This is a genomic window from Nocardia sp. NPDC004278, assembly GCF_053602975.1.
Genome location: NZ_JBSGEQ010000006.1, coordinates 97955 through 155625 on the forward strand (window position 1 = coordinate 97955; position 57671 = coordinate 155625).

At 64.4% G+C, this 57671-nt stretch carries 47 protein-coding genes, 1 tRNA gene, 1 other RNA gene and 2 pseudogenes (1 of these 51 cut by a window edge); 22 read left to right on the forward strand and 29 right to left on the reverse strand.

The annotated features are described in order from the left end of the window. Window positions 1-1460, reverse strand: a 1460-nt coding sequence (locus tag ACWEO2_RS11460; protein ID WP_452405213.1) for a DNA polymerase III subunit gamma and tau, incomplete at its 3' end; no start/stop codon positions are given. Between the two features lie 468 nt (window positions 1461-1928). Here ACWEO2_RS11460 and ACWEO2_RS11465 point away from each other — a divergent pair. Beyond that, on the forward strand, window positions 1929-2753 hold the full coding sequence (locus ACWEO2_RS11465) for a hypothetical protein (protein WP_452405214.1): 825 nt from the start codon (window positions 1929-1931) through the stop codon (window positions 2751-2753). Window positions 2754-2847: 94 nt separating this feature from the next. Next, window positions 2848-4143, forward strand: a complete 1296-nt coding sequence (locus ACWEO2_RS11470; protein ID WP_452405215.1) for an ammonium transporter — start codon at window positions 2848-2850, stop codon at window positions 4141-4143. 128 nt (window positions 4144-4271) lie between these two features. On the opposite strand, the gene ACWEO2_RS11475 is transcribed toward ACWEO2_RS11470, so the two are convergent. Together ACWEO2_RS11475 and ACWEO2_RS11480 are read right to left on the reverse strand one after the other, a co-directional pair. Further along, window positions 4272-5546: a neutral zinc metallopeptidase gene (locus tag ACWEO2_RS11475; protein ID WP_452405216.1), complete on the reverse strand. Its 1275-nt coding sequence runs from the start codon at window positions 5544-5546 to the stop codon at window positions 4272-4274. Window positions 5547-5550: 4 nt separating this feature from the next. Beyond that, window positions 5551-6750: a neutral zinc metallopeptidase gene (locus tag ACWEO2_RS11480; RefSeq protein ID WP_452405217.1), complete on the reverse strand. Its 1200-nt coding sequence runs from the start codon at window positions 6748-6750 to the stop codon at window positions 5551-5553. Window positions 6751-6930: 180 nt separating this feature from the next. On the opposite strand from ACWEO2_RS11480, the gene ACWEO2_RS11485 reads away from it, so the two are divergent. Further along, complete coding sequence (locus ACWEO2_RS11485; RefSeq protein ID WP_452405218.1) at window positions 6931-8550, forward strand: DUF2207 family protein; 1620 nt, start codon at window positions 6931-6933, stop codon at window positions 8548-8550. A 379-nt stretch (window positions 8551-8929) separates the two neighbouring features. Here ACWEO2_RS11485 and ACWEO2_RS11490 read toward each other — a convergent pair whose 3' ends face one another. The 3 genes from ACWEO2_RS11490 to ACWEO2_RS11500 all read right to left on the reverse strand — a co-directional run bounded on the left by ACWEO2_RS11490 (window position 8930) and on the right by ACWEO2_RS11500 (window position 12063). Then, a complete protein-coding gene (locus ACWEO2_RS11490) occupies window positions 8930-10219 on the reverse strand; it encodes an ROK family protein (protein WP_452405219.1) in 1290 nt (429 codons plus the stop codon). Window positions 10220-10303: 84 nt separating this feature from the next. Continuing rightward, on the reverse strand, window positions 10304-10510 hold the full coding sequence (locus tag ACWEO2_RS11495) for a hypothetical protein (protein WP_452405220.1): 207 nt from the start codon (window positions 10508-10510) through the stop codon (window positions 10304-10306). 119 nt (window positions 10511-10629) lie between these two features. Continuing rightward, a complete protein-coding gene (locus ACWEO2_RS11500) occupies window positions 10630-12063 on the reverse strand; it encodes an MFS transporter (protein WP_452405426.1) in 1434 nt (477 codons plus the stop codon). Window positions 12064-12558: 495 nt separating this feature from the next. On the opposite strand from ACWEO2_RS11500, the gene ACWEO2_RS11505 reads away from it, so the two are divergent. Both ACWEO2_RS11505 and ACWEO2_RS11510 read left to right on the forward strand, forming a co-directional pair. Then, window positions 12559-14262 (forward strand): alpha-keto acid decarboxylase family protein, encoded by a 1704-nt coding sequence (locus ACWEO2_RS11505; RefSeq protein ID WP_452405221.1) that lies wholly within the window; start codon window positions 12559-12561, stop codon window positions 14260-14262. Window positions 14263-14502: 240 nt separating this feature from the next. Continuing rightward, the gene (locus ACWEO2_RS11510; RefSeq protein ID WP_452405222.1) at window positions 14503-16062 is read left to right on the forward strand and encodes a recombinase family protein; all 1560 of its coding nucleotides are present in this window, start codon (window positions 14503-14505) and stop codon (window positions 16060-16062) included. Between the two features lie 158 nt (window positions 16063-16220). Here the strand turns inward: ACWEO2_RS11510 and ACWEO2_RS11515 are convergent, their stop codons facing one another. The 5 genes from ACWEO2_RS11515 to ACWEO2_RS11535 all read right to left on the reverse strand — a co-directional run bounded on the left by ACWEO2_RS11515 (window position 16221) and on the right by ACWEO2_RS11535 (window position 23724). Then, on the reverse strand, window positions 16221-17966 hold the full coding sequence (locus tag ACWEO2_RS11515) for a replication initiator (RefSeq protein ID WP_452405223.1): 1746 nt from the start codon (window positions 17964-17966) through the stop codon (window positions 16221-16223). A gap of 368 nt (window positions 17967-18334) precedes the next feature. Beyond that, on the reverse strand, window positions 18335-19723 hold the full coding sequence (locus ACWEO2_RS11520; RefSeq protein WP_452405224.1) for an FtsK/SpoIIIE domain-containing protein: 1389 nt from the start codon (window positions 19721-19723) through the stop codon (window positions 18335-18337). A 192-nt stretch (window positions 19724-19915) separates the two neighbouring features. After that, a complete protein-coding gene (locus ACWEO2_RS11525; protein ID WP_452405225.1) occupies window positions 19916-20413 on the reverse strand; it encodes a hypothetical protein in 498 nt (165 codons plus the stop codon). A gap of 952 nt (window positions 20414-21365) precedes the next feature. After that, window positions 21366-22280 carry a phosphotransferase family protein gene (locus tag ACWEO2_RS11530; protein ID WP_452405226.1) on the reverse strand — a complete coding sequence of 305 codons (915 nt, stop codon included), beginning with the start codon at window positions 22278-22280 and terminating at the stop codon, window positions 21366-21368. 7 nt (window positions 22281-22287) lie between these two features. Further along, window positions 22288-23724 (reverse strand): helix-turn-helix domain-containing protein, encoded by a 1437-nt coding sequence (locus tag ACWEO2_RS11535; protein ID WP_452405227.1) that lies wholly within the window; start codon window positions 23722-23724, stop codon window positions 22288-22290. 238 nt (window positions 23725-23962) lie between these two features. Here ACWEO2_RS11535 and ACWEO2_RS11540 point away from each other — a divergent pair, with 238 nt between their 5' ends. The 5 genes from ACWEO2_RS11540 to cyaB all read left to right on the forward strand — a co-directional run bounded on the left by ACWEO2_RS11540 (window position 23963) and on the right by cyaB (window position 27273). Continuing rightward, window positions 23963-24448 (forward strand): DNA-directed RNA polymerase subunit beta, encoded by a 486-nt coding sequence (locus ACWEO2_RS11540; RefSeq protein WP_452405228.1) that lies wholly within the window; start codon window positions 23963-23965, stop codon window positions 24446-24448. Between the two features lie 270 nt (window positions 24449-24718). Continuing rightward, window positions 24719-25051 carry a hypothetical protein gene (locus ACWEO2_RS11545; protein ID WP_452405229.1) on the forward strand — a complete coding sequence of 111 codons (333 nt, stop codon included), beginning with the start codon at window positions 24719-24721 and terminating at the stop codon, window positions 25049-25051. Further along, complete coding sequence (locus ACWEO2_RS11550) at window positions 25048-25266, forward strand: hypothetical protein (protein WP_452405230.1); 219 nt, start codon at window positions 25048-25050, stop codon at window positions 25264-25266. Before ACWEO2_RS11545 ends, ACWEO2_RS11550 begins: the two co-directional genes overlap by 4 nt. A gap of 52 nt (window positions 25267-25318) precedes the next feature. Next, a complete protein-coding gene (locus ACWEO2_RS11555) occupies window positions 25319-26698 on the forward strand; it encodes a hypothetical protein (protein ID WP_452405231.1) in 1380 nt (459 codons plus the stop codon). An 8-nt stretch (window positions 26699-26706) separates the two neighbouring features. Beyond that, window positions 26707-27273 carry a class IV adenylate cyclase gene (gene cyaB / locus ACWEO2_RS11560; RefSeq protein WP_452405232.1) on the forward strand — a complete coding sequence of 189 codons (567 nt, stop codon included), beginning with the start codon at window positions 26707-26709 and terminating at the stop codon, window positions 27271-27273. A gap of 974 nt (window positions 27274-28247) precedes the next feature. Here the strand turns inward: cyaB and ACWEO2_RS11565 are convergent. Next, a complete protein-coding gene (locus tag ACWEO2_RS11565; RefSeq protein WP_452405233.1) occupies window positions 28248-28958 on the reverse strand; it encodes a hypothetical protein in 711 nt (236 codons plus the stop codon). 114 nt (window positions 28959-29072) lie between these two features. After that, entirely contained in the window at window positions 29073-29666 is a 594-nt protein-coding gene (locus ACWEO2_RS11570) for an HhH-GPD-type base excision DNA repair protein (protein WP_452405234.1), read from the reverse strand. 222 nt (window positions 29667-29888) lie between these two features. On the opposite strand from ACWEO2_RS11570, the gene ACWEO2_RS11575 reads away from it, so the two are divergent. Then, a complete protein-coding gene (locus tag ACWEO2_RS11575) occupies window positions 29889-30737 on the forward strand; it encodes a methyltransferase domain-containing protein (RefSeq protein ID WP_452405235.1) in 849 nt (282 codons plus the stop codon). A 97-nt stretch (window positions 30738-30834) separates the two neighbouring features. On the opposite strand, the gene ACWEO2_RS11580 is transcribed toward ACWEO2_RS11575, so the two are convergent. Together ACWEO2_RS11580 and ffs are read right to left on the reverse strand one after the other, a co-directional pair. Further along, complete coding sequence (locus ACWEO2_RS11580) at window positions 30835-32124, reverse strand: aminotransferase class I/II-fold pyridoxal phosphate-dependent enzyme (RefSeq protein ID WP_452405236.1); 1290 nt, start codon at window positions 32122-32124, stop codon at window positions 30835-30837. A 143-nt stretch (window positions 32125-32267) separates the two neighbouring features. Further along, window positions 32268-32362, reverse strand: an RNA gene (gene ffs / locus ACWEO2_RS11585) — signal recognition particle sRNA small type. Between the two features lie 140 nt (window positions 32363-32502). On the opposite strand from ffs, the gene ACWEO2_RS11590 reads away from it, so the two are divergent. Further along, window positions 32503-32590 (forward strand) — tRNA-Ser (locus ACWEO2_RS11590). Between the two features lie 427 nt (window positions 32591-33017). Continuing rightward, on the forward strand, window positions 33018-33851 hold the full coding sequence (locus ACWEO2_RS11595) for a hypothetical protein (protein ID WP_452405237.1): 834 nt from the start codon (window positions 33018-33020) through the stop codon (window positions 33849-33851). Between the two features lie 144 nt (window positions 33852-33995). Here ACWEO2_RS11595 and ACWEO2_RS11600 read toward each other — a convergent pair whose 3' ends face one another. Then, window positions 33996-34688: a response regulator gene (locus ACWEO2_RS11600; RefSeq protein ID WP_452405238.1), complete on the reverse strand. Its 693-nt coding sequence runs from the start codon at window positions 34686-34688 to the stop codon at window positions 33996-33998. Then, on the reverse strand, window positions 34685-35833 hold the full coding sequence (locus tag ACWEO2_RS11605) for a sensor histidine kinase (RefSeq protein WP_452405239.1): 1149 nt from the start codon (window positions 35831-35833) through the stop codon (window positions 34685-34687). The genes ACWEO2_RS11600 and ACWEO2_RS11605 overlap by 4 nt, the downstream gene beginning before the upstream one ends. Window positions 35834-36095: 262 nt before the next feature. On the opposite strand from ACWEO2_RS11605, the gene ACWEO2_RS11610 reads away from it, so the two are divergent. Both ACWEO2_RS11610 and ACWEO2_RS11615 read left to right on the forward strand, forming a co-directional pair. Then, the gene (locus ACWEO2_RS11610) at window positions 36096-36827 is read left to right on the forward strand and encodes a DUF998 domain-containing protein (RefSeq protein WP_452405240.1); all 732 of its coding nucleotides are present in this window, start codon (window positions 36096-36098) and stop codon (window positions 36825-36827) included. Window positions 36828-37086: 259 nt separating this feature from the next. Continuing rightward, complete coding sequence (locus tag ACWEO2_RS11615; protein WP_452405241.1) at window positions 37087-37452, forward strand: hypothetical protein; 366 nt, start codon at window positions 37087-37089, stop codon at window positions 37450-37452. A gap of 178 nt (window positions 37453-37630) precedes the next feature. Here the strand turns inward: ACWEO2_RS11615 and ACWEO2_RS11620 are convergent, their stop codons facing one another. Together ACWEO2_RS11620 and ACWEO2_RS11625 are read right to left on the reverse strand one after the other, a co-directional pair. Then, the gene (locus tag ACWEO2_RS11620) at window positions 37631-38794 is read right to left on the reverse strand and encodes an NAD(P)/FAD-dependent oxidoreductase (protein ID WP_452405242.1); all 1164 of its coding nucleotides are present in this window, start codon (window positions 38792-38794) and stop codon (window positions 37631-37633) included. 467 nt (window positions 38795-39261) lie between these two features. After that, window positions 39262-40695, reverse strand: a complete 1434-nt coding sequence (locus ACWEO2_RS11625; RefSeq protein ID WP_452405243.1) for a WS/DGAT domain-containing protein — start codon at window positions 40693-40695, stop codon at window positions 39262-39264. A 169-nt stretch (window positions 40696-40864) separates the two neighbouring features. Here ACWEO2_RS11625 and qcrB point away from each other — a divergent pair, with 169 nt between their 5' ends. Beyond that, window positions 40865-42496 carry a cytochrome bc1 complex cytochrome b subunit gene (gene qcrB / locus ACWEO2_RS11630; RefSeq protein ID WP_452405244.1) on the forward strand — a complete coding sequence of 544 codons (1632 nt, stop codon included), beginning with the start codon at window positions 40865-40867 and terminating at the stop codon, window positions 42494-42496. A 123-nt stretch (window positions 42497-42619) separates the two neighbouring features. Here qcrB and ACWEO2_RS11635 read toward each other — a convergent pair whose 3' ends face one another. Continuing rightward, a complete protein-coding gene (locus ACWEO2_RS11635) occupies window positions 42620-42898 on the reverse strand; it encodes a DUF397 domain-containing protein (RefSeq protein ID WP_452405245.1) in 279 nt (92 codons plus the stop codon). Window positions 42899-43250: 352 nt separating this feature from the next. Between ACWEO2_RS11635 and ACWEO2_RS11640 the strand changes: the two genes are divergently transcribed. Genes ACWEO2_RS11640 through ACWEO2_RS11650 form a run of 3 tightly spaced genes read left to right on the forward strand, consistent with a single transcriptional unit; the run spans window position 43251 to window position 45429 of the window. Next, on the forward strand, window positions 43251-43739 hold the full coding sequence (locus ACWEO2_RS11640; protein ID WP_452405246.1) for a DUF309 domain-containing protein: 489 nt from the start codon (window positions 43251-43253) through the stop codon (window positions 43737-43739). A 19-nt stretch (window positions 43740-43758) separates the two neighbouring features. Then, entirely contained in the window at window positions 43759-44694 is a 936-nt protein-coding gene (gene gluQRS / locus ACWEO2_RS11645; protein ID WP_452405247.1) for a tRNA glutamyl-Q(34) synthetase GluQRS, read from the forward strand. 45 nt (window positions 44695-44739) lie between these two features. Continuing rightward, window positions 44740-45429, forward strand: a complete 690-nt coding sequence (locus ACWEO2_RS11650) for an RDD family protein (RefSeq protein ID WP_452405248.1) — start codon at window positions 44740-44742, stop codon at window positions 45427-45429. Window positions 45430-45510: 81 nt separating this feature from the next. On the opposite strand, the gene ACWEO2_RS11655 is transcribed toward ACWEO2_RS11650, so the two are convergent. Continuing rightward, window positions 45511-46044 carry a DUF4190 domain-containing protein gene (locus ACWEO2_RS11655; RefSeq protein WP_452405249.1) on the reverse strand — a complete coding sequence of 178 codons (534 nt, stop codon included), beginning with the start codon at window positions 46042-46044 and terminating at the stop codon, window positions 45511-45513. 29 nt (window positions 46045-46073) lie between these two features. Here ACWEO2_RS11655 and ACWEO2_RS11660 point away from each other — a divergent pair, with 29 nt between their 5' ends. Beyond that, complete coding sequence (locus ACWEO2_RS11660) at window positions 46074-46856, forward strand: queuosine precursor transporter (RefSeq protein ID WP_452405250.1); 783 nt, start codon at window positions 46074-46076, stop codon at window positions 46854-46856. A gap of 22 nt (window positions 46857-46878) precedes the next feature. Here the strand turns inward: ACWEO2_RS11660 and tgt are convergent. The 5 genes and pseudogenes from tgt to ACWEO2_RS11685 all read right to left on the reverse strand — a co-directional run. Next, window positions 46879-48114: pseudogene (gene tgt, locus ACWEO2_RS11665) on the reverse strand (tRNA guanosine(34) transglycosylase Tgt); the annotation flags it as partial. Window positions 48115-48297: 183 nt separating this feature from the next. After that, complete coding sequence (locus ACWEO2_RS11670; protein ID WP_452405251.1) at window positions 48298-50211, reverse strand: ABC transporter ATP-binding protein; 1914 nt, start codon at window positions 50209-50211, stop codon at window positions 48298-48300. Window positions 50212-50297: 86 nt separating this feature from the next. After that, window positions 50298-52022 (reverse strand): annotated as a pseudogene (locus tag ACWEO2_RS11675) (ABC transporter ATP-binding protein); the annotation flags it as partial. A 143-nt stretch (window positions 52023-52165) separates the two neighbouring features. Beyond that, on the reverse strand, window positions 52166-52663 hold the full coding sequence (locus ACWEO2_RS11680) for an RrF2 family transcriptional regulator (RefSeq protein ID WP_452405252.1): 498 nt from the start codon (window positions 52661-52663) through the stop codon (window positions 52166-52168). 38 nt (window positions 52664-52701) lie between these two features. Further along, entirely contained in the window at window positions 52702-53295 is a 594-nt protein-coding gene (locus ACWEO2_RS11685) for a TetR/AcrR family transcriptional regulator (protein ID WP_354955345.1), read from the reverse strand. Window positions 53296-53500: 205 nt separating this feature from the next. Between ACWEO2_RS11685 and ACWEO2_RS11690 the strand changes: the two genes are divergently transcribed. Both ACWEO2_RS11690 and ACWEO2_RS11695 read left to right on the forward strand, forming a co-directional pair. Further along, a complete protein-coding gene (locus ACWEO2_RS11690; RefSeq protein ID WP_452405253.1) occupies window positions 53501-55798 on the forward strand; it encodes an MMPL family transporter in 2298 nt (765 codons plus the stop codon). A gap of 306 nt (window positions 55799-56104) precedes the next feature. Further along, window positions 56105-56371 carry a hypothetical protein gene (locus tag ACWEO2_RS11695; protein ID WP_452405254.1) on the forward strand — a complete coding sequence of 89 codons (267 nt, stop codon included), beginning with the start codon at window positions 56105-56107 and terminating at the stop codon, window positions 56369-56371. Between the two features lie 290 nt (window positions 56372-56661). Here ACWEO2_RS11695 and ACWEO2_RS11700 read toward each other — a convergent pair whose 3' ends face one another. The 3 genes from ACWEO2_RS11700 to ACWEO2_RS11710 all read right to left on the reverse strand — a co-directional run. Beyond that, window positions 56662-56877 carry a hypothetical protein gene (locus ACWEO2_RS11700; protein WP_452405255.1) on the reverse strand — a complete coding sequence of 72 codons (216 nt, stop codon included), beginning with the start codon at window positions 56875-56877 and terminating at the stop codon, window positions 56662-56664. Window positions 56878-57071: 194 nt separating this feature from the next. Continuing rightward, window positions 57072-57287, reverse strand: coding sequence for a hypothetical protein (locus ACWEO2_RS11705; protein ID WP_354955351.1), 216 nt, complete (start codon window positions 57285-57287; stop codon window positions 57072-57074). Window positions 57288-57541: 254 nt separating this feature from the next. After that, on the reverse strand, window positions 57542-57671 hold the end of the coding sequence (locus tag ACWEO2_RS11710; RefSeq protein ID WP_452405256.1) for a helix-turn-helix domain-containing protein. Its footprint extends 440 nt past the window's final position; the window shows 130 of its 570 coding nt (coding positions 441-570); its start codon lies off the right edge, out of view — the gene reads right to left on this strand; its stop codon occupies window positions 57542-57544.

Genomic DNA, 57671 nt, shown 5'->3' on the forward strand with positions numbered 1-57671 from the left:
GCCTGCGTCGGAGCAGCAGCCTGCGTCGGAGCAGCAGCCTGCGTCGGAGCAGCAGCCTGCGTCGGAGCAGCAGCCTGCGTCGGAGCAGCAGCCTGCGTCGGAGCAGCAGCCTGCGGGGCGCTCGCTGGGCTCGCGCCCGCGCGGGTCGCATCCTTTTCGCGGCGTGCGGCGGCGAGGAGTTCCGCGCCGCGGCGGCGTGGGGGCTCGTTGGCCGCGCGCGGCGGTGCCGACTGAGGCGCGGTCTGGGGCGAGGCAGACGATGTGTCGGCGGCTGGGGCGGGGACGGCGCTGGGCGCGATCGCGCCGGTCGCAATGCCGCGCTCGAGGCGCTCCAGGCGTTGCAAGGTGGCCGATTCGGCGTCGGAGACCGAAGGCAGGAGCATGCGGGCGCAGACGATTTCGAGCAGCAGCCGCGGGGCGGTGGCTCCACGCATTTCGCCGAGGCCCTCGTGCAGGAGTTCGGCGTGCCTGGCCAACGTGGCCGGACCGGTGCGTTCGGCCTGTTCGCGCATGCGGTCCAGGACATCGCCGGGACCGGAGACCAGGCCGCGGTCGGCGGCGTCGGGGACGGCCTGCAGCAGGATGAGGTCGCGCAGGCGCTCCAGCAGGTCGACGGCGAAGCGGCGTGGGTCGTGGCCCGCCTCCATGACGCGATCGATGGTGCCGAAGAGCGCGGCACCATCGCTGGCGGCGAGCGCGTCGATCGCATCGTCGATCAGCGCGATATCGGTGACACCGAGCAGTGAGACGGCCCGCGCATAGGTGACACCCTCGGGGCCCGCGCCCGCGAGCAACTGGTCGAGCACGCTCAAGCTATCGCGCGGCGACCCGCCACCTGCGCGAATCACCAGCGGATACACCGCTTCTTCGACCGACACATGCTCCTGCTCGCAGATCTTCCCCAGGAGTCCCCGCATGGTCGCGGGCGGCAGCAGCCGGAACGGATAGTGGTGCGTGCGCGAGCGGATGGTCGGCAGCACCTTGTCCGGCTCGGTGGTGGCGAAGATGAAGATCAGGTGGGCCGGCGGCTCCTCGACGATCTTGAGCAACGCGTTGAAGCCCGCGGTGGTGACCATATGCGCCTCATCGACGATGAACACCCGATAGCGCGACTCCGCGGGCGCGTAGAAGGCCCGATCACGCAGTTCGCGGGTGTCGTCGACACCGCCGTGACTGGCGGCGTCCAGCTCGATCACATCGAGATTGCCCGGACCACCCGGACCGAGGGCCACACACGACGGGCAGACGCCGCACGGTGTCGAGGTCGGACCCTGCACACAGTTCAACGAGCGCGCGAGGATGCGCGCTGAGGAGGTCTTGCCACAGCCCCGGGGGCCGGAGAACAGATAGGCATGACTGATGCGACCGGTGTCGAGCGCGGTACTCAGCGGGTCGGTGACGTGCTCCTGACCCACCACTTCAGCGAACGTTGCCGGTCGGTACTTCCGGTACAGAGCCACGGCCAGAGGTTACCGGCGCCCACCGACAATGCCCATTCCCGCCGACCGACAGGCCGGGCGCGGCGTACTGCCGGGCGTTTCGCGCCAGATATGTGACGCAGATCACAAGATTCCCAAATCTTTGTTAGCCCCCACTGATCAGCGCCGAGGGCGGCAACGCCGGAGCTATCGAAGATCAACAACGGACGAACAGGCAATTTTGGCCCTCGCGCAGTGCCATTCGCGTCGATTATTTGAACTCACGCCCTGGTTTGCGGCCGATTTGCAGAGATAACGAATCTGTCAACCGGGATGACATCTACGCAATTGCCTGGCTACCGTGGTTAGCGGCAACTTCGGTAGCCAAACCTTCATCAGGTTGGTGGTCCCGGCCGGTCCCTCATCCCGACCGGGACACAACCTGACTTCCCACGATTCAGGGCGTTCTCCGCCGCATTCACACCGCTTCCACCGGAGGAAATTTCCACCGTGACGTCGTGTGACGACATCGCCGCCGCCTGGCTTTCGAGCACTGACTTCGCCGACGACCATGCCGCCGTCGACCTGCTCAGCCGGGCGATCAGCCCGCAGGACTTCGCGATCAAGCGCGATTCGCTGCCGGTGACCGCCGCCGCCGATCCGTCGACCGCCGCGGCCATCCTCGAGCTCTTGGAGCGCGGCCAGGTGCCGACCATGGCGGCGATCCGGACCCTCACGGCCCAAAACGAGATGCGTCGCGAGGCCGAGCGCATCGAACGCCTCGGTCGCCGGGCCCAGCGCAGCATCGACGACTTCGGCCGGGTGCTGGCCCGCCTGGCCGAGGACTATTGGCTCGCGCACGGCACCGGCCCCACCCGTCGCGACGTGCTGCAATCCGAACCGGTGATGACGCTCATCCGGGACCGGATCGGCGATATCGCACCGACCGCGGTCAAACATCTCTGGTTGGTCGAGCGGGCGCAGCGGGCCGGGTGGATCGCCTCCAATGCAAACCCCGGGTCCCTGTGCGCCGCAAGGCGCTTCTATTCCGCCAAATACGGCAACCGGGTCTCGCTGCGGCCGGTCAATACGATCGGCACGATCGTGGCGAGCTACCTCAACGACTACCTGGCCGAATACGAACGCCCGCCGCGCTGGTCCACCCTCGCGCGCGAACTGCGCGACGATCGCGGCCGCCGGCTGTTCCACGACACTGCCGACGCGCGCATCCAGCAGCGGTGGCTCACCACGGCCGAATGGGTGGCGGTGCGCGAGGACCTTCCGGTGCCCGGTCGCCGGGGCCTGCGGGCATTGGCCAAGAAGTCGCGGCGCTGAACTGTCTGGGCAGATAGCCCTAGCGGTGCTCAGGGCGGCTGTGAGCATTCGGTAATTTCTTCGCAACGCATTCACGCGTGGAAGGAGTTACCCCGTGTCCTCAACCATCGATCCCGCGGCCACCGCCTGGCTGCTCGTCAGCACGGCCATGGTGCTGCTGATGACGCCTGCTCTGGCGATTTTCTACGGCGGGATGGTGCGCTCGACCGGCGTGCTCAACATGCTGATGATGAACTTCATCGCGATTCCACTGGTGACCGTGGTCTGGTTGCTCGCCGGTTACAGCCTCGCCTTCAGCGCGGATGCGGGCGGCGGGCTTATCGGTAACCTCGACCACTTCGGTATGGCTGGCATCGACCCGAATTCCGTACACGGCACGATTCCGGAACTGCTGTTCGCCACCTTCCAGCTGACCTTTGCCATCCTGACCGCGGCGCTGGTCAGCGGCGCGATCGCGGACCGTGCGAAATTCTCCGGCTGGATGGTCTTCGTCCCGCTGTGGGCGCTGGTGGTCTACGTGCCGATCGCGCATTGGGTGTGGGGTCCGGACGGCTGGCTGGCCTCCTTCGGCGCGCTCGATTACTCGGGCGGCATGGTCGTCGAGATCGCCTCCGGCGTATCCGCGCTGGCACTTGCGCTCGTACTCGGCCCGCGCATCGGCTTCAAGACCGATGCGATGCGCCCGCACAATCTGCCGTTCGTGCTGCTCGGCGCCGGTCTGCTGTGGTTCGGCTGGTTCGGATTCAATGCCGGATCTGCGCTGAGCGCGAATGGCATTGCGGCCGCGGTATTCCTGAACACCTTGGTGGCCGGCTGTCTGGGCATGCTCGGCTGGCTCGCGGTCGAGCAGATCCGCGACGGTCGGCCGACCACCTTCGGCGCGGCCTCCGGTGTGGTGGCCGGACTGGTTGCGATTACACCGTCGTGCGGTTCGGTGAATACCCTCGGCGCACTCATCGTCGGCCTGGTGGCCGGTGTGGTGTGTTCGTTCGCGGTGGGCTGGAAGTTCAAGGCGGGCTACGACGATTCGCTCGACGTGGTCGGCGTGCACTTCGTCGGCGGCGTTGTCGGCACGCTGCTGATCGGCCTGCTGGCCAATCAGGTGATGACCGGCGGCGTCGAGGGTCTGTTCTACGGTGGCGGATTCACACAGCTCGGCAAGCAACTGGTCGGCGTGCTGGCGGTCGCGGCCTACGCGTTCACCGTTACCTTCGTACTCGGCAAGGGCATCGACCGGTTCCTCGGATTCCGAGTCAGCAAGGACGACGAGACCGCGGGCATCGACTTCGCACTGCATGCCGAGACCGCGTATGCCGAAGGCGTGCACGGACATTCGCCGCGCCGCTTCGGCGAGGGGCATTTCGGTCAGCCGCACGGCGGCGATCACTGATCGGAGCAGCAACTGCGCCAAGACGCCTGGCTGACGTCACCGCCGAATCGGTACGAACCGAACCGATTCGGTAGGGCGAGAGCCAGGCGTTTTCCTTTCGGATATCGACCTCCACTCGAAAGTGGTTGCTACGAAACCTCGTCCGCGGGAGCCTTCCAAGTGTTGCACTGGAATGTCCTGTCGTACTTGTGTCCCTGTGTGAACCAGTTGGCCTGGTTCTGCCCAGTGCCGTGATCGCGCGCGTCACCCTGCCGGTCGCCGCGCCCGACCTGGTCCTGTGTGGCGTGCGTCAACTGCGCCACCGTGAAGACGCCCTCGTACGTCGATGTGCCGACGTACATTCCGGAAAAGCAGTCCGCCTCGAGCTCCATCCGGCGCGACAACTCCAGTCCGAGCGCACTACGGGTGCCCGCGTCATTGCGCTCGGTGTTCATCCGCTGCGATATTCCGGAGAGCGCCTGCACGTGATGGCCGTATTCGTGCGCGAAAACTGCCAGGTAGATCACCACGTCGTCGCCATACTTCTCGACCTGGATCTTGTCCAAGGGCATGTAGATCGTGTGGTTCGTCGAACAATAGAACGCCGCGAAGCTGCTACTGGCCGAAGTACACGGGGACGTCGCGTCCGACGCTCGAGCGGGCACACTCAGACCCGGACTGGAGAACGGCAGATTCGCGCTCTGCAAGGCAGGTCGCCACTTTTTGTCCAGGCAGTCGGCTGCGGCCTGGAAGAACCGGGTGGCCGCGGCGGTCGTCGCGGCCCAGGCCGGGTAGTCGCAGTCGACGTTGATCAGCCCGCTGTTGTCATCACTGAACAGCGGATTCTCGCCGAGCTTGGCAACCGGTTGCGGCCCAGCGGGTTTCGTCGTGGTCGGCGCTGCCGCTCCCGTTGTGGACGGCGATGCGGTGCGCGATGTCGGGCTGGGTGATGAGGTCGTCGCCGATGTCGGCGGCGTGTAGGTGTAGCTGGGCGGCGGCGGGGTGTAGGCCGACGGACCGTGTCTCTTCTTCTCGTTATCGGCCGAAATCGCCGATGAGACGAACAGTCCGACGACCACGACGATGACGGTCAGCACACCGAGCAGTGCGCTGAGCCCCGCACCCGAACGGCGCCGCCGCGGCGGGTACGGATGCGGCGGATAGCCGGGCCGCTGATACGGCATCGGCGGACCGTACGGCGCCGCATTCGGTGCTCCATAGGCGGGCGGATAGCCCGGTGGCGGGCCATATCCCGCCTGCGGACCCGGCGGTGGCTGATACCCGGGGGCGGGTTGATATCCGGGGGCGGGTTGATATCCGGGCGGTGGCTGATAACCCAGTACGGGTTGATATCCGTGCTGCTGAGATCCGAGCGGCGGCTGAGGTCCGGGCGGCGGACCATAGCCGTAGGGCGGCTGCGTCATCTACTCACGACACCGAACCGGCCGATGCAGTGAACGTATTGCACTGTGCCGCACGGTCTTTGTCCACGCCGATCTCGAACCACGCCCCACCATTGGCCGCGGTGCCGTGATCACGCATATCGCCGCGCTGATCGCCGCGGCCGTGCGCATCGCGTCGGGAGAGGGTGATCTGCGATGTGGTCAGCGAACCGCCATTGGCCGAGGAGCCGAGATACATTCCGTCGAAGCAGTTGGCCTGCAATTCGATTCGGCGCGACAGCTCCAAACCCTTCTCACTGCGCACACCCGCGTCGACCCGATCGCTATTGGCCTTGCGCAGGATTCCGGCCATCGCCTGTACGTGATGGCCGTATTCGTGGGCGAAGACCGACAGGTAGACGATCCAGTTGTCCTTGAACAGATCGGTCTGCAACTGGCTGATCGGCATGTAGATGGTCTTGTTCGCCGGACAGTAGAACGCGGCGAAATTACTCGTCGAGCCGGTACACGGCGTGGTGATGCCATCGGTATTCGCGCTGACATTCAACGTCGGCGATTGGAACGGCAGATTCTTTTGCGCCAGTATGGGTTTCCAGGCCGACTCCAGGCAGCTCGCCGCCGTTTCGAAGAACTTGCGCGCGGTATCCACCTGCGTACCCCACGGCGCGTAGGAGCACTTCGCCGGAATCAAGGTGGTGTTCGGATCGGTCAGCAGTGGATTGGTTCCGGTCTCCGATACGCCACCGCTGGAGTCGGGGGTATAGGTCATGCTCGGGCCGGGACCCGATGCGGTATTGCTGACCTTGTCGTGCGTGATCGCAATGCGCACCAGTCCGCCCGCCACCACGAAGACGACGATCAGCAGCAGGGCCACCCAGCCGCTACCGCCCTTGCGCCGCTGCGGCGGACGTCCCGGCGGACCGTAGGGCGTCGGGGGCGGCATCGGCGCGCGCTGTCCGTATCCGGTTGCCGGATAACCGGGCTGCTGGCCATAGCCCTGCGGACCGTAGCCCGGCTGCTGGCCGTACCGGGGCGAATACCCTGGCTGCTGGCCATATCCGGGCTGCTGGCCGTAACCCGGCTGAGCGGGCGCAGGACGATAGCCCGGCTGGCCATATGGCGAACCCGGCCCTGGACGCGGCGGAACCGATTGCCCGCCAGGCGGAACCGGTCCATAACCGTACGGCGGCTGTGTCACTCCCCCGTACCCCCTCGTCTCAATCATCGCCGACAGTCTTGGCCTTGCGGCGCGCCCAGGTCCGTTCGTGGGCCCGCCCGTCACCCACCGCCACCCTCAACGGGCGGCCTGCGGCCGACTGTATTTATTTGTGCGCTGCCGCCTGCGGGCTCGTCGCTCGCGCCGGGCTGCTGACGCAGAATAGCAACTTGTCTAGAGTAGGCAGCCATGCTGACTTTTCGGGGGGGCGCCGCGAGCGCGCTACTTCTCGCCACTGCGGGAATGCTGGCGGCCGCACCGGTTGCTCACACGGAGCCCGCAACCGATGGCGTGAATATCGTCGCCGATCTGAAGCTGAGCCGGGACGGCGTGCTCGAGGTCACCGAAAAGGTGGTCGTGCCCGCAGCAGGCGAGTTCAAGATGACGCTGCCGCTGCGGCTCAAGGTCGGCCAGGACGTGGAACGCGTCTTCAAGGTCACCGATGTCGATACCAGCGGCGCGGGCACCGCGACGGTCGCGAACGATCTGTTCACCATCGATGCCAAGCCCGGCGAATCGACCTTCACCTACGCGATCCACAACACCGTCAGTGACGCGCCGGGCAGCCAGGTCTTCCGCTGGCTCGGCACGATCAATGCCGATGTCGCCTCGATCGATGCCTCGCTGATCAGCCCGAGCTACGAAATGGGCGTGGTGGACTGCAAACTCGGCCCGCCCGGCAATCTGCGGAAGTGCTCCGATCTGCAGATCGAGGCGGACGGAGTGCTCTACTGGCAGCAGAGCGACCTGCACAAGGGCGACAATATCGACCTGACCCTGCAACTACCGCCCGGCACGGTGCCCACCAATGCCGATGTCCGCGACAACAGCGAAGCGGGTGCGTTCTCCTTCACGACTCCGGTGCTGGTCGCGTTCGGGGTACTGCTGCTCGCGCTGGCCGGATTGGCAGCCTACGTGCTCAAGGCCCGGCGCGAAAACGCCGCCGCCACAGCGGGATCCGAGACGATCGACCCGCTGCTGCGCAATGGCAATCAGGTGCAGTTCACCTCTCCCGACGGCATTCTGCCCGGCGAGGCGGGCGTATTGCTCGACGAACATGTCGATCCCAGCGATATCGCGGCGACGGTGATCGACCTCGCGGTGCGCAGATACCTCTGGATCACGCCTGTCGGCGACAACGATTGGCGCATCGACCGGGTGAACGCACCCGATGATCAATTGCGCGATTACGAGAAGACGGTCTACCGAGCGCTACTGCCGGAGGGCACCAATTCGGTGACCGTCGGCGAACTGCGCGCACCCGGCCGCGTGCAGGCCCAGCCGGTGCGCGCCGCCATGCGCGCCGATGCGGTCGAGCGCGGCGCCTTCATCGATCGGGCCCACATCGGTTTGCCGGTCCTATTGGGTGGGGCACTGATCGTCGGCGGTATCGCGGCGACCATTGCCCTGGCACTCATCTCGGGCAGCGCACTGGTCGGCATTGCCATCCTGCTCGGTGGCGTCGCGACCGCACTGCTGCCGCGATTCCTACCGGTCCGCACGGCCCAGGGCCGCGAACTCGTCGGCCAGATCCGCGCACTGCAGCGCGGCCTCGATGCGACCAGCCGCGACCAGATCCCGCCCGCCGACCAGGAATTGGTCTTCTCCAGGGCACTGCCGTTCATGGTGATCGGCGGCCGCGCCGACAACTGGATCCGCGCCTTCCGCGAGCTGAACCCGGCTGCCGACTCCCAACCCGGCCTCTACTGGTTCGGCAGCTTCGAGCGCGACCGCAACCTCCAGCGCTTCGCAGGCCACTTCCCCTATTTCATCACCGCACTCGAAGGACTGTTCGCGGGCGGGCGCTGAACATCCGACGCGCCAAGCCATTTCATCGTCCGCCAGCCACAGCAAAGGCGGACGGCTCGCGCGAGTGTGATTGCATTTGCTCCCGGCGGCCCGTGTAGCGTCTGGATGGAAGAATGCGATGGACTCAGAACTGCCGACCGTCGATCTGAACAAGACATTCGCGCAACGGTTCTCGCTCTGCTCGGCATTGTGCCGGTGACGGTGACCGCCGCCGGCATCGGCTGGCGCGTCGTCGGCGCACTCGACCGCGGCCAGCATGCCCCGTTCAACACCGGACCTACATATGCCCGTTCCGAGCGGCCTTCACTACATGTCGCCATTTCTGACAGGTCTTCTCGCCTACCCCCTGAAATAGGCGAGAAGACCCGCTACAGAACTGTCAGTCGCTCAGTGCGGTACGCCGGATCGCTGAGAGCGGGTCGGCGTAGAGGACGCTGAGGGAGGTTACTACGGCCGCGAATTCCTGGACCTTGCCGCCAAATCCGCTGATGCGGATATCGGTGGGTGGGAGTTGGGACGACTGGGCAAAGGCGCGGGCCACGTGGGCGACGGCGGGTCGGTAGCCGGTGAAGGCCTGGCCGCCGAGAATAACGCGGTCCGGGTTGAGCATGTCGCGGACCATCGCGACGGTGTGTCCGAGGATGGTCGCGCGCTCGGCGAGCAGTTCCCGCGCATCCGCCGCGCCCGACTCGGCGGCGCGGTACAGGTCGGCGATGGTGCTGCCGCCGGTGCCCTTGTGCGCCGGAATGATCCCGCGCCCAACGGCTCTGGCGTGCAGCGAGCGGTCGCCGACGGTCACCTCCAAGCAGCCGCGTCGGCCGCAGGTGCATTCGACATCGGAGCCGGTCGGCAAGTGCGCGATCGAACCGGGGCCGCTACTGGGAGTGTGCACCCGGCCGTCCAAAGTCACTGCGATGCCGGCAGTTTCGCGAACGTAGAAGTACAGACTGCTACCTGGGCCACCGGTCCGCACGCCACTGCGGTCCGCGTCCTTCGGTTCGCCGGTCGGCAGCAGCAGCTCCGAGGCCGCCATGGCCTCGACGTGCGGCGCCACCGAAACCGGCAGCTCCAGCACCTCGCCGAGCACCGAACCGACCTGCGCACCCTGCCAGGCCAGTTTGGGATGGTCGACGACACCGGTCAGCGGATCGACCCGCCCACCGATCGCCACTCCGGCCCACAGCGGTTTGCGCCGATGCCAGCGCTGCAAGAACGCCTTTGCGCTGCGCGCGACGGTCATGGTCGCGAAGTCCTGACCGGTCTGCGGGGTCGCGATCGCCAGCCCGCCCAGAATGCGTCCGCGCAGGTCGGCTGCGACGATCTTGGTGACCGCGGCGCCAATATGGATGCCGAGGGTCAAATAGGCCTCGTGGTCGATTTCGAACGGAACTCGCGGACGTCCGACCGCGCCCGACGCGGTCAGGTCGGGACGCTCGCGCAACAGTCCGGCGGCCAACAGTGCCGACACCTGACGGTTGACCGTCGCGATGCTCAAACCCGTTGTGCGCGCGGCATTGTCGCGGGAAATCGGGCCGCCGGTCGCGGCGCGCAGCACGGCCGCCGCCGGATTGTCGGCGATGCGGAGTTCCGGCGCGATGACGGGACGCTGAACACGGACACGACCGGTGACGACCCTGGCGGCGGATCGGTCAAGGGTGGGGAGAGACATATGAAGGTTCCTTGCTGAAGTCCCGTACGACGGGACATGCCTACGCGTGCGGCGGCTGGGCAGCGCGCGAGCCGAAAGAATGGCTCAGCTGCAGCAGGAACAACACAGTTCGCGGGTCAACGGCAGTCGCAGACCCAGTGCGGCAGTCACATAGGTGACCCGCAATGCGGTCGGACGGCTCGAAGACATGGGATCAAAGTTAACACCGAAATCGCGGTGTACCAAGCCCTGCCAGTGGCGCGCGACCTCGCTCAATGCGTGCTTCGCATCGAAATCCTTGCCGCGCACCATGTTCCGATCATACTGTGGCCCAGCGCACGATATGCCCGAAAACGCCGAATGGGGGTCGCCATTTGGCGACCCCCATGGGGTGACTGGCTCGCCCGATTACGGGCCGCTCGCTCGCTACGTCATGCCGCTTCGGCGACCAACTGACGACGGGCCAGCAGTGCGGTGGCCGAGGCGATCAGTCCGACCAGCGCGACCGCGGTGACCAGGTACAGTCCGGGCCGGTACTGCGCGATGCTGGTGGCGGCGCCACCGCTGATCAGACCGGTGACCACGGCCAGCACGACGGCCCCACCGATCTGGCCCGAGGTCTGCACCAATCCCGACGCCAAACCCTGCTCGTGGTCGGCGATGCCCTCGGTCGCCTGCACCATCACCGAGGAGAACCCGAGTGCGAAGCCGAGGCCGAGCAGCAGGAATGCGGGCAGGTAGTCCAGGACATAGTTCGGGTCGGCGCTGCCGCCGAAGGAGATGAACCAGACGTAGCCGATCACGAACGAGGTCATCGAGGCGATGATCATCGGCGTGGTGCCGTAGCGGTCGATCAGCTTGCCGGCGACCGGCGAAAGGATCGCCACGATAATGCCCGTCGGGGCCAGGGCGAGCGCCATTTTCAACGGCTCCCATCCGAGGGTGTTCTGCAGGTACAGCGACACGATCGTCTGGAAGCTGATGTAGGAGCCGAAGATGGCCAGCGCGGCCAGGTTGGCCCGGACGATCGACTTGACCTTGAAGATGCTCAGCCGCACCAGCGGGTGGGCGACCCTGTTCTCCATCACGAAGAACGCGCTCAGCAGGGCGATGGCGATAACCGCGGTGGCGACAACGCTTGCGGTGAGGCCCTTTTCGGGTGCGGTGACGATGGTGTAGACGGCAGCCAGCATGCCACCGGTCAGCAGTGCGGCGCCCGCGAAGTCGACGCGGCCCTGCTCCCTCTCGATATTGCGCGGCACCACAAAGTAGGCGGTGAGCACGACGGCCGCGACGACCAGCACCGGGACGTAGAAGGTCAGTCGCCAGTCGATACCGGTGAGCAGACCGGAGACGATCAGACCGGAGGCGTATCCGGTGGCGCCGAAGACCGTGAAGATCGACAGCGCGCGGTTGCGATCATGGCCTTCCTTGAAGGTGGTGGTGATGATCGACAGCGCGGCCGGTGCGGTGAACGCGGCGGCGATGCCCTTGATGATGCGGCTGGCGATCAGCAGCGCACCATCATCGACCAGACCGCCCGCGAGTGAGGCGAGTCCGAAAACCACCAGGGCGGTGAGGAATACCTGCCGACGGCCGAGCAGATCGGCGGCTCGTCCACCCAGCAGCAGTAGGCCGCCGTAGCCGAGGATGTAGCCGTTGACGATCCACTGCAGGCTCTCGGTATTCAGCCCCAGTTCGGATCCGATGGAGGGGAGGGCCACACCGACCATGGAGACGTCGAGTGCGTCGAGGAACATCGCCAGTCCGGCGACGAACAGCACGGCCCACAGCTTCGGGCCCCAACGCCCGGGGGTGTGCTCGGTAGATGCGGCGGTCCGGGTCTCGGATGCGGTAGCTGTCATAGTCACGTCGAGTAATTTAGATGCATATGCATTAAATGTCAACGCAAGTAATGTGCGGGCATGAAGAACTGGTCATGATCTTGTCGGGGCGCACCGGGGAGGCCTCGGACAGCACGGAAGGCCCTCGCACAGTCGGGAGGGGGCGGTGTCGGCGGTTTCGCTGCCGGTAAACGAACGGCACTCCTATCTATCGGGCGAATGCACCAAGAGTCAGGGGCGCCGTCAGTATCCTCGGGCCAGAGCATCGAATCGACCTATCACCCACGGGAGATACGTCGTGACTACGAAGTTTGCCGGGAAGAGCACCCACGGTATCCGGCATTCGACTCCCGACCGGGTGCCTACGCCGAGCCGCACGCTCCGCCGATGGGCCGGACGTGCTGCACACAAGGCAAGCCGTGTTCCGACGCGACCGACCACGATGTTCCCGCTCGGTGGTCGGCCAGCCGGAGACCAGCGATATCAGCGTGACCCGACGATTCGGAGGAGCACACGATGTCCAGGAGCGAAACGCGACGAATGACGATCGGCGAGTTTCTGCTTCGCCGTCTGGCGGAGGCTGGGATCGGCCACCTCTTCGGCGTCCCCGGCGACTACAACCTCGAGCTGCTCCAACAGCTCGAAGACCACAGCACCATGAAATGGGTGGGCAATTGCGGCGAGTTGAACGCCTCCTATGCGGCGGACGGCTACGCGCGGCTGAACGGCATGGGCGCACTCCTCGTGACGAACGCGGTAGGCGCGATGAGTGCGATCAACGGAGTCGCCGGCTGCTACGCCGAGCACGTTCCGGTGGTCTGTATCTGCGGGTCGATTCCGCTCAGGTCCATCGATCGCGGCCTGGGGATGCACCACACGATGGCCGACGGGACCCAGGACCGATTCCTCGGCGCTTTCGCTCAGGTGACCGCCGCCCAGGCCAGGCTGACCCCACGCAACGCGGCTATCGAAATCGACCGGCTGATCCGCACCGCGTGGCGGGAGAAGCTGCCGGTCTACCTGGAGTTGCCCTCCGATATCGCCTACCTCGATATCGAGGTTCCGACCGAGCCACTGGTGCTCGCGCAACCGTCCAGCGACCCCGAACGGTTGGTGTCGTGCATCGCCGCAGTCGCGAGCCACTTGTCCGCTGCCACGTCACCGGCGATTCTGGTGGATCTGGACGCGGACCGGTTCGGTGTCGCCGCCCAGGTCATGGAACTCGCCGCGAAGATGCAACTTCCGGTCGCGGTGAGCAGCACGGCCAAGGCGGTGATCGACGAGACGTTCCCCTACTACGTCGGTGTCTACAACGGCAGGGCGAGTGCGCAGCACACACTCGACGCGATGGAGACCAGCGACTGCCTGCTCTGCATCGGCTACCGACCGATCGAAGTGACCACGGGCGACTTCACGGCCGCGCTGCCCGCCGATACGATCCACCTGCGGGGACATTCGGTCGACGTCGGCAATGACAACTACCAGGCAGTAACGCTCGAGGAAGTTCTCCGCGGCGTCATCGTTGCGGTGCCGCATGTCACCGATCGCGCCACGAGCCCCATGGAAGCCGCGCCACGCGTGCACACCGACGGCTCTGCCGAGCTGACACAGGCTGTGTACTGGCAGGCCCTCCAGGAATATATCCAGCCCGGCGACGTGCTGCTCGTCGATAACGGCACGTCATACGCCCTGTTCGGTCTGCAACTCCCGGCCGGCTGCACCTTCGTCGGATCGGTCAACTGGGGCTCGATCGGCTATTCCGTTGCTGCCCTGCTCGGCACCCTGACCGCGGCACCGGACCGGCGCCACCTGCTGTTCGTGGGCGACGGCTCGTTCCAGCTGACCGCGCAGGAGCTCTCGACCATCCTGCGACACGACCACAAGCCGGTGATCTTCCTGATCAACAACGGGGGATACACCATCGAGCGCGGCTACCTCGGCAAGACCGAGTCGTACAACGACATCGCCACGTGGGCATACGCGGATCTGCCGAAGGTGCTCCGCCCCGACACCACGGCACGGTCGTTCGTCGTGAAGACTCCAGCGGACCTGCACAACGCCCTGTCCGCACCCAATGACCAGTTGATCTTCGTCGAATCGGTCATGGATCCCTTCGATTCCCCCGCCCCGGTCACCGCCAGCAGCAACAGGGGGGCCGAACTCGACTACGGCCCTCGTGGACCCCAACACCACGCAGGCACCCAACTCCGGCCCGCCTGATCCGCACGCAGTGTGCGTACATAAAAGACCTGGTCGTGATGTTGTCGGGCATACCGACGAGGCCCCGGACAGCACAGAAGGCCCCGCCCGGTCGAGAGGTACTGGGCGGGGCCTGATTCCGTGGCGACGGTGGGAGCCACGGATGCCGTAACCGGCGGATTCGACCTACTTGGCCGGGGCGAACGGCTGGTTGATCGTGGACAAGTTCATTTAGGGGGGTTTGCGGCGTACGCTGGGGTTATGCCGTTGAACCCCAAGGATTTTCCCGATCTGGCCCCGTGGATCTATGGCCGGAACTCCCAAGACAAGAACAAGGGCCTGTCGGTGCCGCAGCAGGTGAAGTGGGGGCGCGGGGAGTGCGCCCGCTTCGACTGGGAGGACCCTCGTGTCACCACCGATACCGATATCGGCGCGACACGGCATACGGTCAAGCAGCGCCCCGGTTACAAGGACCTCGTGGCGGGTTTGGCCGAGCCCGCGCCGGAGGGTAAGCGGTGGGTGCTGGTTACCCGCTCGTCGTCGCGAGCCAATCGCCAACTGTTGGATTTCGCGTTGCTGCGCGAGATGTGCGCCAAGCTCGGTGTGTTCTGGTATTCGGGCGGTCAGCTCTATGACATGAACAATCCGCAGGACCGGCGCATTTTGGCGCAAGAAGCGGTGGACAACGAGTATCAGCCCGAACAGAATCGTTTCGATTCGATGCAGCAGCTCAAACAGAACTTTCTCGATGGCAAACCACACGGCAAGGAGGCGTTCGGGTATCGCATCGTCTATCAGCGCGGCAAGGCAGTAGCGCGGGTACCGGACGAGGCGACCGCGCCGCTGGTTCGTGAAATGGCCCGGCGTGCACTGGAATTGGAGTCCGCCGCCAGTATCGCGCGTTGGTTGACCGCGCAGGCGGTGCCGGTGCCGAGCGCGGGTATGGGGTTGCCGTGCCGGGTGTGTTCGGTGACCGAGGGCCGCAAGGTCCTCGAAGCGGTGGACCGCCGCTATTGCCCGTGTGACAAGGCGTGGATGACTCGCTGGGATCATGTCGCGGTTCGTAACGTGCTGACCTCGGCGACGATCGCGGGTTTGCGTGCCCACACCGACAAGGCGACCGGGAGGACCGAAACTGTTGCGGCGGTGTGGGAGCCGATCATCACTGCCGAAGACCATGACCGGTTGGTGGCGATCTACACCGACCCCGCCCGGTCGGCGCACAACCGGGGTAGCGCCCCGCGTTGGTTGCTGTCGGGTATCCCCCGGTGCGGCAAGTGCGACGGCGGGAAGATCCGTTCGCGTTCGGGTGGGTCGGCGGCGAAAGCGCGGGTGTATGAGTGCGAGAGGTTCTGTGTGGCCCGCAACGCGGCATTGGTTGATGACCTGGTCGAAGAAACCGTCTTGCGACGGTTGGAAGACCCGGAACTGTTGGCCGCACTCGAACGTAGCGACGAGGAAGCCGCCGCAGCAGCTGCCGAAGCGAAGAAGTTGCGCGCCGCCTATGACAAGTGGGTTGCCGAAGCGATCGAGGCCGAACTGTCCCCCGCTGAGATCAAGCAGTACAAGGACCGGAAGCTTCCGGCGATCAAGGCAGCCGAGGCCCGCGCGCAAGCGGCGATGCCGATGCCTCACGTCGTCGCTATTGCTGGCCCGGACGCGCGGGCGAAGTGGGACGACGACGAGTTGACCCCGTTGCAGGCGAAACGCGACATCATCCGGTCGTTGCTGTCGATCACGATCCATCCGGCCGGGAAGCGTCGCGGTTTCGGCGGTGCGCCGGGCGTGGAGACGATCGACATTCAGCGCCTGGTCGCCTAACCACAGGTTCGGTCGTCGCGGTGGTGGGTTCGGTGCGGTAGCCGCCGTTCCACCACCGCCGCAACACGCTCAACTGGTGTTCGGTCAACGGTCCGGCGAGGCGTTGCTGTATCCGATCCAGATAAGCCAGTTCCTCTGCCGACCATTCTCGCCGCCGTCTAGGTTGCTGCGTCATCGGATTCACCTGTTGCCGAATAGCATTCAGCCGAACCGCCGCCGGGGTCATCATCGTGACCGGGTGGATAGTGGGCGGGGAGCATGGCCCGGTCGTATTCAGCGCGCCAGGCGATACGTTGAGCGATCGCGGCCATGAGCAGATGCGCCCGCGATGGGATACGGGTTCCCGGCGCGATCTTCGACCAGGTGTAGTGGTGCGGGTCGGATGCGGGTTTGTCGATACCCACCGCCGCGAGGGTCGCGCGCACGAATTCCATGCGGTCGGCCTGGTGGTCGCCCAGGGTTTTCCCGGTCCATAGTTCCGAGGTCAGCACCCGGTTACCCGGCAGCCCGAGTGTTTCGCGTCGGTGTGCCCGTGCTTTGCAGCGCCCGGGTTGCATCTTGGACTTCGCGCCCTTGGGGACGATCCCGTACAAAAGCCACACCGCGCACCGTTCCGAACACGGTGTGCGACACAGCGCTTGGTGTAGCCGGTCGTAATGGGCGTGTTGCCGAGGAGTTTTCGCCTCCAGAACCTCACTGACCGATTTGGTGAGGTACTTGCACAAGTAGCCGATATGGCGGTTGGCTTCCTCGGTGCCGCCGAGGATGCCCTTGGAATGCACCTGCGTACCGAACCGCACCAGATGCGCGGGTTCGTCATCGTCCCAGGTGGTTTCCATCGCGGCATCCCAGCTTTGCAACGGTGCCCGCGTGTCCGGGTCGACGAACGTCTTGGCCTCCCGGTCCCACAGCGGCACCCGCGCCCCGTCGTAGAGCATCTGTTCCGGTTTCGGCCACCACACTTGGTGGTAGGTGGCTTGGGTGACTTGCCGGATGATCCGGTGCGGGATGTCACCGCGGATCGCGATATGCACATGCGGTGCGCCGCGCCTCTGTGGTTCGACGCTGGCGAAATACTGCACGTTCCAACCGACCACACGCCGCAGGTTCTGTATCCAGCGGGAGAACAACCGCGCAAACCAGATCGCGTCCCACGCCGCCCGCCCGTAGTCGTAGGTGTCGGGGTCGATCGGGGTGCCGTCATCGCGATACACATGCCCGTAGCTGTCCAGGGTCAGTGTGATCATCATCGAGGGTTTGAACTTGCCCGCGTACTCCCGCCCGAGGGTGCGGTTCTGGATCGGGTTACGCGGCAACTCCGGCACATCCGGGCGGCGACGAGTCGAGCGAGCACGCCCCGAATCACTGTCGTCTGAATCAGGGTCGGCGTCGGTGCCGTTGTCGCTGGCGTCGACCGGTTCGGGTGCTGGTGTTTTGCCTCGCATCCCCAACGCGGCCAGTTGTTTATCCGCCCACGCGATGTCCGCGAGCAGTTCCGGAATCTCGCCCAGGTGCCCGGCTTCCCCGGCGCGGACCCGTTCGCACTCGGCGATCAGATCCGCCCGGTACGCCATGAGCCCGGTCTGATCGAACGTCGGTCGCGCACGCGGGATTTCGGGCTCGTGGTCTAAATGCCAGCCTTCCCGAATTTGGGCCAGCCGCAACGCCTTCGCCTTCTTCGCGCAGGCCGGACACACCGCTTCCATCGTGTTGCCACACGGCACCGGAACATGCGAGATAGCACCGGTTATGGTGTCGGTGCGTTGCAGGACCATCGGCCGGATACACACCCCGAACCGTTTCGCGGTTTCCACCGCGACCTCATCGAACGACGAACCCCGCCGAGGTGGCGATTGCTCGTCGTCGCTCGCGTGAGGCTGGTCGTCACCGACACTGTCTGTCATCAGATCACCTGTCCCGTTCGTTGAAGACGCGGCACCAGACCCAGCACGCTGAGTGCATGACTCGGCCTGGTGCCGCGTGGAGAATCGAAAACTTCACTGCCGGAACAGATTTCAAAATTTGATGTGACATCCGCCGGTACGGCTGTCACGAGCGCCATCCGCGCTGAATATCGAGGAAAGGAGAATGCGCTACCCGCGCTGTATCGAAAGATTGAGGATGCGCTACCCGCGCTGAATGAGAATGCCGCTCGCAAAGGATGTTTCGTACTGTTGCCCGGCGCGGCTTATACCAGGCTACCTATCGTGTCGCGATGTGCTGTTTCCCCTGATCACCGGGGTGTTGATCGTCTTTGTGTGAGTTCGGGTGTTCATTGCTGTTCGGGTTCGTCGTCGAGTCGGGGTGTGCCGTCGGGGTGGCGTGGCAGGGGTGGATAGGTGCGCATGATCCACTCGATATCGTCATCGGTCACCCAATAGGCGCGAACCCTGGTGATTTCCACCGATGTTTCGTGCTCGACGTAGGCCACACCCGGAGTGGTTTCCGGTATCTCGTCACACAACGCGCCCCGATCGCGCCCGCTCGGCCCGAACAGCATGTTCGGCTGTGTCGGCTCACTCATCCGCAAACCGATCCGGTACGGGTAGAGCTGGCGCAGTTCGAGGACGTCTTTGGACGGGTCTTGCAGAGCTCCGACCATCGGCACCGCCACCGCCCGGGATTGGGTGAGCACGATGCCCATCAACCGCGTGATCTCGTCTTTGATCTTGCGGTCGCTGTAGTAGGCGGTCAGGCTCGCGGCCTCATCGATGATCACCACGACCAATGGTTCGGCCACGGTCGGGGTGATCTTGCGTTCGGCGCGAGGCATATAGAGCACACCCCGGGATTGCACCAACGCCGCCGCGTCCCGCAGCAGTTCCAGCGCCATGGGGCCGTTGTCGTAGGCGAAGCGCGCGAACCACTCCCGAGCTGCCCCGTACTCCATTCCGCCCTTCGGGTCGATGACCCACAACACGACGCGCCCGTCGCGAATGGCTGGACCCAGCGCCGCGATCAGTGACCACACCACCGAACCTTTACCCGAGCCCATCTTTCCCGCGACGAGGACTTGATTGCCCAGCAACCGCAACCGCCACGGTTCCCCGAGTTCGGTCAGCCCGATCGTCAGCGCTTCCAGATCAACGGTTTTCGGGACAATCCGAGGTAGCGGTATCGGGTCGATCAGGCGATCGGTGTGGATGACCTGAAGCCGAACGAACCCCGACTCGGCGTTACGCACCCGGACCCCAACCGCACCGAAGGCGTGGCGCAGCGCATCGGACTGCTTGGCCCACATCGCCACGGTCTGACCGCCGACCAGCTTGACCACCAGTTCATCGGCGGTGTCACCGATGGTGATTTTCACCAGGCTCGGGGTTTGGACGCCGTTGTCAAGAATCTTGGTCAGCCCGTGTATCGCGGTCAGCGTCTGCCAGCGCCGCTTGTACCGTTTCCAGGACAGATAGCGGGAGGTCATTCGCCCCCACACCCAGCGCCTCCATGAGCGCGGCCACCAGGCCCACCACCACACCCATGCAGCGACGGAGAATGCAGCCGCCCCAAGCGCGTATGGCCAGCCTTGCCACCACCACAGTGCGCCCGCACCGGCCAGTGGTAGCGAGATCATCGGGAACAGCACCGCCCACCACAGCAGGTGTGCCAACCCCAATACCGTCATTTCCAGCGTGTAGAACACCGCGTTGCCGAGATCATCCATCACTGTGGGTGTCCCGGACGGGGGTTTCTGATACTCCGCCGAACGAACCATAATCAAACCTTCTTGAAGTTTTGTGTGTGAATGTTGTTGCCCTACAGGCGATTACGGTCACGTGATCGGTAGGGTTATGTGGGGTGGGTCCGGTCACGCAGGCGGCCGGACCCACCCCTTGTTAGATGTCAGCGCCGGTGGTCAGGCGCTTTTCGGTCCGGTCCCGCCCGACCGAGGGCCGGGAGCCGGAGCGTAACCAGTCGCACGCACCGTGTAGGCGAGATACTTGTACTGGTCATTGCCAGCGACTCGAGGCTGAACGGTCAACCCGGTCAGTGCGATCGGGCGCAGCCCGGGAGCGATTTCCGGTGTCGTCGGCACCGGCTCCTCATCGGACAGCAACAGCAGGTCGAAGCTGGCCCGGTTGGCCTTCTGCTCGGACGGATCGGTCACCGCGATCTTCCAGACCTTCAACTTGGTCACCGGATCGAACTTCTGCGGCCCGGGACGATTCAGGTCGCCGGTGTACTCGGTATCAGCACGAACCGGCCCGATCTGGACCAACCCGGACTTGAACCATTCCTCATACACCTGCTCGAACCGGGCATCTTTCCTGTGGTCTTTCTGTGGCTCAGAAGCCATGACAATCAACTCCATGAAAGGGGGGCAGATTTGCCCCAATGACACGACCGCCAGCACGTCACCGGCAGTCGGGACGCGGCAGCACACGCCAACCGCGCAGAGAGGACTACTCGTATACCGCGAGCTGCGGAAACAGGCGGGCCACGACACCCGCACCGCCCCCGGCACACCGTCACCACCGGCCACGACATTCCAAACCAAATGTGACGCACGCCATATAAACCCACTCCGGGGACGTGACGAAGGGATAGTGAATGCACTACCCTGGACACAGCAGAGACCTCCGTTTCTGCAAGGAATGAAAAGTGGGGACTCCAAAGGCGAGGGGTGCAGACCCGTTTGATACCGATGGAGTTTGTTTTCGTTCACGCTGTCCCTCCGTTGCAGCGGAGGGACAGCCACGAACAGGCTCGGACCTATCCGAACGTCAACATTGCGATATCACAACTCCTTTCATCTCTCTATCCTTCATACGCCACCTATCCCCGCCGAGGAACCGATGTCCCACAGACTGTGTGCCCACAAATTTTGTGGAATCCCCGTCGTCGGCATCGCATACGACAGGGCCACACTCCAGGAAACAGGGAACGCCGAACATCAAGTACGGCAACGGAGTTCGCAGGTTGGCCGCGAACACACCGCGAGAACTCAGCGATGCGGGATGATCACTCCGCCGCCAGCCCGGACCGGGATCGCCATCTCGGCCCCCTCGACCGATCCGCACCAGCGCTGGGGATAACCACACTGTGCCAATATCCTTTCGCTAGTATCGTGGCCGGTCTGTGATTCTTCCCCTTACATCAATGATCCTGGCAAAACGACCAAGGTCAAGAAAAAACCCAAGATTTCTTGGGCATATTGCCACGAACTTTCGGCGAATCCTCGCTATGAAATCCTCACCGCAACAACTAATTTCGCTAACGGCGCGTCGGCTTGACATTCAATCCAGCGACTGACTCAAGTGCGTGAACGCGGCTGGTTTTCGGGCACCTATATAGGAAACCCAAACCTAAAGTCTGCCGGGAACGTAATGGCTCCACGACGATTGCCGGTTGCCAGCACGGATGTCATCGATTCGTTGCCGCAACCGATGGGCGTGCTCAACTGAAGTTGTCGCTCGTCGGAGTGGCCCAGTTACCTGAACAAGGTCACGCATGTCCAGCAGCACCCGGTACCCAGACCACTCCGACAAGTCGTAGCCATACTCCTTGATGAAGTTCCGAACCCAAGTCTCGTCACGTCCGTACCGCACCGCGGCATGCCATGTCGGTATCAAGTCCACTTCTCGCGGGCCGATGCTGACCCAGTCCCAATCTCCGAGGATCGGTCGAGCTGGATTAGTCCTGTTGTCCCACAGAAGATTTCCTGCCCACGCGTCACCATGAATCAGTCCGACGCCTAATGGCCAATCTAGTTCGGACAGTTCCTTACGAACCTCGTCAATTCGCCTCAGCAGCCATGCACGTTCGTCCTCGCTGATGACGCTCACGGCACTGTCCATGAGTAGCGCGCCGTGCAGCGATTCCAACGGCGTCCACTCTTGAAGTGCAATCATCGGCGTGGGCAAGTCATGCAGCGAACGCAGAAGACGGCCAAGCTCCCTCGAGGTCAGCTCCGGGGCGTCGGTCGCTTGTCGGTAGTACTGCCAGAATCCAACTGTGTATCCGTTGACCCGCAGCGGTTCGACGCCGAGGAGCGGAGCAGTCGCGCCGAATTTATGCTGTGCGGTCAACCATTCGGTCACTTCGTAGATCCGTCGCGGCCTGTCGGGGTCCGCCTCGTTGGCGCTTACTCGTCCAACGGCCCCGTGACGTGGCAGGACATAGACAGCGTTGCTCGAATGGTGGATCAGTTCCGCCGCAGTGGGATCGAGCCCGCAGACTTGGCAGGCAGCGGATAGCGCGGCGTACTCCTTCAACGACATGCCAGCCCTACCCGACTAGTGCGACTGTGGATCGAAACTCGTTTTCGACCTGCTGAACGATAGCCAGATCAGCGTACGGTGCCAGGCGACGACGAACAATGTTGATCGACTCGATACCGCGCGCGCTGGTCAGACCGCGAGCAACGCGCATCGTGTCCAGGAGCACCCGACACGCTTGCTCGACCTCCACGCTTTGGCCCGTTGTGGCCTTGTCGGATTCGGGTACGTACGACGCTGCCAGCGTCGCCGCTACCAACACTTGCCGACGCTCCATCCCTACCGAGTTCGCCAGAACCACTGGTGCGCGTTGTTGTACATCCACAGCACGTTGCCCATCGTGCGCCACATACATGAATTCCGCCGACAACTGCCGCTCAGTGAAGAACCGAATCCAATCAGGCTCGTCATCCGGACGTGCACGGTTCAACCGCCGCTCTGCTTCGAGCATCGCTTGTGCGCCAGCGGTCATGTCGCCATTCAACGCATGCGCACGCGCTAGCACTGCATTGCACCTAGCAGTACTGCTTGGTGAACCCGATTGCTCTGCCGCGCGTACCGCCGCCGTGCCGAACCACAGCGCCTCCTTCGTACGGCTCAGGTAGTGCGCCTGCATCGACATGTCTGTGAGGATATGCGCCCCCAACGCGGCATTGCCGCTTGCCTTTGCGAGCCGCAGAGCCTGCCGAAAGTACTTTTGTCCCAACCCCTGTCGAGCTGAATCAAAACACATGAAGCCGCTGAGGTCGCACAGTCGGGCCGCGACTGCGTACAGCTCGGACGCGATACGACTGTCGTAAGAGCCACGCAGCGCCGGTCCGACTACGTCATCAAGAAACCGCGCCAGAGTCGCGCGTGCGTAACCTCCGCCGAGATGGTGGTCCGCATTGGAGAACACGTCGCACATCGCCCACATGACCTCGATATCGGCGGTGCCAACACGCCGATGGTTTTCGCCTGTGGCAAAGACCGGAACGGTCTCGTCCAACCATTCGCGCACAGGATCGAACACGTCGCAGCCGACCCATGGCGCGTTGGGCTCGTCCGCTACCAACGGAATTGTTGAATCCGTTGGTAGCGCTTGGGAATTCATGTCTACCCACATGCGTTCGAGAACACCGCCGGTCTCCAGCGCTTCGTCCATTCGCTGTGCGAAATCTCGTCCCGGATGTCGTTGAGCCTTCTCTATCTTGCCGATGAGCGAACCACTGTCGTGACTGATAGCACCGAGTTGGTTCAGCGACATCTTCCGTAACAGTCGCCAGTGCCGCAGTTCCGCGCCGAAGAACTGTTGCGCCGACTCCGTAGCGGCCAGCTCGCGCGGTTGTTGGGCCATCGCTTCATCCTCTTTGACCTGGTCGTTTGGGACCGGTTTCGGTGCAGCCTCGGATGCGGACAGATTTTCTGTCCGCATCAAACATATACCGACCTCCGTGCGCCTGGTCACAGACTGAACCTGCGTCCGATGCGGGGCCGATTCCGATTCCTACCTACAACATTCGCAGCACTGAGGGGGCACGATGTTGAATCCAGATCTACCGGACCGGACACCGTTCGTTGGTCCGCCTATCCCCTGGCCGGTTGACCGCCGTGCCGATGTGATCGAGCAGTGCATCAACGCCCTACGTGAGTTGCCAACCGAACCAGTCAGCACTGAGCAATCCGATGCAGAGGTCTGAAAACTGATGGAGCACATACCATTCGGGGACACACCATTGTCCCGCTGCCACTTCTACCGGCGAGTGTGCGATCTGCCCGCGAACATTGACCCACCTCAACTCGGCCGAATCGTGATGAAGGTCGAACATGTCGGGGCATTGACCATGCCCGCACACCTCGGCCAATCGGTGAAATTCCATATGCAGCAACAGGGTTCGGACCTTGGACCGGTGTCATCTCATCCACGCCGAAACAGGTGGACGTTCCTCATCAGGCCGGACATCCCCGATGACGTGGGCCTGTTCACCGAGATGTACCGCCTCGATGTCTCGGTCGTCCGGGCTGGTGGCACCATCGCGTTGCCGTCGCCAGCCGACAAAGGCGCGCAGTTCCGGCGCTGGATCGAACCGCCCCGCTGCACATTCCGGCCCTCCGGCCTGGCGGTGGTCGACGCGATCCGGGCGAGCTCAGGCCGGTACCGGCCCGTGCGGAGGTGGGCGACTTATGTGTGAGTGTGGTTGCGCGCCGTGGATCAAGTTGTCGATGTGTGGGATCGGGAGCTTCAACGGTAAGACCGGGGAGTTGGAGTCAGTACAGTGTCCGTCCCGGTTCTGCATGACCATGGCCCCACTGGTCGACGGGAAGATCGGCGACCATTACGGCATCACGGACATGCTGTCGCCGTTGCCGTGTCCGTGGATCGGGGTTCGGGTTGTCAATGACGTTGACGACTTCATAGCCGATGACTCCACACCAGCTTCGCCGTGGCAGGAGCGGTAGCCATGAACTCAAATACTTTTGCTCCCAAGGCAATTGGCGTTCTATCGCTTGATGTCAGTGGCCCGCACCGGTTGCGGGACGAACGAGTGATCACCGAGTTGGCGCAGCGACGCGGCTACGCCCTGACTGGACTGGTCACCATCGGTGACGACACGTTCATGCCGACAGCCCTCATTGTCGGGACGGCACGCGGCAAGGGAGCAGCAGCGGTCATCGCGCCCAGCATGGCCCACTTCAACAGCCGCGTACGCGCTATCGCTCTGGCGTGCGACCTGATCACGCCAACCAAGTTCGTGGCCTGCACCAGCACCGACCGATTACGGGAGACGTCATGAGTGAACGGACTTCCCCGCTACCGGAGGATCCAGACGTTCATCTGAGCGTGTACCTGCATGGTGCACGGTTCGACTTCGCCGCCTGCCTCACCGCCGCACTCCTGTTCATTCAGGACTTCCGCGCCCACCACTACCCAGATGCGGTGCAAGTCATCCCTGGCGACACCGCTGAACTATCTAGGTTGCCCAATGAACGCCTCTATCTCAAGCCGTAGCCGTCCTCACCTCAACCGACCACACTCCCCGACCAAAGGCCAGCGGTGCGCAATGATCGGTACATCGAATTCCTTTGCCCACCAACAGAAATCCGAGGCAACCTACCTCGACGTGGCTGCCAACGACCACGGCCAGGAGAAGGGGCTACTCGTTCAACGTGCCCTTGCTCGGGTTGCCGATGCCGACCCGCACGTCGTCGAGATCGGCCCCGGTGGCGGCGCGGCCGTCACGTTCCTGGCATCCCAACTGGAGGCCGAACCCCGCAACGTTCGTCTCACCCTCATCGAGGCACCTGGCATAACGTCACACACTCTCACCCAGGCCATTGACCGTTTCAATACTGTCGGTACGTGCGCACTGGTACGTGGGTGGGCGCAAGACATCGCGGGGTTGGTCAATGAACCCGTCGATGTCATCAGCGCGTCGGCGCTGCTGCACGAGGTCTACTCCTACGGCGGTGCCTACAGCGGACTGCACACGATGATCCGGACCTTCCCGAGTGTGCTGAAACCCTACGCGTTCTTCGTCTACCGCGACGTGTACGCCGTCGACGCACCATCGCTGCACGAGCCCGCCGTCCAGTCCTACAGTGCCCCGTCATGGTTGCAGTTCCTGCGCCTGTTCTTGCCGCACTACCTCCACCACGGCACCCACCCCTACCACCATCACGACGACGAGGTCATCGTCCGCCAGAACTCCCGCATCGTCGCCGCCCCGAAACTCGACCCCCGCGTCTGCGCCGTCATCCACGCCCCGATCGGACTGTTCCGCGAGGCGCAACGCCACTACATCACCCTGCGCGACCACGTATGGCGTTCGGGAATCCTGGGATTCACGCCGATACTCGACGGACAACTCTCGGGAGACTGGATAGATTTCCGCACCGGTCACAAGCGCGTGCACTTCGCATTCACCGATAGCGCCTGGATGTCTTCCAACGACCGCGCCAACATCCGGGCGGTCAGCGAATCCTACGGCAACCATCAGGTGATCGACGGTGACATCTTCGACGCTGTTACCGATGTCGCGCTGAACCTGTTCCTCGCAGCCGTCGAACGCGGCAACAACGACTGCGGCCAGATCTGGAGTAGCTGGCTCGAGCGCGAAGGCCGAGAGACCTACGCCTACCTCACCGCCGACGAGCTACTGACGGCCTTCGCCGTCCACTCCGCCGAGACCGACACCGGCATGCCATCCGTTCTCATGCCGGTACAACCCACCGATGTCTTTGTCCGAGAACGCCACTACTACAACCGGTTCCTAGGCAAGAACCTCGCCAACCCACTCAGCGACGCCAAGCAGATGGTGTTGTTCCAGAACATCCCCGTCACCGACTCCGACGCCCTACAGCAGGCACTCGGAACCATCCGCCAACATTGCTCCAAACCCAGCCTTGCCCGCGTCCACACCGCCATCCACACGAGAGGATGATCCAACCCATGCACTTGATCGAGGTTGAGCGTAAACGCGAACTCCCCGACCCCAGCACCCTCCGCCAGCGGCTCACCGAACTCGGCTACCGCGAGGCCGGACACCTCACCGAAGTCGACACCTACTACAGCCGCCCCGATGTCGACTACATGAAAACCGTTGAGTGCCTTCGCATTCGACAGAGAGACGGCTTCGCCGAAATCACCTATAAGCCACCGTCAAACGCCTCCACCCACAGCGACGCCGACGTGATCGCCAAACGCGAAACCAACGTATCGCTCAGTAGTCCCGACCAAGCAGCAGCCGCCAACCAACTGCTCACCGCAATCGGCATGGTCGAACTCGTTCGCGTCGAGAAAGCTCGCACCATCTACGAGCACCCCGAACACGACGACATCATCGTCGCTATCGACGCCGTCACCCACGCCGGAACCTTCGTAGAAACCGAGGTCACCGCCGCAGACACCGACGCCGCAACCATCCACCTCGAAGAGATCGAAACCGAACTCGGCATAACCGATTACCTGGTCGTCGGCCTGCCCTACCGCGATCTGGTCATGGCCGCAGCCCACTGATAACAACCCGACGAGGACTTCTGTACACCCACCCTCGCCACGAACACGGCAACCGCCAAACCCCTGGTGTCAGCCCCTCAGACACCGGGGTTTCCACATGTGGCGGCCCTGCGTCATGCCGGATTCGTCTTCCCCAATCCTGGAGCCTTGCGCCGTAGGTGCCTGCCGCGGTGCGTCGCTGGATGTGCGGGGAATCCGATCAGTCCCGCGAAATCTGTTGTGCCGCAAGCTTGATAGGTTCATGTAGAAGAGTGAGAAAAATTGGGAGCCCCCGGAAGAGAAAGAAAAAGAAGAAAAGAAGCCGGAAACCCAAGTAACAGAACTTGCCGAATTTCCCTCTACAGAATCAAGAGCGGCGCGCATGCGCGCGCCGCCCGGTGCACCCGCCCTCCCGCTCCGCTCCCGGGCGGGCACCCCGGCGCAGAACCAGGATGGGGGACCGAACCACCACAACACCACCCTCACGCCGGAGTACCTCAGCGACAGTAACGGCGAACCGGCACCCAGCGATTCGACCGCTAGACCATCTACGCCTCACAGGGGGCACAGTGACACACGATCCGCTGACGATCCGGCAGCACCTCCGCACGTTACGAGGGAAGATCGCGGTCATCGTCGCGGTAGCGTTGATCGGCATCGGCCTAGCGTTGTTCGCCACTCGCAACGACGATGAACGCCACAGCGATCAACCCGTGAGACCGCTGCCTATCTCTACCTCGCTCACCCCTTCACCCGAGCACGCCCCGCCGTCGCTGCGACCATGATTGATTCGCGCTGCGGAGTCATCTCTGGTCGCCCAGTGCTGCCGCGCCCCTACGGGGCTTGCCATCGAAATCTACGTGCCCGGGACACGACGATGGCCCCGGTGCCAGCGAGATACACTCACTGACACCGAGGCCGAGGCGTGACGACTATCACACAGCTGGAATAGTCGCCGGTCAGGGCCACAAATCTACCTATTTCCCCAGGTCAGATCATTTACCCGAGAATGGGGAATTGACCGTGGTGAAGTACTGGATTGCCGCACCGATCGCGACCGGAGCCGTCACGAAGATCTGACCGGCCAGGGTGCCCAGCGCACCGACGGCAATGATGCCGCCGAGGCAGCCGATGGCGGCGGCCGGAATGAACGGACCGAACAGGCCGACGATGGTGGCCGAGGCGACCGTCGCACCGGCAATACCACCGAGCACGCAGCCGGCCGCACCGCCCGCGAGACCACCGACCAGCGTGCCGATCGTGGCGGCCGCCGAAATGGTGCTCGTCAGCCGGGTCCAGGCCGCGACCTCACGGTCGTACGGGGTCTTCCATGGCGCCTGGTCCTCGTAAGGCAGCGCCACCGGCTTGTAGACCGCGTGCTCGCGATCGATCTGCGGGGTCAAAGTCGCGGTGCGATCGGAAATCTGTGCGGCGATCGGGAATTCGAAATCTTCGATGCTGAACTTCAGCGGGGTCCCCGCTAGCACGGCGCCATCGGCCGCCTTGATTTTGAAGACACCATCCTCGACCACCAGCGAACCCGCGTCGGTCTTGATGATCGATGAATCGTTGACCGCCTCGGCAGTGAAATTGATTGCGCCATTATCGCTTTCGGACGCGTCCGGGGCGGCGCCGGAGGTACCCGCGGCCACTCCGGTCGCCACGGTCACCAGCGCCGCGACGACGGCGAGCTTCCTCATCCTCATGTACTGCATTCCCTCATCTAGGTGTTGCTATCGAGGGAAAAGCATCGGTGAGAAATCAATCGGGCACGAGGGAAAAATGCACGCAGATTCCAATAGGGCAAATCCGGAGCGACCTCAGGACTTCTTGGCGGCGGCCTTCATCTGCTTCTTGAATGCCCGCACTTCCAGCAGCGATTCGCCGTCGACGATATCGGCGGCGGAGCGACGCGAACCCTGCTCGGAGTAGGCACCTGCCGCCGCTTCCCAGCCTGTCGGCCGCATGCCGAGCTGCTTGCCGAGCAGGGCGAGGAAGATCCTGGCCTTCTGATCGCCATAGCCGGGGAGGTCCTTCAGTCGGCGCAGTACTTCTTTGCCGTCCGGATCGCCCTGCGTCCAGATCCGTTCGGTCTTGCCGTCGTAGTTCTCGACCACGTACCGAGCGAGCTCCTGGGTCCGGCGGGCCATGGACCGGCCGTAGCGGTGGATGGCGGGCGGCGTGGCGCACAGTTCCTCGAAGGCGTCGGCATCGGCGTCGGCGATCCGCTGGATATCGAAGCCGTCCATCCGGTCCGCGATTTTCTTCGGCCCGCGGAAGGCATGTTCGAGCGGGAACTGCTGATCCAGCAGCATGCCCGTCAGCAGTGCGAAGGGATCCTCGGAAAGGAGTTTGTCGGCCTCGGGTTCCTGCGCGAGGCACAGCTTGACAGTCGCGGACTTCGCTTTGGCCACGGGACTTCCTTTCGCCGGTGCAGCGCTGGCGACTGCTTGCGGGTCGCTCGAAAAGGTCGGCCTCCCGATCATCTCACTCGACGCTGCTGACGACTGCTGACAGGTCACCGGAAAAAGGTCGGTCACGTGGTCCATCCCACCCGGATGGGTGGTATGACCTAATCGTGATAGAGCTCACAGACCTACCGTGCGGGGTGCTCAGCCCCCAAGTAGGCTCTGCGCATGCCTCAGACGACGGCAATACCTAGAGACGGAATCGGGCCCATGGATATGCAGGGGTTGCGCCCGGATCGCTTCGACAGCGCGGGCCAGGATCAATTGGTGGACGTGCGCGATCTACAAGCCGCGCTGCCCGGAATTCGGCGGCTGCGCACGTGGGCACATGAAGCATTGGCGCTGCAACCCGGCGAAAGTGCGGTCGAAATCGGATCGGGCACCGGTTCGGAGGTCATGGCGTTCGCGGACGCGGTCGGCCCCACCGGCACGGCGATCGGCGTCGAACCCGATCCGCAGCTGCTCGCCTCCGCCCAACGCCGGGCCGAACAGGCCGGGTCGACGGCCAAATTCCTTTCCGGCGACGCCTACGGACTGCCGTTCGGCGCGGACACCTTCGACGCCGCACTCTGCGAGCGGGTGTTCCAGCATCTGACCGCGCCCAATCGCGCGGCCAATGAGATCGCGCGGGTGCTGAAGCCCGGTGGTCGCGTTGTGGTGATGGACAGCGACTGGGGCACCGCGATCGTGCACCCGGGCGACCGCCGGGTGGTTCGCGAGGTCATCGACACGCTGATCGACGCGACCACCAACCCGTTCTCCGGCCGCCGCCTGCCCGGACTGCTGACCAAAGCGGGCCTGGTGATCGATGAGATCGGCTCGCACGCCTTGGTACAGGATCGGACGGTCGGCACTGGCTCGCTGGTCAACCGGATCTCGGCCATGGCGGTGGCGCGCGGATCCATCACCGAGGCGCAGCGCGATCAGTTGATCGCGGATCTGGAGCGCGGTGCCGCGAGCGGTGATATCCACCTATCGGTCACCATGTTCGCCGTCCTGGCCCATAAGCCCCGCTGAATCGTGGCCGTCGAATGAGGTAGTCCGGGCGCACCTGACCGGGTTCAGAATGCGGTGGGCGCGTACCGATTCGGTACGCGCCCACCGCATTCTTCGACTAGTTTCCGAGCAGTTTCTCGGTGGCCGCCAAGAGCACACAGGTGGCCAGACCGTCCATCGCCTTCTCCAGTTCCGGCAGCTGCGGGAAGCTGGGGGCGATGCGAATGTTCTTGTCCTCCGGATCATTCCGGTATGGGAAGGCCGAACCCGCCGCGGTGAGCGCGATTCCGGCGTCCTTGGCCAGCGCGATCACCCGGGCCGCGGTGCCTTCCAGCACATCGAGGCTGATGAAGTAGCCGCCCTTCGGCTCGGTCCAGGACGCCACCTTGGACGCGCCGAGCCGGTCCTCCAGAATCTTGAGCACCAGTGCGAATTTCGGCTCCAGGATGGCGCGGTGCTTCTGCATATGCGCGCGCACGCCATCGGCGTTCTTGAAGAAACGCAGGTGGCGCAGTTGGTTGATCTTGTCCGGGCCGATGCTCTTCTTCGCAGCATGACCGAGGTACCAGTTCAGGTTCGGCGTGGACGCGCCGAGGAAACTGACGCCCGCGCCAGCGAAGGTGATCTTCGAGGTGGACGCGAAGACAATGGGCCGGTTGGGGTTTCCGGCGGCGGCCGCCATGCCCAGCACATCGAGAACCGGCGCGGCGGTATCGGTCAGCGGGTGCACCGCATAGGCGTTGTCCCAGATCAGCCGGAAGTCCGGCGCTGCGGTCGGCATCGAAACCAGTTCCCGGACAATGTCTTCGGAGAAGACGACACCGGTCGGGTTGGAGTAGTTCGGCACCGCCCACAGTCCCTTGATCTGTGGATCGTTCGCCACCAGCTGGGCAATGGCGTGCACATCCGGACCGTCGTGACGGATCGGAATCGGAATCATCTCGAAGCCGAGCGCCTCGGTAATGGCGAAGTGCCGGTCATAGCCCGGACTGGGGCACAGGAACTTCAAGGTGGGCTCGGCCACCCAGCGCCGCTCGGAATCCGGGGTGCCGTACAGCAGTGCGTAGCTGATCACATCGTGCATCAGCTCGAGGCTGGCGTTATTGCCCGCGATCAGGTTCTCGACCGGAATGCCGAGCAGCTCACCGAAGATCGCGCGCAGCTCCGGGAGACCGTGCAGTCCACCGTAGTTGCGGCAGTCGGTGCCGGTGCCGTCCTTGAAATCGCCCGCACCGGGCAGCGAGAGCAGTTCCGCGGAGAGGTCGAGTTGTTCCGGCGAAGGTTTTCCCCGGGTGAGGTCCAGCGTGAGCTTCTCGGTCTCGAGCCTCGCGTAATTCGCGGTCTGGATCTCGTGTTCGGACACGAGCTCCGGATTGCTCATCAAACCGATCTGCGTTTGCCGGGGCATCCTGGGCAGCCTTTCGAAGCAGCTAAGGGGCGATTGACGTCCGAACCGATGTGCCGCGGTCGGACGGCTGATCCGGCCGAGCGCGTTGGACGTCCGGCGGACCGTGTTCACGTTACCCGGCGGTTGCTCCGAATTGGAGTGAATATAGGGGACCCCGCGCACCCGGCAGAGCCCGTTGACCCTTACTGCCTTCCGGCCCTGGGGGAGTTCACAGGATGCGCGCCGCGCGGGATCCGTTCGCAAGTGTAGCGGGCAGATCCGACAACGATCACCACCGGGGTGGACCGTACCGCGTCGAAACGGGACCGAACTGGGACTTCTCGCCTCCACCAGCCCCAATTTGGTGACCGGCCGGGTGCACCCGGTATGCTGCTGCACGGAGGATTCGCCTAGTGGCCTATGGCGCTCGCCTGGAACGCGGGTTGGGTTAACGCCCTCAGGGGTTCAAATCCCCTATCCTCCGCCACAAACAGCAGGTCAGGGCAGTATTCACTGCCCTGACCTGCTGTTTTTGTTGACGGGCAACGTGCATCGGTCACGGCATCGTCTAGAGCCTGCAGGTCGGTAAAGCCACCGAAACCGTGCTGCCGCTCGACCAAAGACATGCGACACCCCCGGGATCCAGCGCCGACTGCTCGGCAAGTCCGACCGAGTCATGTGCCCTGTTGCGGCGCAGCTGGTTGATGGTGGGCATATTCACCCGCGATCCAGGGTGCTCGACAGCCGAAAACTCCTGGTGATGGCCCAGGTTCGAACCTGTAACGGCATGCTCGACCATCCAAGACGCCCCGTGATCCGAATGCGAATCAACAAGGTCTCTGCACTGTGAAAGGTAATAGATGGGCACAGGCAAGCACAGGAAAGTCAGTTTGCGTCAGCAGAAGGTGGGGTCGATGGTGGTGGCTGGAGCGGTTCCCGTTGTGCTCACTCTGGTGGGTAGCAGCGGTACCGCCAATGCCGAGCCCGGCCGGTACGTTCCGGTGAGCCAGACCGAGCACGGCGGCGATGTTGCCTTCGTGGCCGACGACACGGATGCCGGCGAGGGGACCCCCGCCGTGCAGGCAGAGCAGCCGAAACAGTCCCGGGACTGGCCCTCCGCCCAAGCGCCGAATGTGCGCCCGTACCGGGGAACGCGAATCCCGGACGACACGCGCAGTTCACTGCAGTGGGCGCGGCCGGTACCGAAAAGCGAGTATCTGTCGCCGGTCGAGTTCCTGCACGGTCCGGTCCCGGTCGAGCCGGTGCCGCCGATCGCGCCGCCGCCCGGCATGTTGCGTTTCGGGAACGTGCAGGTCGAGGCGCCGGATTGGCTGCCACGGGAGCCCGCCATCCAACTCAACGACGCCGCGGCGGTCACCGAGGCCGATCTCGCAACGTTCTTCGACTCGGTTGGTATGGAACGCACTCGCTCCGATCGTATTGCGAGTCAGACCGTCGGCTCCGCGGCGCTCGGTGCTGCCGCAGGCGCAACGGTGGCGAGCCCGTTCGCACTGATCGGCGCGGGTGTCGGCGGTGCACTCGGGCTGGTGATCGGCGTGCCGTTCGCACCGATCGGTCTCGCCGGGGGGCCCATCGGCGCCGCATACGGCGCGGCCATCATGGCGGCACCGCTCGCCGCCATCGGCGCGGGAATCGGCGCAGGTCTCGGCGCAATGCAGGCCCTCACCGCACCCCCACGAGCCCTCGGCCCAGCTGAGGACGCCACAGTCCAATCCGTGACCGATTGACAGACGTTCCACTTTGTCGAACAGGTCGCGATACCGCCTGAAATGGACCCGTGGCTATATCGGCTGCGGCACGCGGCCCCTTTGGCCTGTCGGTTCGTGACAAGTCAAAGGGGCCGAGGTATCGGAGATACCGATACCTCGTCACTAGTCGTCGTCTGCCCCCAAGCTCACCAGACCCGCTTCGTAGGCGAAGACGACGGCCTGGGTGCGATTGCTCGCGCCCAGCTTGGCCAGCACATTGCCCACGTGCGTTTTCACAGTCTCCAGGCTCACCTGCAGTTGTTCGGCGACTTCTGGATTGGACTGCCCCTTCGCCATGAGCCGCAGCGTCTCGGTCTCGCGGCCGGTCAGCGCGGTCGCTCTACCGGTGGCGGCATGCCGACGTACCGGCCTGCCCGCCGCCAAGCGGCGAACGGCATCCGGGAAGAGCACGGAGTCGCCCGTGGCCACCAGCCGGATGGCGTGCGCGATCTGCTGTACGGGGGCTCGCTTTCGGATAAACCCACTGGCGCCGACCCGCAGGGCGTCATAGACGTGTTCGTCGTTCTCGAAGGTGGTGATCACGATGACCTTCGGCGGGTCGGGCAGCGCGGACCGCAGCCGCCGGGTCGCCTCGATGCCGTCCACAACCGGCATCCGCACGTCCATCAGGACGACGTCGGGGCGGAGCCGCTCGACCATGGGAAGCACATCGGCGCCGTCCGCTGCCTCGCCGACGACGTCCAGGTCGGGTTTGGCCGAGAGTAACGCCCGCAGGCCGGTGCGGCTGAGCTCCTCGTCGTCCACGATGAGGACGGTGACCCGCGGGCCCGGGTCAGGGCCACCGCTCGCGTTCATGGCACCGACCGTAGCGGTATCCGTACGATCAGCCGCCAATGCGTGCCCCGCTCTCCCGCACGCCCAGCGGACACCTCGCCACGCAGCAGCCGCACCCGTTCGGCGATCCCGGTCAGCCCGTGTCCCTGCTCCCGGTCCGGGCGGAAGGGCGTGTTGGCATCGAGCGGGTTGATGAGCTCCACCTCCAGGCAGCCGTCCTGCACTGCTACCCGCAGGCTGATCTCGGTCATTTCGCTGTGCCGCAAGGCGTTGGTCAGGCCCTCCTGAATGATCCGGTAAGCCTCTCGCGACACGGTGGCCTGGACCTGGGTGAGGTCTCCCGACGTCACCACACGCAGCCCGGCGCCGGCCTGCCGGACCCGCTCCGTCAAGGGCCCGAGGTCGGCGAGCGTGTGCTGCGGCGCGGTGGGCGACCTCCCTTCCCGCAGCACGCCGAGCACATGGTCGAGATCGTCCATCGCCGCGCGGGACGTCTCCTCGATGCTGCTGAGCGCGCGTCGGGCCGCCTGCGGATCGCTGTCCATCAGTTCCCCGGCGACAGCGGCCTGGATGGTCGAGGCCGTCAAGGTGTGCCCGATCGAGTCGTGCAGCTCCTGGGCCAAACGGTTGCGCTGGGCCAGCCGATCCAACTGCTCCTCCATGGAGGCGAGCCGCTCGGCGGCCGTTATGCCGAGCAGGAATTGGGCGAGCGAGCGCATAACCAGTGCGCCGCCGACGGCGACGCAAGCCGCGACCGTCAGACATCCGGCGGATACGAGCAGCGTCCACAGGCCCTGCCACCCATTCCGCACGTCGATGGTCCATCCGAAGCTCGCCACCGGACCGCCACCACTCGACCAGACCGCGACGTACACCACGGCCGCGAACACCGACAACCAGGTCGCCACGGTCACCAGCGCACCGATCGCCATGTGTGCGGCCAGGTACGCCGATGTCCGGAGCCGATCACCCCAGGGGGACATCGGTGATTCCAGCGGGACTGACAGATCGGTACCCAGCAGCTGGTTGGCCAGTCCGACGCACCCCCGACGCACCCGCCGCGGAGCGCCCATCATCACGACTACCGCGCACAGCGCGACAGTGAATCCCACGACCCGCAGCGCCACCGGCCATTTCGGCGACGCCGCGATGACGGCCGAGACCATCGGAGGCAGGCTTACGACAGCGCCGATAGCCGCGTATAGCCAACCCCGGTACATGACTCTGCCGAAAAGCGAACGAATCACCGCACTCACCGTCCGGACCCTACCGGCGAGCCGTTCGGCACACCTCCCCCGAAAGAGCCAGCACCGACTCCCGCTACGCGGGGATTCCGATTTCCCCATTCGCAGCGATGTGCAGGGACCCTCTCAACTGCGAACGTTCACGAAAAGAAAACCGGCTCGATTCGGGGCCAGGAAGGAAATCGTGAAATCCAAACCCGCGGCTCACTCCGAAATCCGCACCTCCGTGGCAGTACGAGTCGGTGCGGTCACCTGGATCGTCGCCGCCGTGCAGTTCCTCGTCGTCCAACTGATCGTGCAATCCGGCTGGCGCACGCCGTACAGCTGGGCGGACAACAACATCAGCGATCTCGGCAACGTCTACTGCCAGATCGCGGATCCCTCTCGACCTCGATATGTGTGCTCACCGTTGCACGACGCGATGAACGCCTCTTTCGTCCTCCATGGTGTATTGCTGCTCGCCGGTACGCTGCTGACCGGTGCCTGCTGGGGCCGCGGCCGGATATCGGTGGGTGCTCGAATTCTCTTTGCCATCAATGCGGCCGGATGGGTCTTGGTCGGCTTTGTTCCCGCGGACGTCGACGAGAACCTTCATCTACTGGGCGCGCTACTCATCATGGGACTGGGAAATATTGGCCTCTGCTGTGCCGGATTCGTCCGCCGGGATTCTCAGTTCGGCAGACTGCGGCCCATTACCCTCGCCATAGCCGCCGCCGCGGTGGCGGGGGCGTTGCTGTTCTTCGGTCAGGTCGACACGGGAATCGGAATGGGTGGCCAGGAACGTGTCGCGGCGTTCGCGCTGGATGTCTGGACTCTCGCCATGGCCATCGCCATACTCTCGGCCAGTACCTCAGCGCGTCGGGCGCGGACGATCGACTCGGGATCGGTGTTGACGACGTCAACACGTAACAATTGAATCGTCAGATGCGCCGAAACAGCCTGAAATTCAAGGGATTTGGCTGACACTCAAATGTTCGTGCAGTGACCGAGGGGATCCGCAGGAGACCCTTGGGTCAGCGCGGCGGCAACCGGAGCATCGACTCGGCGCGGCGGTTCGCGCGCATTTCGGGTGAGTTCAGGCTGTCGGGACGCTGGTGGCGACCGGCGCCACGCGCCTAGGATCAGATGCGTCGGGGGATGGACAGCTCGACGAATCGGCGAGTCGGACCCGTGCGATGAACTCGCCGGAAGAAGGCACGATGATTACCAAAAAGACCGCCGCCGATACCGGTCGGCGGCTCGCGACGGTCGCGCTGGCCGGGGCCGCGATGACGATTCCGATGGTGTCAGTGCCCGCCATGGCGGCACCGGCGCCCACACCCGGTGTAGTGCGCACTGATCATGACTATGGCTGTGACGACAGTTACGACCTTGGGGGCATCGATCGCTGGCAGGGTGATCGTTGGGACACCGACAAATGCGGCGGCTGGGGCGTGAAACATCTCTTCCCGCCAGGTTGGGGCTTCTTCCCGCCAGGCTGGGGCATCCCCCCAGGCTGGGGCTCGAACAATTTCTTCCCCAAAGGCTGGGGCAGTGACTGACCGAACGCATCCGCATATCGCGCTATAGGAATCGAATTCGCTCGGCGATGCCGACCAGGTTGTGACGTCGCCGGGCGAGGCATGTCCGGGCATCCGCCATCGAGCGAGGTACCTCGAACCTTCGGCGTGGCAGACACGCGTGTTCGAGGCTCTGAAGTGCAGCCACACACGAACCGGGCTATCCAGGCTTGAACCAGCGCCGAATTCGCGTAGCGGCGAATTCGGCCTTCTCCCTGGCGAGTTCGGCAGAGGGCGCGATGAACGGTGCGACCGGCGTTGGCCCGGAGAGGAAGTCGGCGTCGACCTTGCCGACGAGGCCGCCCCCGAATTCGATATAGCAGGAGCCCTGGCCGAGATACTTTCCGGGCGCGGGTGTCTCGTGCAGCTGCGCGACAATGTGCGCCGCGACCGTGCGGGCGGCGTTCTCGGCGAACACACCGGCCCGCGGCACCGGCGCGTCCGCGCAGTCGCCAACGGCATAGACGCCCGGATACGGCGTGGCGAGCGTGCGCGGATCGACGTGGATCCAGCCATCGCCGCCATCGACGGTCAGCCCGGAGGCCGCGACCACGGGCGGGACACAGTGGGTCGGGATGCCGATGAACAGGTCGTATTCGAGATCGCCCGCGCGCGTGGTCGCGATATGTTTCTCCGGATCGAGAGCGCGGACCCGCCGCCCCGGAGAGTATTCGATCCCGCGTTGTGCGAGGGCCGCGACGAGCGCGGCGGAGGTGTCCGCGGAAACGGGGATCGGTGCGTCCATCGGGGAGAGCACGTGCATGTGGGTGCGGTCGCGGATGCCGCGACGGCTCAGCAGCTCGTGCAGCAGCATCGCGCCCTCGTAGGGTGCGGGCGGGCATTTGAACGGCACGCTCAACACCGCGATCAGAATGGTTCCGCCGTCGAATCGGGCCAGCCGATCGCGTAGCCGACACGCTCCGTCGATCGAGTAGTACTCGTGACCGTCCTCGACGAAGCCGGGTGTGGCAGCCGGGTCGTATTCGGCACCCAGTGCGACCACGAGGAAATCCGGGTCGTAGTCGGCGGCGTCGGTGACCACGCGTCGGGTCCCCGGATCGATCGATACAACCTGTTCCTGCCGGAACTCGACCCCGGGGCGGGCGAGTTCGTCGTAGCGGATGCGTACGGATTCCGGCGTCCGGTCGCGAAACAGGATCTCCAGTTTCGCGAAACCGAAGGTGAAACCGTCATTCCGGTCGATGAGCAGGACCCGGACCTCGCCGGGCAATGACTCGGACAGGCAGGCAGCCAGCTCCAGCCCGGCGAACCCGGCTCCCAGAATGAGCACCATTGGCGTTCGAATGTTGTTGGCGGTGGACATCGCACGCTCCTCACCGGCTGCGGTCAATGCCTGGTCGAAATACTCAGTTGTAGGGTTTCGTGACCAGCCGCTGGAATGTCGAGCCGGTTTCGGGGAGTCGCAGCAGGCCCGACCACGCTTGCGCGCATGACGACGGCGAAGCGGTTGAACGGGTCATGATCGGGTTCTTTCTCGAACCGTGCTGGCGGCGAGGCTCCCCGATAGTCCGTCGTTCAAGAGCGGTATTGGTTGCCCATCCATTGTGCGCGCCGGGGTGGCCGGATGGAACCCGGATTCCGGCGGGCGTCGGTACGCAGCCCCGCTGACCTGACCGGGTACCGCCGCTCGGATCCGATCACCGCACCGAGGCCGACACCACCGCAGCACCGTCGCTGTGGTGGCCGGAGGTATGTGCGGCGCATGCGGTCACCGATGGGTCCGTGGACGATCATGGTCAGCCGGGCGTTCAACGCCGTCCCACGGCAGACTCAGCCCGATGTCTGTCTCGCACAGTCGAATACCTCGTCCAACGCGGCACGCAACAGCTCAGTATAGGCGTCGATATCCGGCACGGCGGCGGCGGCGGCATGGACCGAGACGGTGACAGTGTCGCCGAGGCCGTGCACACCGTGGGTCAGGTGCATGACCGACCCGATCGCCGGGAAGCCGCCGGTGAACCGGACGGGTGCGCCACCGAAGGTCAGATCGGCCGGGCCGCGGTGAACGCTCGAGACCACGGTATGTCCGGCTATCGAATCGGGGACGGTATCGATCGGATAGCGATCGACATCACGGCGCAGCAACGGGGCGGGAGTGACGGCGGTAACGCGGTCCTGCGCGGTCAGCAATGGGTGGTTGGCACGGATCCGGCGAGCAGCGAGCGCTGCGGCGATCTTATCCGCGCGGACCAGTGGATCCGGCTCATCGATGAACAGATCGATGCCGAGGCTGCGATAGTTATTGCGAGCCGCAATCCGGTTGCCGGACAACGCCATCGGCACCTGGGCGCCGAGTCGCTCCACCGGTTCATCCCGCGCCGACAGATAGCGATCCAGCGCGATCGAGACGGCGGTCAGCACGACCACGGTCACGGTGTGACCCGAGAACCGCATCCGCTCGGCGGCGCAGACGATCATCCGTACCCGATGGCTGTCTGAATCGTGGCGCGTGCCAGGCCGGTTCACCAGACTCGGCGGGAACCCGGGTCCGGGCTCCGGAATCCTTCCCGCAGTGGTCAATTCGGCCAGCTCCCGCTGTGCCCGGAAAGCCCGATAGCCCAGGACGACCGTGCGAACGAAGCGCAGCGGCATCCGCAACAGCGCCAGTGCCGAATGCACTGGTGTGGCATCCCACGGCGCCAATTCCATTGCCGCAGTATTGATTCGTCGACGGCGAATGCCCGGCGCCCCGGCAACCGAATCGCTCGCCGCGGCAACCGGCTCGACCGGATCGGATTCGGCGAACAGCGCCCTGGCGATCACCGCGCCGCGCCGCCCATCGGCCAGCGCATGCGACAGCTGCAGCACGACGACCATCGCCGGTCCCGACCCGCCCGGCGGCGCACCGTCGATCCCGCGGAACACGTGTAGCCGCCACGGCCGCACCGCCGCGTCCACACCGGTGCCGAGCAGTTTGCCGAGTGCTGTGCACACACCCGGCCAATTCGCTTCCGGAAGGAAATGTTCCACAAATTGCTCGGCACGGAAATCGCCCCGAACCCATGACGGATAGTCCAGATCTCCCGGCAGCTCGCGCAGCCGGACGCGCAGATCGGCAATGCGCGCACTGCGGCGCGCCACGAACTCGCACAGTTCCGCGCTCGGACGCCCGGAATCATCGAAGCAATAGAGTAAGAACAGGTCATTACGAGTGCGACTGGACAGCCAGTACATCGTCGCGTCCTGGGCCGCCAGCGTACTCACGACACGACGATATGGCACCGATGACCGGGGGCGACGGGCGGCACCGGCAAGAACTGAATGATCTTGTTCCAGATTGCCGTTGAGTAAAGCTATCGATTCCGGCCCGAACCCTTGCTACCGTCTGTAGTAGGACACATACCACCACTCACCCAGGGCGGGGGTGTCGGCTATGGCTATTGACATAGGTCGAACGGCAAGCGAACAAGCCAATGCCTTCGACGAGCGATATCGGGCCGCGGCGTTCGTCAAGCGGTCGATCAATAAGGTGTTCCCGACCCACTGGTCGTTCCTACTCGGTGAGATCGCGCTGTACACCTTCATCATCCTGGTGCTGTCCGGCACCTTTCTGACGCTGTACTTCGATCCATCGATGGCCGAGGTCACCTACAACGGCGCCTACCAGCCGCTGCGCGGGGTGGGCATGACTCGCGCCTACGAGACATCGCTGAACATCTCCTTCGAGGTCCGCGGCGGTCTGTTCGTGCGCCAGGTGCACCATTGGGCCGCACTGCTTTTCGCGGCCTCGATCATCGTGCACCTGTTCCGGATCTTCTTCACCGGCGCGTTCCGCAAGCCGCGCGAGGCCAACTGGGTGCTCGGCTCGCTGCTGCTGATCCTGGCCATGTTCGAGGGGTATTTCGGCTACTCGCTGCCCGATGACCTGCTCTCGGGCACCGGCCTGCGAGCGGCATTCTCGTCCATCACGCTGGGCATTCCGGTCATCGGAACCTGGATGCACTGGCTGATGTTCGGCGGCGACTATCCGGGCGAAATCATCATTCCGCGCCTGTTCATCGCGCACGTGCTGCTGTTCCCCGGCATCATGCTCGCGCTGATCGCCGCGCATATCGCGCTGGTCTGGTATCAGAAGCACACCCAGTTCCCGGGTCCCGGCCGCACCGAACGCAATGTGATCGGCACCCGCATCGTGCCGGTATTCTCCCTGGACCAGGGCGCGTTCTTCGCGTTCACGCTCGGTGTCGTCGCACTTCTCGGCGGCCTGCTGCAGATCAACCCGATCTGGGCCTTCGGCCCCTACAAGCCATCTCAGGTCTCCGCGGGTACCCAGCCGGACTTCTACATGATGTGGACCGACGGCATGATGCGCCTGATTCCGCCATGGGAGCTCTATCCGGGCCGCTATACCGTGCCCGCCCCCTTCTGGGGTGCGCTGATCATGGGTCTGGTGTTCACGGTCCTGATCGCCTACCCGTGGATCGAACGCCGCCTGACCAGGGACACCGCGCACCACAATCTGCTGCAGCGCCCGCGCGACGTACCGGTGCGCACCGCGATCGGCGCGATGGCGGTCACCTTCTATGTAGTACTGACGCTGTCCTGCGTGAACGACATCATCGCCTACAAATTCCAGGTCTCGCTGAACGCGACCACCTGGGTCGGCCGGATCGGCATTGTGACCCTCCCTGCGGTGGCCTACTACGTCGCGTATCGCTTCTGCCTGGGCCTGCAGCGCAGCGACCGCGCGGTACTGGAGCACGGCATCGAGACCGGCATCATCCGGCGACTGCCGGATGGTGAGTACATCGAGATCCACCAGCCGCTGGGTCCGGTGGACGAACACGGACACCCGATTCCGTTGGAGTATCAGGGCGCACCGGTGCCGAAGAAGATGAACCAGCTGGGTTCGGCGGGTCAGCCGGGCACCGGCGGATTCTTCCGCCCCGATCCGTGGCAGGAGTCCCGGCGCAATATGGAGATCGAGCACGAGGAGGAGCGCAAGCAGCTCGCCGTCCTACGCGAGGTCCAAGACGAGGCCAACAGCGACGGACAGGGCCACTGAGAAACAATAGGGCTGCATTGAAAATACCAGGGCCGCAATGGAAAAGGCCCCTGATGACCCGCGAAGGCCCCGAGTCCGTGCCGACCCGGGGCCCGTGCTGATTGGTTCAGACGTGACTGTTGTTCAGGCGCGTCCGAACTCCCCCTGTGACACCCCTGTTAGGAATGCATCCCACTCGCCTGGCGTGAACGCCAACAACGGACCATAGCCGTTGTCCTTGGTGTCGCGGACCGCCACATTGCCGTCAACGAGAAAAGCGACTTCCACGCAGTTCCCATCGGGGCCACTGTATGTGCTCTTGCGCCACACAGCTCCCGTCAAGTCAACTTCCACGGCACTAGCTCCTTTGCTGCGTCGAGAACGAGAGTTTTCTTCTGACATCGTTCTAACTAGCACCGGCATCCGGCACGGAACGCCGAATCCCGCGGTGCGCCTTGCCAAAGCGCGCGACTTTCACGGTGCGTCGTGATCGCACTGCACTTCGAGGCGATTTACCCTCGCGGGGTCGCCCCCGCGCGATAAACCCTAGCAGGTTCAACGGGAATTTGCCGATCTCTTGCTCATTCAACCGTCGCATTTGCCAATCTTGCGAAGATGAAGAGTTGCGGAAACATTGCCGGTAGATGACATTCATTCCCATATTTGCTGGGCAGCAAACATTTTGCGGATGTGATTGCTCCGTTATCCGTCAATAAATCCAGGTCGACCCGATCCGTGTGGACGCCCCCGGCAGCGGCCGTGGATGATGGGCCGCATGGTCGAACGCCCCCGCGACGAGGCAGGTCGCGCCCGCAATCCTCGCCCGCGCGACCGGTTCGGGCGGCCGCTGCCGGTCGGCAGCGTCGGAGTGCCGCGAATTCCGGATGACCTGAATCTGCCACCCCAGCAAACCCTTTCGTACGCCCAGCAACTGCTCGATGACGGTCTGGCATTCAACGCACACGAGGTATTGGAGGCCGCATGGAAGAACGGGCCGTTCGCCGAAAGGATGCTGTGGCAGGGACTCGCGCAATACGCAGTCGGGCTCACCCACATCCAGCGGGACAATCCCAAGGGCGCGCGCACACTGCTGACCCGGGCGGTGACGCGGCTGCGCGCCTACGCGCCGGATCCGGGCAGCCCGCTGCCGTACGGGATCGATAGCGCCGGTCTGATCGCGCACGCCGAGACACTGCTGGCCGCGTTGGAGTGCGGCACCCCGATTCCCGCAGACCGACTCATGCCGCACCTGCGGATCCGGTGATCTGGACCGCAGCCCTACCATGGCAAACGTGCCCGCAACCACCAGTACTCCGGCAGGCAGGTACGCGCCGAGCCCATCCGGTGATCTGCACCTCGGAAATCTGCGCACGGCCGTGCTTGCCTGGTTGTTCGCGCGGTCGACCGGACGACGCTTCGTAATCCGGGTCGACGATCTGGATCGGGTGCGGCCTGGGGCCGAGCAGCGCCAGCTGGCCGATCTCGCCGCGATCGGACTGGACTGGGACGGTCCCGTCGTTCGGCAGAGTGACCGACTATCCCACTACGCCTCGGCCATCGATCGGCTCACCGCCGCCGGACTCACCTACGAGTGCTATTGCACCCGAAGGGAAATCCAGCAGGCCGCGACCGCACCGCACGGACCGGTCGGCCACTATCCCGGCACCTGCCGCGACCTGACCGAGGCCCAGCGGGCCGCGCATCGTGGCGACGGCCGTCCGGCCGCGCTGCGTCTGCGCGCGCAGGCGAGCGAATTCGAATTCGTCGACGAATTGCACGGGCGCTACCGCGGCCAGGTCGACGATGTCGTACTGCGGCGCGGCGACGGAATTCCGGCATACAACCTGGCCGTCGTCGTCGACGATGCCGAACAGGGCATCGATCAGGTGGTCCGCGGCGACGATCTGCTGCCGTCCACGCCGCGCCAGGCCCACCTCGCGACGCTGCTGGAACTCCCGGTTCCGCGGTACGCACACGTGCCGCTGGTATTGAATGCGCAAGGCAAGCGACTGGCCAAACGCGACGGCGCGGTGACACTCACCGACCAACTCGCCCTTGGGAATACACCCGATCAAGTGGCGGCGGCGCTGGCCTGTTCACTCGGCTATCCCCCGGTGTCGCCCGCCGAACTGCTCGACGGATTCGACCCGGCCCATCTGCCCGACGAACCTTGGACACTCGACGAGAATGGGTTGTTGCAACCCGCGCGATGTCCGTAACGTACGCAAGCGACCGATCTACTGATCACTGACGAGGAAACAGATATGACAAGCGGTGGGTACGACCCCAACCAATATCCGCAAGGCGGGCAACCGTACGGCCAGCAGTACCCGCAGGGCGGCCAGCAGTACCCGCAGGGGCAGCCACCCCAGTACGGGCAGCAGCCGCCACAGTACGGGCAGCAGCCCCAATACGGACAACCCCAATACGGACAACAACCCCAATACGGCCAGCAGCCGCAGGATCCCTACGGCCAGCAGCCCTACCCGCAGCAGTACGGTGAGTACGGCCAGCAGGGCTCTGGTGCGGGCCAGCCGGGTGAGCTGCTGCCCCGGTTCGGCGCCAGGTTCATCGATGCGCTGATCGTCGGTATCCCGGCGTACATCATCGACCTCATCCTGTCGAAGATCGGCTTCATCGGCTCGATCCTCGGTTTCATCGTGATCGTCGCGGCTCCCATCGCATACTTCGTGCTGATGGAAACCAATATGGGGACCACGCTGGGCAAGAAGATCCTCGGCCTGCGCGTCGTCGCCCCCGGCGGCGCCGCCAAGATCACCCCGGAAGTTTCGCTGAAGCGCAACCTGTACCTGGTCGCCAACATCATTCCGTGCCTCGGGAACCTCGTCGCGATCGGCATGGCGATCTACATCGCGGTGACCATCGAGCAGGACCCGAACAAGCAGGGTTGGCACGATAAGTTCGCTGGCGGTACCCAGGTCGTCAAGGCCTGATCCGCTCGCAACGCGAAAACAGGGGCGCTCCCGTTCGGGAGCGCCCCTGTTCTATTGCGGCACAGCTATTTTCGACGATCGTCAGGTCGAGGACAGCGCGATATTGAAGACCAGCCAGACGATGCCGAGCACGATGCCACCGGCACCGACCCAGATACCGGCCAGCGCCAGACCGCGGCCCTCCTGCCCGCGTTCCTTGATCTGATTCAGCGCGATGATGCCGAGCACGATCCCGACGATCGAGCCGATGCAGGTGCACAGACCGACCAATGAGGCGACGAGCGAACCGATCGCGAGCCCGTTGGTGCCCTGCCCCTGCTGCGGGTATCCGTACGGCTGATACGCGTTCGGGTAGGCCGGGGTCTGCGGATACGGCTGCTGCGCACCGGCGACCGGCTGCTGCGGGTAGCTCGGATACTGCTGCTGGGGCGGCGGTGTCGGCTGCGGCGCTGGCTGCTGCGGGTACTGCGGCGCGGACGGATACTGTGGGACCGATCCGGGCGGCGGAGCCGCCGGGTACTGCGGTACCGACCCCTGGGCGCCACCTTCCGGCGACACACCTTCGCCACCGTACTGCTTCCACCACTCGTCGGAGGAATCGCCGGGATTCGTCATTGGTACAGCCTATTCCACAACCTGGTTTGATGAAGCGCGTGAGTGAGTCCAAAACAGTTGAAGAACACCCAGGATCTGGGGGCCCCGCGGCGGCCCACGCGGCATTCGCCGTCGCCGCGCGGGGCTACTACACCCCCGTCGTCGCACTGTTCACCGCGACGCTGATCATCTCGAATATCTGCGCAACCAAGGGCGTCCAGTTCCTCACCGACCATTCGGTGAAGCTCGGGCCGATCGAGATCCTGCCGATCTCCACCGATGGCGCGTGGTTCCTGTTCCCCCTGGCCTACATCATCGGCGATGTGCTCAGTGAGGTGTACGGCTTCAAGGCCGCCCGCCGGGCCATCTACTACGGTTTCGCCATCCTGTTGCTCGCGGTCATCTGCTTCAAGATCGCCATCGAGCTGCCCCCGGCGACCTTCTACGACAATCAGGAAGCCTTCCGGTCCGTGATCGGCACCACACCGCAGCTGGTCGCGGCCGGACTGACCGGATACTTCGTCGGCGAGATGCTCAATTCCGCGGCGTTGGTGCTGATCAAGGAGAAGACCAAGGAAAAGCATCTGTGGGCCCGATTGATCGGCTCCACCGTCGTCGGCGAATTCGGTGACACACTGATCTTCTGCTCGATCGCGGCCACCGCCATCGGCATCGATAGCTGGGGACAGTTCGTCAACTACGTGATCGTCGGATTCATCTGGAAGACGCTGGCTGAGGTTATCGTGCTGCCGATCACCTACCGGGTGATCGCCTTCCTGAAAAAGCATGAGCCGAGCTATGCGCCCCGGGAAACGACCGCACTGTTGAACTGAAAGTTGTTGTGCGCATTCGGATCTACGGGGTCCGAATGCGCCCCTTCCAGCGGCCGAGCGTTTCGGCTTTGTATTCGTCGAAGTAGCCGCCCTCGATGCTCTCTCGGATCCGGTCGACGAGCCGAATCGTGTAGCGCTCGTTGTGGATCGTGCACAGCGTGGAGGCGAGCATCTCCTTGGCCTTGAACAGGTGGTGGATATAGGCCCTGGTGTAGTTGGCGCAGGTGTAGCAGTCGCAGGTTTCGTCGATCGGGGTGAAGTCGCGGCGGAATCGGGCGGTATTGATATTGAATCGGCCTTCGGCGACATAGATCGCCGCATTGCGGGCAACCCGGGACGGGTTCACGCAGTCGAAGGTGTCCGCACCGTTCTCCACGGCGACGAAGATGTCCTCGGGCTCGCTGATGCCGAGCATATGGCGCGGCTTGTCCTCGGGCAGTTCGTCACAGCACCAGCCGACAATGGTGCCGAGGTTGTGCTTCTCCAGCGCGCCACCGATGCCGTAGCCGTCGAAACCCGTTCCGGCAGCGCCCCGGACCGATTCCAGTTCCCGGCATGCCTTGCGGCGCAGGTCTTCGTACTGTGCGCCCTGGATCACCGCGAACAGCGCCTGGTACGGGCGGTGCGTGCGCGCGGCGGTCAGCCGTTCGTGCTCGTCGATGCAGCGCTGCGCCCATTCGTGCGTGCGCTGTAACGACTTCTCCTGGTAGGCACGGGTATTGAGCAGGGTGGTCAGCTCATCGAAGGCGAAGATGATGTCCGCGCCGAGCCGATGCTGGATGCCCATCGAAACCTCCGGTGTGAACCGGTGTTTCGAACCGTCCAGATGAGAGCGGAAGGTGACGCCGTCATCGTCGACAACGGCCAGGCGCTCCTTGCCCGCGGCGATCACATCGTCGCTTCGGACGTCGACCGCCTCCATGGCCAGCACCTTTTTGAAACCGACACCGAGCGACATCACCTGGAAGCCGCCGCTATCGGTGAAGGTCGGGCCCGGCCAGTTCATGAACTTGCTCAGCCCACCCGCCTCGTCCACGATGTCCGAACCCGGCTGCAGATACAGGTGGTAGGCATTGGCCAGCAGCGCCTGGGCGCCGAGTTCCCGCATGGTCTCCGGCAACACCGCCTTCACCGTCGCCTTGGTGCCGACCGGGATGAACGCGGGCGTGGCGATATCGCCGTGCGGTGTGCTGATCACACCCGATCGACCGTGCCGCCCCGCGAGACGGGTACCAACGGCAAACGAGAAGGCTTCGGGATCGGACGCTCCTCCGCCTCCCCGGGCCTTTTGCCGGACGTAGGAAGCGCTCGAGTTCCGCTCCGGGCCGACGGTCGGCCCGGAGCTAGTTCTGGACGTACCCGACGAGTTACCCATGTTCCTCCGAAATCAGTCGGCACCTCGGCAAACTGGTAGCTCGGCCCAGTTCGCCCCAGCCGATACTCACGCGTCAGCGGCAGCTGCGGCGAATTGTGCATTGTAGAGGCGGTAGTACGCGCCGCGCTCCTCCAGTAAACGCTCGTGGGTGCCGTGCTCGACGATGCGGCCCGCCTCCATGACGACGATCAGATCGGCATCGCGGATGGTGGAGAGTCGGTGCGCGATCACGAAGCTGGTGCGGTCGCGGCGCAGGGCCGCGGTGGCGTGCTGGACCAGCGCCTCGGTGCGGGTATCGACCGAACTTGTCGCCTCGTCGAGGACCAGGATGGACGGCTTGGCCAGGAAGGCGCGGGCGATGGTGATCAGCTGCTTCTCACCCGCGCTGACGCCCGAACCCTCCTCATCGATGATCGTGTCGTAACCGTGCGGCAGGGCGTGCACGAAGCGGTCGACGTAGGCGGCACGAGCGGCGTCGAGAATATCCGCCTCGCTCGCATTCGGATTGCCGTAGGCGATGTTCTCCCGGATGGTGCCCTTGAACAGCCAGGTGTCCTGCAGCACCATACCGATCCTGGACCGCAGGTGATCCCGGGTGACCGTGGTGATATCGACGCCGTCGATGGTGATGGTGCCCGCGTCGAGTTCGTAGAACCGCAGCAGCAGATTCACCAGCGTGGTCTTGCCCGCACCGGTCGGGCCGACAATGGCGACCACATGCCCCGGCTCGGCGACCAGCGAGAGCCGCTCGATGACCGGCGTCTCCGGTTCGTAACGGAAGGAGACCGCCTCGAATTCGACCCGGCCGCGATCGACCGGACGGGTGTTCTCCATGACCGGATCCGGCGACTGTTCCTCGGCGTCGAGGATCTCGAAGATCCGCTCGGCCGAGGCGACACCGGATTGCAGCACATTGGCCATGGCGCCGATCTGGGTCAGCGGCTGGCTGAACTGCCGGGAGTACTGGATGAAGGCCTGCACCTCGCCCAGTGACAGATTGCCCGTCGCCACCCGCAGACCACCGACCAGCGCCACCAGCACGAAGTTCAGATTCCCGAGGAACATGATCGCGGGCATGATCAGCCCGGAGAAGAACTGCGCCTTGAAGCTCGACTCGTAGAGATCGTTGTTGCGCTTGTCGAATTCCTCGCCGACCTCGCGGTTGCGGCCGAATGCGGTGACCACCTCATGCCCGGTGAAAGCCTCCTCGACCTGGGCGTTCACCATGCCGGTGTACTTCCATTGGTTCACGAAGTGTGGTTTGGAGCGCTTGGCGATCTGCGCGCTGACCACAATGGCGGCGGGCACGGTGAGCAGGGCGATCAGCGCCAGCAGCGGCGAGATCCAGATCATGATGACCAGGATGCCGATTACCGAGAAGACCGACTGGAGCAGCTGGCTCATGGTCTGCTGCAGGCTCTGCGAGACATTGTCGACATCGTTGGTGACGCGACTGAGCAGATCACCGCGCGGCGTGGAATCGAAGTAGCGCAAGGGAAGTCGTTGGATCTTGTCCTCGACGTCGCTGCGCAGCCGCTTCACCGTGCGGTTGATGACGATATTGAGCAGAAACGACTGTAGCCAGCTGAACACTGCTGCGCCGATATAGAGCAGCAATACCAGCATCAGAATCCGGCCGACCGCACCGAAGTCGACACCGACACCCGGGGTGACATCCATCGCGCCGAGCATGTCGGCGAAGGTGTTGTCGCCCGCGGCGCGCGCGTGCTCGATCGCCTGCTCTTTGGTGTTGCCGCTGACCAGCCGTCCGCCGATCACACCGTCGAAGACCAGGTTGGTGGCCTTGCCCAGGATGTACGGGCCGAGCGTATTCAGCGTCACCGAGACGGTCGTCAGCCCGACGATCGCACCGACATACCTGCGCTCGGGCGCCAGCCTGCGCAACAGCCGCTTCAGCGACGGACCGAAGGACTTCGCCTTCGCATCCGGTGCACCGGGATTCACCGCTCCGGGCCTCATCGGCTCTCCTCCCGCCGGGCCCGATGCCCGTCCCCGCTCGGACCGGGCGGCGATCCGTTGCGCTTGGCGAGGGCGACCGCGGCGACCTCATCGACGCCGAGCTGCGAGGCAACGATCTCCTGGTACTCCGCGCACTCGCGCATCAACTGGTCATGGGTGCCGATCCCGACCATCGCACCGTCCTCGAGTACCACGATCTGATCGGCATCGCGGATGGTGGTAACCCGTTGCGCCACAATGATTACCGAAGCGTCGCTGGTCTCGGGCCGCAGTGCCGCGCGCAGTCGGGCGTCGGTGGCGACGTCGAGTGCGGAGAACGAGTCATCGAACAGGTAGACCCGCGGCTTCTTCACCAGCGCCCGAGCGATGGCCAACCGCTGGCGCTGCCCACCCGATACGGTGGTGCCGCCCTGCGCGACCGGGGTTTCGAGGCCCTGCGGCATATCGCGCACGAAGTCGGCGGCCTGCGCGATCTCCAGACAGCGCCACAGTTCCGCGTCGCTCGCGTGCGGATTGCCATAGCGCAGATTGCTCGCCACCGTTCCGGAGAATAGGTAAGCCTTCTGCGGCACCAGGCCGATCTGCTCGCGCAGCAGCTCGAGGTCGATATGGCGGACATCGGTGCCGCCGACGTAGATCGCCCCATCGGTCACATCGATGAGCCGGGGAATCAGATTGAGCAGCGTCGTCTTGCCCGCACCGGTGGAGCCGACAATGGCCGTGGTCGTGCCCGGCTCGACCTGGAACCGAATGGCCGAGAGCACCGGTTTCTCCGCACCGGGGAAGGCGAATTCGGCGAATTGCAGATCGACCAGCGCCGGATCGCCCTTGAACGGCTGCGGCAGCCGCGGTGGCAGCACCGATGTCTCGGTGTCGAGCACCTCACCGATACGGTCGGCCGAGACGGCCGCGCGCGGTGCAATCATGGCCAGGAATGAGGCCATCATGACGGCCATCAGGATCTGCAGGATGTAGGACAGCATCGCGGTGAGCAAGCCGATCTGCATCTGGCCGTCGTTGATCAAATGCCCGCCGAACCAGATCACCGCGACGGCGGTGACATTGCTGATCAGCATTACCAGCGGGAACATCAGCGCCATCAACCGGCCGACCCGCAGTGCGGCATCGGTGAGTTCGGAGTTGGCCAGTCCGAAGCGCCAGGCCTCCTGGCGCTCGCGCACGAATGCGCGCACCACCCGGATACCGGTGATCTGTTCGCGCAGTACGCGATTGACCTCATCGATCCGGTACTGCATATCGCGGAAGCCGGGCACCATCTTGGCCACGATGGCACCCATCGAGATGGCCAGTGCGGGCACCGCGATCAACAGCAGCCAGGACAGCCCGGGGTCCTCGCGCAGCGACATGAAGATGCCGCCGACACACATGATCGGCGCCGTCACCAGGATGGTTGCCGACATCACGATGAGCAGCTGAACCTGCTGAATATCGTTGGTATTGCGGGTGATAAGCGATGGCGCGCCGAACATGCCGACCTCGCGCGCGGAAAAGGTGCCGACCCGGTGCAGTACCGCCCCGCGCAGATCCCGACCCGCGCCGATGGCGGCCTGCGCACCGAGATAGACCGAGCAGGCGGATGCAATGATCTGCACGCCGGTGACCGCGAGCATCCACAGTCCGGCGCTCCAGATGTAGCCGATATCGCCCTTGGTGACGCCATTATCGATCAGGTGGGCGTTCAAGGTCGGCAGGTACAGCATCGCGATGCCGGCGATCAGTTGCAGGCCGACGACCCCCGCCAATTGGGCCCGGTAGGGGGCCAGATAGGTGCGAAGCAGTCTGATCAGCATGATGAAAGGGAGGCTACCGGGAAACCGCGATATCCGTCGCGCGGCTTCCCGACCAGCACCGATGCCATGGATTGCGGCCCCTTAGTTGCGGCAGGAAACCGCAACTGCCCGCGCACCTTTCGACCCGCGTGACCCGATTCGAATTACCGCCGCGCCCAGGCACCGGGATCCTCGGTCAGCGCTTCGATGAATCCGGGGAGCCGATTGCGCGCGATGTCGTCGATGGAAACGTCCTCCAGTACCGCGCGAATATTCACGCGCAGCGCGATCCACACCCGCTGCAATGGCTCGGCCGCGCCCGGATAGCGCACATCCTCCGGACGCTCACCGCGCACCGAGGCCAGCGGACCCTCGATCGCGCGGATCACATCGGCGATGGTGATCTGCCCGGCCGGGCGGGCCAGCCAATAGCCGCCGTCCGGGCCGCGCCTACTGGTCACCAGATCGGCTCGGCGCAATTCGGCGAGTACGGTCTCGAGCACCTTGGGCGGAATGTGCTGCGCGGTCGAAATCGCCTCGGCCTTCACCACCGGCGCGACCTGCACCGCGGTCGCGCCGACCACGGCATCGTCGGTCTTCGGTGCGCGGGCGATTTCCAACAAGGTCCGCACCGCGTAATCGACCCTCGCGGTGATGTGCACTGCGGCTACTCCCTGGCCTACTAGGTGTCCGAACGAATTTACGCGGTGTGACAGCCGGTCAGCACACAGGTGGCCGCGTCCAGCAGTGTGCGCTCCACCACCGAATCCGCGACGCCCGGCACGAGTTCGGTGGACAGCAGCGCGACGCCGAGCACCTCCAGCGCCGCACTGGCGCGCAGCTTGGCCACATCGTCGGCATCGGGTCCGGCCAGCCATTCGCGCAGCACCCGACTGGAATTCATGAGGTCCGGGTAGCGGTCGGCCATCACGTTGATGATCGCGACGGTATCGCGGACGCACAGGGCACCGGCATCGCGATGGCGAATCATGCCGCGCAAATAGGCGCGCAGGACGGCCCGCACCCCTTCGGCATCGTGCGGGACCGCATCGATATCCTCGGTCACCGCGCGCAGGTGATCGATGATCGGATCTACGATCGCCAGTAGTAGATCGAGCTTCGAGGCGTAGTGATAGTAGAGCGAAGCCTTTGTGATTCCTACCGCATCCGCGACCTCGCGCAGGCTCGTCTGCTCGAATCCCTTGGCGCCGAAGAGCTTCACCGCGGCGTCACGAATTGCCAGTTTAGTGCCGCCACCTGCGATAACAGTGTCGCCCGCGTCACGAACGGTCATGGGATGATCCTCTCATCACTTCTGCGCTGAGCTAACGTTGCCATCAGAATTGAGGTTGTACCTCCGCTTAGCTCCTAGGTAGTCTACCTACCGCACGGTAGGCAGAAAGCGTCAATTGGAGGCGGGGTACAGCAGGGCAACCCCGCGTGTGCTGTCTACGCGCCGCGAACCAGCACGTACCCAGGCATCGCTAGGAGAACCTCTCGTGTCCGTTTATCTGTATAGATGGGGAAAGTTCGCTTTCCGAAGAAAATGGATAGTGCTTCCGGTCTGGCTTGTCCTCTTCCTACTGCTCGGCGGCCTCGGCGCGCAGCTGAAGGAGCCGATGACCAACGACTTCAGCATGCCGGAGCTGCCGTCCGCGCGTGCCAACGACATTCTCGACAAGCACTTTCCCGGCGCCTCCGACGCCTTCAAATTCGATGCCGTCACCGGCACCTATGTCATTGCCGCGCCCGAGGGGCAGAAGCTGACCGATCCGGCGAACCGTGCGTCGCTGGAGGCGTTCATCGCCAAACTCGGCACGCTCGACATCGTCGACCACAGCAAGCCGGTGATGAATCCCATTGAGGCCGCGGAGAAGTCGGGTTGCATCGCCGATCCGGACCCGTCCAAGTGCAGTGGCGCACCGCTGAACGTGCTGAGCAAGACCGATCCGGATTCGGTCGCCTTCTTCAGCGTCCCGTTCACCATCAAGAAGTTCACCGACGTCACCGACGCGCAGCGCGAAGCGGCCTACAACGTCGCCAGCGACGCCCGCAATGCCGGGTTGCAGGTGGAGATGAGCGGCTCGATCGCGCAGAAGAACGAGGGGCCCAGCGGTAAGTCCGAGCAGATCGGCATGGGCATCGCGCTGATCGTCATGATCATCGCGTTCGGTGCCATCGTGGCCGCCTTCGTGCCGATCATCACCGCGATCATCGGCCTCGGCGCGGCCACCTCGCTGATCTTCCTCGGTACCTCGATCATCGAGGTGCCCAGCTTCACGACCTTCCTCGCGTCCATGATCGGCATCGCCCTGTCGATCGACTACGCGCTTTTCATCGTGTCGCGCTACAAACATGAACTGGCAGTGCAGGATTCGGCGGAAGAGGCGGCCGGCACCGCGCTCGGCACGGCGGGCTCCGCGGTGGTGTTCGCCGGTCTCACCGTCATCATCGCGCTCGGCGGCCTCAGCATCGTCGGCGTGCAGTTCATGACGTTCATGGGCCTGGGTGGCGCGATCGCCGCCGCATTCGCGGTGCTCACCGCCATCACCCTGATGCCTGCGCTGCTCGGCGCGTTCGGCCGGTTCCTGTTCAAGCCGAAGCTGCCGATCGTTGCCCAGCACGATCCCGAGGACGATCAGTCGGTCACCAATGGCATGCGGTTCGGCCGCCTGATCGGCCGGGCACCCGCGGTGACCCTGCTGCTCAGCGTGGTCGTCCTCGGCCTGCTCGCCGCACCGGCCGCCGGTCTGAACCTCGGCCTGCCCGGTGACGACAGCCAGCCCAAGACCTCCACCATCCGCAAGGCCTACGAGCTGCGCACCGAGGGCTTCGGTGAGGGCAGCAATGGCGTGCTGAACGTCGCGGTCGACCTCACCAAGGTGCCCGCCGAGCGCCGTGAGGCCGCGGTGAACGCGCTGCGGTCCAAGCTCGCGTCCTACTCGGGCATGGATTACGTGACCGAGCCCAAGTGGAGCGGTGAGGACAAGGCGGGTGCGCTGCTCGACGGTGTGCCGAAGTCGGGTCCGAACAACCAGGCCACCAAGGATCTGGTCAGCGACGCCCGCGACGCCGAGGCGCAGATGCAGACCGAATACGGCATCGAGTACGGCATCACCGGCACCACGGCGATCTTCGCCGATGTCGACCACGTGCTGCTCAGCAAGATCGTGCCATATCTGGCGATCGTGGCCGGTGCCGCATTCCTGTTGCTGATCCTGGTGTTCCGCTCGATTCTGGTGCCGCTCACCGCCGCGCTCGGCTTCCTGCTGTCCATGGGGGCGACCTTCGGCGCCACGGTGCTGATCTTCCAGCAGGGCAAGCTCGGGCTGATCGAGGATCCGCATCCGCTGGTCAGCTTCCTGCCGATCATGCTGATCGGTCTGGTGTTCGGCCTGGCCATGGACTACCAGGTGTTCCTGGTGACCCGGATGCGCGAGGAGTTCGTCAACGGCAAGTCGCCGAAGGACGCGATGGTCGCTGGTTACCACCACGGTGCCCGGGTCGTCACCTCGGCCGCGGTCATCATGATCTCGGTGTTCGGCTCCTTCCTGCTGGAAACCGATGTCACCGCGAAGTCGTTCGGCTTCGCGCTGGCGGCGGGCGTGCTGATCGACGCGTTCATCGTCCGGATGGTCGTGATCCCGTCGCTGCTCGTGCTGATGGGCAAGTGGTCCTGGTGGATTCCGAAGTGGCTGGACCGGATCCTGCCGGATATCGACGTCGAGGGCGCGAAGCTGCGTGAGCTGCAGCAGCGGTCCGCGGAGACGGCGAAGGTGCCGGTCGGCGTCAGCTGATCGGAGCCTGCGGCTGGGCTTATCGGAGCCCACAGCTCGGCCCCGCACCCGGATTCGGGTGCGGGGCCGAATACGTTTCGGGACCCGCTTCTTGATCTTGTGGGTGTGCGCAGCAGACTCGGCGATGTTCGACTCTTCAGCTCGGTCTTGCGCCGACACACGTGGTCGGCGTGGCAGTTCGAAACGCTCGTCCCGAACCCGATCACCGCGAGGAGAACCCGGTGTCCGGGCAGCAGTGCCGCCTACGGCGTGGGCAATACCGCACGCAATGCCGGATCGACGCTCGAGACGAGCCGCACCATCGCGATGCAGCAGCAGGCATCGAGCGGTGAGTCCGAAATGATCGGTATGGCCGTCGCGCCTATCGCGCTGGGCGGTCTGGCGATCGTCGGCGTTCGGTTCCTGACGTTCATGGGGCCGGGTGCTGCGATCGCCGCCGGTACGCAGCGGCTGAGCTTCGAATTCACCACGGCGCCAGCGAAATTCGGGATCAGGCCGGAATTCCGTTGGGGGCGTATCTATTTCATCATTGGCTCGGCTGAGGCAGACTACACGCAGTTACCTTCGGGTTAACTCCAATATAGTTCAGTGGACCAGCAAGCGCCGTCACCGCGATGGTGCCGAAGCCAGCGCAGTCGATCGGGGGATTGTCTAATTTAAGACGCTGTCCGGCAGCAAACATGCCGATGACCAGCCAAGACATGAGCAGCAGTCCGATGAGTCGGGTGCCGGCGGAGCGCGCACGCCGCCGTTGGTTTACACGCTCGCGCATCGTAATCGCTTCCTTTCGCACTCGCGTAGCGGCGGAGTACCCGGATGCGGAGCGTTAACTCTAGCCTGATGCTCTGGGCTTGGCTAGGGGGTTATGGGCTCGGCTGCGGGACGTTGCAGTCGGCGATTTTCGGATTCACGCCCATATAGTTGAGCGGACCGGCGAGGACGGTGAGTGCGATCGTGCCGAATCCGGCGCAATTGATCGGACCGCTGTCGAAATAGTTGCGCTGTCCGGCGGCGACAACGCCGATGACCAACCAGATCACGATCAGCACGGTGCCAAGTTTCATCGAGGGCTCGCTCATATGTTCTCCCGCGGATGGTGCTCGCGCGGTTGGTGATGCGGCGAATTATCGCATCGCACCCGGCCTGTACTCGGGCATTCGGCACATACCGGGCGCACGCACGGGCGCGCCCTACCGCACGGCATGTCGCCGCCCGGCAGAGCACGCCCTGAGCGCGCGGGGACGGCCAGATCCTCGACGCTCAGCCGTGGCCGCTACGGACTGGGTTGCGGCACATTGCAATCCGCGATCTTCGGATTCACCCCCATATAGTTGAGCGGACCGGCCAGCGTCGTCACCGCGATCGTGCCGAAGCCAGCGCAATTGATCGGACCGCTGTCGAAATAGTGCCGCTGGCCCGCGGCGACCACACCGATCACCAGCCAGATCAGGACCAGCAGACTGCCGAATCGGAAATAGGGCTCTCTCATGTGACTCTCACGCATCAATCCCGCGCGGCTCGTCCCGCGACGCCATCGCCGCACCGCGACCTCGCCGCGCTCGCTTAATCGGCGTATACCCGCGAACGGCCCACTTACCCAGGAACTCCCACATCCCGGATTCGTCTGTGCCACATGGCGGATTTAGCAGTCGCCACAGGTGTGAATCGCTGTGCTGAATCCCCGCTCGCCGAGTGGTGCCGCGACGACAAGGCGCTGTGCCTGACGAATAAGCCCGGAGGTTGTCACCACACACTCAGCGAACCCGGGCTCCGTCCGATCAGCTTCTGCGCGGTCCGGGTCAGATGGGCCTGGTCGGCGAAGTCGGCCCGGGCGGCTGCCGCGCTGATCGGCCCCTGCGGAAACGCCAGCACC

Coding starts and splice junctions, on each gene's coding strand:
- ACWEO2_RS11615 (WP_452405241.1), top strand. CDS start 37,087: ATGAACTCGCCGGAAGAAGGCACGATGATTACCAAAAAGACCGCCGCC.
- ACWEO2_RS11605 (WP_452405239.1), bottom strand. CDS start 35,833: ATGGTCTCGGCCGTCATCGCGGCGTCGCCGAAATGGCCGGTGGCGCTG.
- qcrB (WP_452405244.1), top strand. CDS start 40,865: ATGGCTATTGACATAGGTCGAACGGCAAGCGAACAAGCCAATGCCTTC.
- ACWEO2_RS11595 (WP_452405237.1), top strand. CDS start 33,018: ATGGTGGTGGCTGGAGCGGTTCCCGTTGTGCTCACTCTGGTGGGTAGC.
- ACWEO2_RS11550 (WP_452405230.1), top strand. CDS start 25,048: ATGAGTGAACGGACTTCCCCGCTACCGGAGGATCCAGACGTTCATCTG.
- ACWEO2_RS11670 (WP_452405251.1), bottom strand. CDS start 50,211: ATGAGGCCCGGAGCGGTGAATCCCGGTGCACCGGATGCGAAGGCGAAG.
- gluQRS (WP_452405247.1), top strand. CDS start 43,759: ATGGCAAACGTGCCCGCAACCACCAGTACTCCGGCAGGCAGGTACGCG.
- ACWEO2_RS11565 (WP_452405233.1), bottom strand. CDS start 28,958: ATGAGGATGAGGAAGCTCGCCGTCGTCGCGGCGCTGGTGACCGTGGCG.
- ACWEO2_RS11530 (WP_452405226.1), bottom strand. CDS start 22,280: ATGTCGTTGAAGGAGTACGCCGCGCTATCCGCTGCCTGCCAAGTCTGC.
- ACWEO2_RS11650 (WP_452405248.1), top strand. CDS start 44,740: ATGACAAGCGGTGGGTACGACCCCAACCAATATCCGCAAGGCGGGCAA.
- ACWEO2_RS11620 (WP_452405242.1), bottom strand. CDS start 38,794: ATGTCCACCGCCAACAACATTCGAACGCCAATGGTGCTCATTCTGGGA.
- ACWEO2_RS11490 (WP_452405219.1), bottom strand. CDS start 10,219: ATGTCTCTCCCCACCCTTGACCGATCCGCCGCCAGGGTCGTCACCGGT.
- ACWEO2_RS11660 (WP_452405250.1), top strand. CDS start 46,074: ATGAAGCGCGTGAGTGAGTCCAAAACAGTTGAAGAACACCCAGGATCT.
- ACWEO2_RS11540 (WP_452405228.1), top strand. CDS start 23,963: ATGGAGCACATACCATTCGGGGACACACCATTGTCCCGCTGCCACTTC.
- ACWEO2_RS11635 (WP_452405245.1), bottom strand. CDS start 42,898: ATGCCGGTGCTAGTTAGAACGATGTCAGAAGAAAACTCTCGTTCTCGA.
- ACWEO2_RS11545 (WP_452405229.1), top strand. CDS start 24,719: ATGAACTCAAATACTTTTGCTCCCAAGGCAATTGGCGTTCTATCGCTT.
- ACWEO2_RS11495 (WP_452405220.1), bottom strand. CDS start 10,510: ATGGTGCGCGGCAAGGATTTCGATGCGAAGCACGCATTGAGCGAGGTC.
- ACWEO2_RS11580 (WP_452405236.1), bottom strand. CDS start 32,124: ATGCCCCGGCAAACGCAGATCGGTTTGATGAGCAATCCGGAGCTCGTG.
- ACWEO2_RS11640 (WP_452405246.1), top strand. CDS start 43,251: ATGGTCGAACGCCCCCGCGACGAGGCAGGTCGCGCCCGCAATCCTCGC.
- ACWEO2_RS11705 (WP_354955351.1), bottom strand. CDS start 57,287: ATGAGAGAGCCCTATTTCCGATTCGGCAGTCTGCTGGTCCTGATCTGG.
- ACWEO2_RS11575 (WP_452405235.1), top strand. CDS start 29,889: ATGCCTCAGACGACGGCAATACCTAGAGACGGAATCGGGCCCATGGAT.
- cyaB (WP_452405232.1), top strand. CDS start 26,707: ATGCACTTGATCGAGGTTGAGCGTAAACGCGAACTCCCCGACCCCAGC.
- ACWEO2_RS11555 (WP_452405231.1), top strand. CDS start 25,319: ATGATCGGTACATCGAATTCCTTTGCCCACCAACAGAAATCCGAGGCA.
- ACWEO2_RS11505 (WP_452405221.1), top strand. CDS start 12,559: ATGTCCAGGAGCGAAACGCGACGAATGACGATCGGCGAGTTTCTGCTT.
- ACWEO2_RS11655 (WP_452405249.1), bottom strand. CDS start 46,044: ATGACGAATCCCGGCGATTCCTCCGACGAGTGGTGGAAGCAGTACGGT.
- ACWEO2_RS11480 (WP_452405217.1), bottom strand. CDS start 6,750: ATGATTGAGACGAGGGGGTACGGGGGAGTGACACAGCCGCCGTACGGT.
- ACWEO2_RS11510 (WP_452405222.1), top strand. CDS start 14,503: ATGCCGTTGAACCCCAAGGATTTTCCCGATCTGGCCCCGTGGATCTAT.
- ACWEO2_RS11485 (WP_452405218.1), top strand. CDS start 6,931: ATGCTGACTTTTCGGGGGGGCGCCGCGAGCGCGCTACTTCTCGCCACT.
- ACWEO2_RS11520 (WP_452405224.1), bottom strand. CDS start 19,723: ATGGATGATCTCGGCAACGCGGTGTTCTACACGCTGGAAATGACGGTA.
- ACWEO2_RS11600 (WP_452405238.1), bottom strand. CDS start 34,688: ATGAACGCGAGCGGTGGCCCTGACCCGGGCCCGCGGGTCACCGTCCTC.
- ACWEO2_RS11500 (WP_452405426.1), bottom strand. CDS start 12,063: ATGACAGCTACCGCATCCGAGACCCGGACCGCCGCATCTACCGAGCAC.
- ACWEO2_RS11700 (WP_452405255.1), bottom strand. CDS start 56,877: ATGAGCGAGCCCTCGATGAAACTTGGCACCGTGCTGATCGTGATCTGG.
- ACWEO2_RS11685 (WP_354955345.1), bottom strand. CDS start 53,295: ATGACCGTTCGTGACGCGGGCGACACTGTTATCGCAGGTGGCGGCACT.
- ACWEO2_RS11515 (WP_452405223.1), bottom strand. CDS start 17,966: ATGACAGACAGTGTCGGTGACGACCAGCCTCACGCGAGCGACGACGAG.
- ACWEO2_RS11695 (WP_452405254.1), top strand. CDS start 56,105: ATGCAGCAGCAGGCATCGAGCGGTGAGTCCGAAATGATCGGTATGGCC.
- ACWEO2_RS11475 (WP_452405216.1), bottom strand. CDS start 5,546: ATGACGCAGCCGCCCTACGGCTATGGTCCGCCGCCCGGACCTCAGCCG.